Here is a 55,076-nt window from a genome sequence, read left to right as displayed (position 1 = left end):
GGGAGCCGGCGCTGCCGACGGCGCGGGGGACGGCGCCGCGGCGGGAGCAGGCGCGGCGGCGCCGGCGGGTTCCAGCATCACCAGCACCGAGCCTTCCTTGACGTTGTCGCCCACCTTGATGCGGACTTCCTTGACCGTGCCTGCCTGCGGCGACGGCACGTCCATGGTGGCCTTGTCCGATTCCAGCGTCACCAGCGCGTCTTCCGCGTTGATCTGGTCGCCCGGCTTCACATGCACCTCGATGACGGGAACGGCGTCGTAGTCGCCGATATCCGGCACCTTGATTTCAATCGCTTGACTCATTCAGTGTCTCTCCTGGGCAGCCGGCACTTTGGGTCAGTTACGACAAATGCACTGGGCGAGGGTACTCTCGCCTCCTGCGTCTGTCACGCTGCCGCGCACCACCGTGGCCGCGGCCCGCCCGCCGGCCAGCCGGGGGCAAGCCGCGGCGCGGCGGGGTGCCGCGCTGCGGGGGTTCAGTCGTGCAAGTCCGGGAATCAGACCGACATCGGGTTCGGCTTGTTCGGATCGAGGTTGTACTTCTTGATGGCCTCGGCCACCTTCTCGCGACCGATCGCGCCTTCGTCGGCCAGCGCCTTCAGTGCGGCGACGGTGACCCAGTTGCGGTCCACTTCGAAGAAGTGGCGCAGCTTCTCGCGGGTGTCCGAGCGGCCGAAGCCATCGGTGCCCAGCACCACGTAGCGGCGCGGCACGAACGGACGAATCTGTTCGGCGAAGGCGCGCACGTAATCGGTCGAGGCGATCACCGGACCGCGCACGCCCTTGAGCTTCTGGGCCACAAACGATTCACGCGGCGTTTCGGTCGGATGCAGCAGGTTGTAGCGCTCGGCGTCGTGGCCTTCGCGCGCCAGCTCGGTAAAGCTCGGGCAGCCCCAGATGTCCGATTCCACGCCCCAGTCCTTCTTCAGCATGTCTGCCGCGGCGATGACTTCACGGAAGATCGTGCCCGAACCCAGCAGTTGCACGCGCGGCGCATTGCTGTTTTCCACGCCCTTGCGGAACTGGTACATGCCCTTGACGATGTCCTTTTCCACGCCAGCCGGCATTTCCGGATGCTCGTAGTTTTCGTTCATCACCGTCAGGTAGTAGTACACGTCCTCCTGTTCGGCATACATGCGGCGCAGACCATCCTGCATGATCACGGCCAGTTCGTACTGGAACGTCGGATCGTACGAGATGCAATTCGGGATCGCGGCGTGGAACACGTGCGAATGACCGTCTTCGTGCTGCAGGCCTTCGCCATTGAGCGTGGTGCGGCCCGAGGTGCCGCCCAGCAGGAAGCCGCGCGAGCGCATATCGGCAGCGGCCCAGCAAAGGTCGCCGATACGCTGGATGCCGAACATCGAGTAGTAGATGTAGAACGGGATCATCTGCACGCCGTGCGTCGAATACGACGTGGCCGCGGCGATCCAGTCGCACATGGCGCCGGCTTCGTTGATGCCTTCCTGCAAAACCTGACCAGTCTGCGATTCCTTGTAGAACATCAGTTGATCATGGTCTTCCGGCACGTACTTCTGGCCTTCCTGGTTCCAGATGCCTACCTGGCGGAACAAGCCTTCCATGCCGAACGTGCGCGACTCGTCCGGCACGATGGGCACTACGTGCTTGCCGATCTGCTTGTCCTTGAGCAGCGTGTTCAGGATCCGCACGAAGGCCATCGTGGTGGACACTTCGCGGCCTTCGCCGGTGGCCTTGAGCAGCGCCTCGAACGCCGACAGCTCGGGCACCTTCAGCGCCTCGGCCTTCTGGCGGCGGGCCGGCAGGTAGCCGCCCAGGTTCATGCGCGCCTGGCGCATGTATTCCAGTTCCTTCGAACCTTCCTCGAACGTCAGGTACGGGACTTCTTCCAGCTTGTCATCCGGCACCGGGATGTTGAACTGGTCGCGGAATGCGCGGATGGCGTCCACCGGCATCTTCTTCTGCTGGTGGGCCACGTTCATGGCCTGGCCGGCATCGCCCATGCCATAGCCCTTGATGGTCTTGGCCAGGATCAGCGTGGGCTGGCCCTTGTGCTCGCTGGCCGCCTTGTAGGCCGCGTAGACCTTGTGCGGATCATGGCCGCCGCGGTTCAGGCGCCAGATGTCGTCGTCGGACCAGTCGGCCACCATGGCCTTGAGCTCCGGCGTATTGAAGAAGTGTTCGCGCACGTAGGCGCCGTCCTTGGCCTTGAAGGTCTGGTACTCGCCGTCCACGCATTCCATCATGCGCTTCATCAGCAGGCCCTTGGTGTCGCGCGCCAGCAGTTGGTCCCAGCGGCTGCCCCACACCACCTTGATCACGTTCCAGCCCGAACCACGGAATTCCGATTCCAGCTCCTGGATGATCTTGCCGTTGCCGCGCACCGGACCGTCCAGGCGCTGCAGGTTGCAGTTGATCACGAAGACCAGGTTGTCCAGCTTCTCGCGGCCGGCCATGCCGATCGCGCCCAGCGATTCCGGCTCGTCGGTCTCGCCATCGCCCAGGAAGGCCCACACCTTGCGGTCGCCGGCGTTGACCAGGCCGCGGCTGCTCAGGTACTTCATGAAGCGCGCCTGGTAGATCGCCATGATCGGACCCAGGCCCATCGACACGGTCGGGAACTGCCAGAAATCGGGCATCAGCCACGGGTGCGGATACGACGAGATACCCTTGCCGTCGACTTCCTGACGGAAGTTGTCGAGTTGCTCTGTCGTCAGGCGACCCAGCAGGAAGGCGCGCGAGTAGACGCCCGGCGCCGAATGACCCTGCACGAACACGAGATCGCCGCCGCTCTGCTCGGACGGGGCGCGCCAGAAGTGGTTGTAGCCGACGTCATAGAGCGTGGCGGCCGACGCGAACGACGAGATATGGCCGCCCACATTGGTGTGCTTGTTGGCGCGCAGCACCATCGCCATCGCGTTCCAGCGCGTGTACGAGCGGATGCGATGCTCGATATCCTGGTCGCCCGGAATACGGGCCTGCTGCTCGACCGGAATCGTGTTGATGTACGGGGTTTCGGCGTGGAACGGCTGCGTGACGCCATTTACGCGCGCATATTCGATCTGCTTGTCGATCAGGAAGGCGGCGCGATCGACGCCCTCGGCATTCAGGACGCCCTGGAGGGCATCCAGCCATTCATGCGTTTCCTGGGGATCTGCGTCGTTGGCGCTGCTGGCGCCGAGGATCTGCTCTGGTACAGCGGACATGACTGTCTCCTGGGTAAATTCCTGCCCCGGCGGCCGCCACGGTATGGCGGATATCGGTCGGCCGGTCTGACGGTTCTGACGTCGCGGCGGAGCGTGGTGGCCTGGTCCTGGCATCGGTACTCTGGCCGTCGCCGGGATCTTTCAAATCGGGTCGCGCTGCCCGGGATCCTCGGCTCGACAAGCGCATGGCGCCCGCCCGCATTATTCGGTCGAAGCGATTCTATGGAAGCACAGCAACGGCTGACAAGCGAAATTTTCAGATTACGAACTGCTTTCTTATAATGTGAAATATTGTGGCACCGCACCAGAAACCGGCAGCGCGCGCCCATCCAAGGGGTCGTCGATTTAAGGTTTTTCCTGTGATGAGTAGGCGCTTTCCCCAAGCGACGCACCGCAATAAAGTCGATACACTGGCCGGTCAGTCGTCAATCCCCTATGCAGTTCTTCGAACGAATCCTCTCCGGCCTGCGCACGGCCATCCTGCCACCGAACTCTGCCGGCACTGTCAGTGACGCCCCGCACGGCGTGGCGCCCGGTGTCGCGCGTGCCGGCCATGCCGACGTCCACAGCGACGACGGCGATCAGCACGACGCCATGGAGCCGCTGGCGCCGGCGCCGCGCCGCCTCTGGATCATGCGCTGGCGCAATCTGGTGGCGACAAGCTGGTTCATGTTCATCCCGCTGGTGGCGATCGTGCTGTTCACGGTGGCCATGGGCGTGATCCTCTGGTCGTTGCACGAAACCGAACGCCAGCAGCAGCGCGACGCGCTGTACCGCGACGCCGCGTGGGCGCAGCAGCGCGTACGCCTGTCGCTGCTCAGCAACCAGGACCAGATGGCGTCGCTGGCGCGCGACATCGCGGCGGCCCAACTCGACCAAGGCGCCTACCGCACCGCCGCGCAGGAAATCCTGCGCGAGAACCCCGAGATCGTCTTTATCAACTGGCTGGACGCGACCAAGCGCGGCCGCTGGTCGCTGCCCTCGACCTCCGAATTCGCCAGCCGCCTGCGGGAAACGGTGGACCAGCCGCTGGAGCCGGAAGTTCTCGACACCTTCGACGCCGCGCGCGAAACGCAGCGCGTGGTCTACTCGCGTCCGCTGATGAACGACCGCGGCGACAGCTTCATGCTGATGGAAGTGCCGATCGTGCGCGACAACGAGTTCCTGGGCACGCTGGGCGCGCTCTACTCGATCAACGGCATCCTCACGCATCTGCTACCGCCCGAGCTGACCGAGCGCTATCGCTTCTCGCTGATCGACAAGAACAACCAGACGCGCGCCAGCACTTCGGTGCGGCCGGTGCCGGGCAATGCGCTGTCGTACGAAGTCCTGCTCGATCCGCCGGGTCATTCGCTGTCGCTGCGTGCCGATGCCTATCCGCCGCCGTCGAACCTGCCGAACAACATGCTGCTGTGGCTGGTAGTGGGACTGTCCTGCTTCCTGCTGTGGAGCCTGTGGAGCATGTGGCGCCATACCAGCCGCCGGTCCGAGGCGCAGCGCGCGCTGCTGGCCGAGACGTCATTCCGGCGCGCCATGGAAAACTCGATGCTGATCGGCTTGCGGGCGCTCGATCTGAACGGCCGCATCACCTACGTGAATCCGGCGTTCTGCCGCATGACGGGCTGGACCGAAGCCGAACTGGTGGGCCGCAAGCCGCCCTTCCCCTACTGGCCACCCAATGACCAGCAGGAGATGCAGAAGCAGATCGACCTCACGCTGCAGGGCAAATCGCCGGCCACGGGGTACGAAATGCGCGTAATGCGGCGCGATGGCAGCAGCTTCTTTGCTCGCATGTACGTCTCGCCGCTGGTCGACAGCCGCGGCCGGCATACGGGCTGGATGAGCTCGATGACCGACATCACCGAGCCCAAACGCGCGCGCGAGGAGCTGGCGGCCGCCCACGATCGCTTCACGACGGTCCTGGAGAGCCTCGACGCGGCGGTTTCGGTGCTGGCCACCGACAAGGCCGAATTGCTTTTCGCCAATCGCTATTACCGCCAGTTGTTCGGCTGGGAGGCCGAGGGCCATCTGAAGCTGGCCGGCGACGATTTCGACAAGGACCAGATGTCCAGCGACAACACGGACTTCGTCGATGCCTACGCCGGACTGCCCGCCTCCGAGCTGATGCCGTATGCGTCCGACGCGCGCGAAGTGTTCGTGCCCGACATGCAGAAGTGGTTCGAAGTGCGCCGCCGCTATATCCAGTGGGTGGACGGCCATCTGGCGCAGATGCAGATCGCCACCGACATCACGGTGCGCAAGGCCGCCGAGGAAATGGCGCGCCAGCACGAGGAGCGGCTGCAGTTCACCAGCCGCCTGACCACCATGGGCGAGATGGCGTCGTCGCTGGCCCACGAGCTGAACCAGCCGCTGGCCGCGATCAACAATTACTGCATGGGCGCCGTGGCGCGCCTGCATTCGGGCCGCAGCACGCCGGAAGACCTGATTCCGGTGCTGGAAAAGACTTCGGCGCAAGCAGTGCGCGCCGGCACCATCATCAGCCGGATCCGCGGTTTCGTGAAACGCAGCCAGCCGCAACGGCGCGAAGCCGCGCTGCACGACATCGTGGCCGACGCGGTGGGTCTGGCCGATCTGGAAGCCACGCGCCGCCGCGTGACGATCCTGACCCGCCTGCCCTCGCCGCCGCTGATGCTCTACGTCGACCCGGTGCTGATCGAACAGGTGCTGGTGAATCTGCTCAAGAATGCCGTCGAGGCCATGGCCGGCCTGCCGGCGCTGCGGGCGGCGGGCGTGGTGCGGCTGCACGCCCGCGTCGAGAACGTCGAGTTCGGCCAGTGCGTCTGCATCGACGTCATCGACCAGGGCCCGGGGGTGGACGAAGCCACCAAGGAGCGCCTGTTCGAACCGTTTTTCAGCACCAAGTCGGACGGCATGGGCATGGGCCTCAATATCTGCCGGTCGATCATCGAATCGCATCAGGGCCGTCTGTGGGTCGAAAACAATGCGGACGGCATCGGTTGTACGTTTAAAATCACGCTGCCGCTGCAGCCCGCGCTTCCCGAACAGTAACGGGCGCATCTCTGGCTTGACGGGCGTCCCTCTGCCGCGGGGCATCGGGAGGCCGCCCGGATCGTCCGCCAGGGGTGTTGCGCGCCGGCGCATGCAGTTACACTTCGTTGCAAACGACTTTGCCCCAGGAGACTTCATGACCGCAACGCCCAGCCCAACGCCGCACCGTGGCGAGACCGTCTATATCGTCGACGACGACGAAGCGATGCGCGACTCGCTGACCTGGCTGCTTGAGGGCAACGGCTACCAGGTGCGTAGCTTCAACAGCGCCGAGCAGTTCCTGTCCGCTTACGACGCAGGCCACGTGTCGTGCCTGATCCTCGACGTGCGCATGCCGGGCATGAGCGGCCCGGAACTGCAGGAGCGCATGATCGCCGAGAACATCGACATCCCTATCGTGTTCATCACGGGTCACGGCGACGTGCCGATGGCAGTTTCGACGATGAAACGCGGCGCGATCGATTTCATCGAAAAACCGTTCGATGAATCGGAACTTCGCGCATTGGTCGAACGGATGCTGCAGAAGGCCCGGACCGATCATTCCGCCGCGCGCGAACAACGCGCCGCCAAGGACTTGCTGGGCAAGCTGACCACGCGCGAACAGCAGGTGCTCGAGCGCATCGTGGCTGGTCGCCTGAACAAGCAGATCGCCGACGAACTGGGCATTTCGATCAAGACCGTGGAAGCGCATCGCGCCAACATCATGGAAAAGCTCAACGTCAATACCGTGGCGGATCTGCTGCGACTGGCCCTGTCGCGCAACAGCTGACCGGCGACCGGCGACCGGCGCCACTGCGCCGGCCCCGGTCATACCCGCCTCACGCCGCCCCGCCCAGTGCCTGATACAGCGTCATCTGGGCGCGCAGGCGGCTCAGCCGATTGCTGACGACGGACGCCCGCACCTGCCGGAGCGTTTGCTGATCATCAAGCCAGAACCGGATATTGCTCTTGCCGACCCGGTAACGCGCGGCGCTGATTGCCTCGGCTTTTTTGGCCTGCTCCATCGCCAGCGCAAGCTGGTCACCTTCGCGCGCGAGGCTTTCGCGCATCGACAGCGCTTCGTCCACTTCGGCAAAGGCCTGGTAAAGCGTCTTGCGATACGCGACCACCGACGCTTCGTAGTCGGTGCGCGAAATCCCGACATTCAGCCTGACCGTATTCCACTGCAGGAATGGCAGCGCCAGGCCCGCGCCAAGCGTCCCGATCGGATTGGTCAGCACCTGGCCGAGATCACGGCTGCTGGTCCCCAACGAGCCCGTCAACGAGAGCGTCGGAAAGAAGCTCGCCTTCTTCGCGTCATGGGTCGCCAGGCTGTTCCGGATGCGCGCCTCGGCCGCGGCGACGTCGGGACGCTGCGCCAGCACGCTTGCCGGCAGTCCGGGACGCACATCGGGCAACGGGACATCGGGCAGCACAAGGTCTTCGATCTCCGCGCTCGGCAACACATCGTTAAGCAATATCGCTAATGCCTTTCGCTGGGTTTCCCGTTGTTGCAGAAGACCTTCGTAATTGGCCTGGTTGGTGGCCACGGTGCGGCGCGCCAGCGCCAGTTCCGCCATGCCGTCGGCGCCGGCCCGATATCTCGACAGTACCAATGCCTCGACACGTCTGGCGTCTCTGACGTCCGCCTGGGCATCGGCAAGCTTCGCATTGAGCTCGGCAATGCTCCAGTAAGTGGCAGCGGTTGTCCCGATCAGGGAAAGTTCGGTGCTTTCGAGATCGAACGCCGTTGCCTGCGCGGCCCACGTGGCGGCGTCGCGCGTCCGCGCCAGTTTTCCCCACAGATCCAGTTCGTAGGCGATGTTCATGCTCGTGCCGTAAGTGCGCTGGCTTGGCGATCCATGGCCGAGATTCTTGCTCACTGACCCATTTCCGCCGGCACTGAAATCGGGCGTCAGATTGGTTTGCGCCAGACCGGCCTGAAGCCGTGCGGCCTGCAGGCGAATCGCTGCTGCGGCCAGATCGGCGTTGCGCTCCAGCACCCGCTCGACCAGTCGATCGAGCTGCTGATCGCCAAACACTTCCCACCAGCGGTCGGTCTGCGACGCAACCGCCGCAGCAGGGCCGCGCTGCGCATCCCAGCTATCGGGCATTGCAATCGCCGGGCGCTCGTACGGCGTTTCCAGCAAGGCGCCGCAGCCGCCCAGCAGGCTGGCCACGGACAGACAAAGCAAAGTCTTGCGCATCGCATTCACCCTCTTGCCAATGCCGATACGGGATCGAGCTTCGATGCATTGCGCGCGGGCACAAAGCCAAAGCCGACGCCGGTCAGGGCCGCAGTCAGGCATGCCCCGCACACCACCAGCGGCGACAGTCGCATCGCAATGGTGTCCTGAAACCACCCCAGCACAGTCCCGATCGACCAGGCGAGCGCCACGCCGAGTAATCCGCCTACCAGGCAAATCAAAATCGCCTCGATCAGAAACTGCTGGCGAATATCGGCCTGCCGCGCGCCCACGGCCATGCGAATACCGATCTCGCGCGTGCGCTCGCTGACCGACACCAGCATGATATTCATGACCCCTACCCCGCCCACGATCAGCGAAACCACTGCAATCGCCGAGACCATCATGGTCAGCGTGGTTGCTGTCCGCTCGACGCTCTGAATGAGACTTTCATTTGTCGAAACGAAAAAATCCTTGCGGCCGTGATGCTTGCTCAGCACCTTCTCCACGTCCGCCATCTGCCAAGTCTTGCTGTTGGATTTCATGCGCAGCTTGATGCTGCTGAAATGGTCCTGCGGCATCAGATGGGATTTCTGCGTGGTGTAGGGAATCCACACGTTAAGCGACTGGCTATTGCCGAGCAGCGATTTGCGCGCCGCGGTCACGCCAATAATGCGGAACGGCACGCGGCCAATCAGAATGATTTCACCGAGCGCGTCACGAGCGGCTCCGAACACGCGGCGGCGCAGATTCTCGTCGATAACGGCCACCTGCGCGCGGCGCGCGATGTCGTCGGCGGAAAATGCCACGCCCGCCGCCATCGCGGTATTGGATGCGCGAAAGAAAGCCTGATTGACGCCCACTGTCGCCACGGCGAGTTTCAGGTTGCCGTAAATCGCCACGCCGGTGCCATGGATAACCGGACTGATACTGTCGATATAGGGCTGCGCGGCCAGGACCGACAGGTCCGGCTCGCGCAGCGCACGCATCGCTTCGGGGCTTTCGTCACCGCGCCCGTTTCCGGGATAGATGTCAACAGTATGGGTGCCCAGCGCATTGAGATCTGCCACCACGCGCTGCTTGGCCCCTTGTCCCAACCCCGTCACGGCGATCACAGACGCAATCCCGATAACGATGCCAAGCATTGTCAGCGCGGTTCGCATACGGTGACTGGCCATGGCGTGCCAAGCCATCACCAGCGATGTCTTCAGGCTTTCCAGCGACCATTGGCCGCGGCGGCTGTCAGCGTGGTCTTCTGGCGGCGACGCAACGACGCGGTTTTCGGCTGCGGTGCTGCGACGATCGGCAACAATCCGACCGTCCTCGATCTCGATAATCCGGTCCGAACAGGCCGTCACCTCTGGGTCATGCGTAACGATAACGACCGTATGCCCCTCACGATGCAAATTGCGCAGGTGTTTCAAAACCTCGTCGTGACTGGCGCGATCCAGCGCACCGGTCGGTTCGTCCGCAAGAATCACGGCGCCCCCGTTAATCAGCGCGCGCGCAATACCAACACGTTGCTGCTGTCCGCCGGACAATTGCGCCGGCCGATAATCGACGCGGTGAGCCAGTCCAAATCGCGCCAGGAGGTCGAGGGCGCGTCGCTGCCGCGTGGCCTTGTCGATTCCGGTGTAGAGCGCGGGCATCTCCACGTTTTCAACGGCGGTCAGATGCTGCAGCAAATCATAGCGCTGGAAAATAAAACCGAAGTATTCGCGACGCAGCCTGGCGAGCGTATCGGGATCCAAACCCCTCGTGTCTTGTCCGGCGATGCGATATTGCCCGTCGGTCGGCCGATCGAGGCATCCCAGGATATTGAGCAAAGTGGATTTCCCAGAACCGGATCGCCCCACAATGGCCACCATCTCGCCGGCACGGATGGTCAAATCGATCCCATGCAGCACGGTCGAGTTCTCCCGGCCATTCATATAGATCCGGGAAACGCCCCGCAGCTCGAGCAGTGCAGAAGTCATGATGCGGACTCCGTGTCGTCGGGCGAGTTGGCACCCAGCACTACCTGCTCGCCTTCGTTCAGGCCACGCACGATTTGCACGGAAACGTGATCGCTCAATCCGACCTGAATTTCCCGCCGATCGATTTTCCGACCGCCGTTCTGAGCCACCGCGACCGCATACTTTCCATTCTGGTCCGGTCCGTCCACGGCGGTTGCCGGCAGCAACAGCGTATTGGCGGCGCGTCCGAGCACAATCGACACCTGTGCCGTCATCGACGGTTTCAGCGTGCCATCGTCATTGGCTACTTCAAGCAGGCCGTTGTAATAAATGGCGCTCGCGGCAGACTGATTCTGAGTAGGATCCTGCGACAGCGACGAAATGGGAGGCGCCGGCTCGACACTGCGCAATTTCGCGTGAAACTTGCGTTGCGGCGCGCCAAGGATGGAAAACCACGCGTCCTGCCCGGCGCGCACGCGCACGACATCGGCTTCCGATATTCTGGCCTTGACCAGCATGTGGTCCAGATCGGCGAGCACCAAAATCGTCGGCGCCGATTGGGCCGATACCACGGTTTGTCCTTCCTGCGTGACCACGGCAATAACCTGCCCATCAATTGGCGCCACGATACGGGTATACGCAAGATTGGCGCGAGCCGTTTCCACCGACGCTCGCGCCTGTCGCAACTGGGCATCGAGCGCATCGATATTCGCCCGCGTGGTATCCACCTGGCTCTGGGCCAATTCCACGTCGGCAGGCGCATTCGCATCGTCTTCCCGCAGTGCTTTTTCGCGCTGAAGCGTCAGTTGATACTGTCGCAATTGCGCTACCTGCGCGGCCTTTTGGGCGGCCGCGTTCTTCAGGGAAGCTTCTGCCTGACTCACTTCATTCTGCTGCAAAACCGGATCGATCTCGGCCAGCAAGTCACCCTTCTTGACCCGGTCGCCAAGCTGGACTTTCAGCGTTTTCAATTGTCCATTCACTTGGGCGCCGACATTGACCTGACGAATCGGCGTCAACGTGCCGGATGCGAGCACGACTTCCTCGATATCACCACGCGATACCGCCACGGTATGCGGCGGCGCAGCTTCAGGGCGACCGTGAAACCAGAATCCGGCGGCTAGCGCGACGGTGGCCGCGAAAGCGAGGGACCAACCCACTCTTTTCGATCTGCGCGATTTCATGACAGTGCCTCGATAGACTCGGTTTCCACCGCACATCCAAAACGATGAAGACGCCCGTCTCGCAGTTCATACACCACGTCAAATAAATGCAGATGGGACCGGTCATGCGTCACGACGATGGCCGCGTGCGCGTGGCGCGTGATGGCGTCGATCACCGCGAGCGCACTGTCGGCGTCGAGGTTTGCAGTCGGCTCGTCGAAAATACTCACGGACCGGCGTGCATAAAGCGCACGCGCCACCATGATGCGCTGCCGTTCGCCGGCGGAAAGCGATGCCGTCGCGTCGGTCAATAACGTATCGATACCGCCCGGCAACGCGGCAACCCGCTGGCCCATGCCGACTGCATCGACCAGTTTCTGACAACAGGCGCGATCGGGATTCGGCGCGAACATCGAAATATTTTCCAGCAGCGTGCCGGTGAACAGAATGTCCGAAGACGTCTGCAGATGGCAGTAGCGCCGCAGTCGTTCCCAACGATCGGTCCATTCCCCGTCGATTCGTAGAGCGCCCGACGATGGCGTTTCCATGCCGGCCAGCAGCGACAGAAGCGTGGTCTTTCCCGAACCGGATTCACCAATCAAGGCGATCCTTTCGCCAGGCCGGATCGACAAGCAAATATCCTCGAGCGCGAGGGGACTGCCCGGATGCCGGAAATTCAACTGGTCGAATTGCAGCGATTGCTCTAGCCCTTGCTGCTCGTCGGGATACACATCGCGCTCCTGCTCAAACATGTCTTGCGCGCGCGCTTCGGCCACGCGATTCGACCGCGCACCCACCCAGGCGCCATAGCCCGCGGTAGCCGACGCAAATGCAATCTGCCGCAAAAACGTAAATGCATAGAAGGCGCCGAAAGACAATTCGCCATGAAGCATCGCATTTGCGGCGACACCCAGCATCACCAGCAGTTCCACATTGCCCAATAACTTGTACGCAGTCTGCTGGCGGACACCGAGATCCGCTTGGCGGCGCCAGGTCTGGATCGTCGCGCAACCATGGTCGGCGAAGGCCTGCGCCCGGCGACGCGTGCCCAGGGCCGATTTCCATGCGTGAATACCTTGAATTGTCTCCAGCATAAATTGCCGCTGGTTGCCTGCCACCACTTCCGCATCCATGCGCAGGCTTTGCGCATGCTGGCCGTAGCGCTGCGTAATCAGGCCCGAAATGGCAATACCGACCATGCTGATAATCGCGAGCCACGGTTGCAGCCACGCCATCGCCAAGATGGCGACGATGGCAACCAGCACCGCGCAAAACATGGTGTTGCCTAGCCGGACGCGGGCAATTGCCGCGTCGCCATAGGCAGAGAACCTTTCAACCAGATCGCCCGGCGTGCGCCGCGAAAAGTAGCCGAGACGATTATCGATCAGCCGCGAAAATGCGCGATCCAATGCCAGCATGCCGACGCTGGCGCAATGGCGATTCAATGTCCGGCCACAGAACCGCTCGAATGCAAATGCACCGAGCACCGCTGCCAGAAACGCGCAGCCGATCGACCAGTAGGCGTGCATGCCGCCAGGATTCAGCAGTCTGTCGACAAATGTTCCGACGAACAGCGGCGTCATGAACGACAGCGCGCCGGAAATTAGCATCAGGCTGACCAGGGGGATGCCTCCGGCTTGCGCCAGGCGCATGCGGCTTGGCCGTTGTCCGCTATTTCGCGCCCGCGGCCGCGGCCGTTCGTCTTCCCCGAGGATCAGCGCATAGCCGGTTGCCACCCCTGCGAGTACGCCGCGATGCAGCAAATGGACGCCAACCGCAGGGTCGAACACTTGAAACAGGTCTCCCGCGGCGCGCATCACCAGCACAAAGTGATTTCCGCGCACATGCAGAATGGCCGGCAGCGGTAACTCCACTAGCGCCTCTGGATCGAACCGCACCGGATCCGAAGCCACATCGTAGGATTCCAGCGCCTCGACGAGGTCCACCAGCGACATGCCGAGCAATGACGCCCCGTACCGCTTGCGCACGTCTGCGAGACTGGATTCAATACCGAGCGCCTGCAGCAGCATGGCGACACACGCCACGCCACATTCCGATATTTCGCCCTGATAAATCGGCTCGATATCGTACAGGCCGCGCAGCGTTTGCGAAGAATTCCACATTGACATGATTATTGGGTACTCCCGTCGTTGAAGTAGAACAACGAGGGAAAATGCCAGAGCAGCCATTGATCGCCGCGCTCGCGGAGCGCACGCTCGATACAGCGGGCCACCTCGTCGCCGTTGGCACAGGGTTCGAAAATGCGAATTTCGAGTTTCCCTTCAAGCCAGTAGATATAGAAAGGCACTAGCTTCGCCCTTGCCATTCGCGCCAATTCCTCCGCGCCCGAATGCAGCCTGGCGGGTCGACCGAACAAAAGGACGTCCCGGGTCCGCATAGCGCGCCCAAGATAGCCATTCGTGAACTGCGGAAGAATGTCCGGGAAAATCACTACATTGGCGCAATGCGAGCGCAGGTCCCGCAACATCGAACGAAAATGCGACGGCGGATCATCGGGGTGATGCTGCACGAATTCCGCAATACCGGTTCGTTCGCACTGCGCCTGCTCGGCCGCGCCAAAATATCCTTCCTTGTAAATCGAAAATACATGGCTGCGGTACGGCTCGGTCATGGCCGCCACGGTGGCCGCCACCATATCCGAGCAAAAATGCAGCGGTGCGAAAATTGGAGTTTCGCCCCGCCCAATCATTCGCGTCCTGCAGTGGGAGAGTTTCGCCGCACAGGTGCGCATCATTTCAATCATGCGCGGCTCGGTGTGATACAACGCCGATTCCAGAACGATGCGTTGCCTGACCAACTGGTCGTATCGGGCCGTGGTGCGCGTATTGAGTGTGCGCTCAAGATGGCGCACCCAGGTGCGCCCGCGCACCCTGTCACGCCTCGCTTCCTGGCCGACGCGAAATGGCAGCCGGCTGAGCCGGACAGCGGTGGGCGTGGACAATAGTTTCCATAGCGTCGCCTTCAAATGGAGGGAAATCCCCTGCACAGGCGTGCGCAATGCCGCCGCAGCGCCGGCACGCGCCAGTGCAAAATAGGTCGACAAATCCATATTGACGATCGCCTTAATTCCAGCTCACCAAGAAAATCAAGATCGCACTGTTCATCGCCACGGCGGGCTGCATGCATTCCATTTCCGCACGCATTGCGATCCTGCACCATGGCCTTAAAGTAGCAAATCGCTCGGCCAGCATAATCACAATTCGCTCAAATGCGACAATCCCGAAACAATGCGCCGCAAAAGATCCAAATAAAAAAGCGACCGAATAATCGGTCGCCTTGGTCACTTGCCAGATTACGATTTACTTGTGACCGTCGCCAGTCCAGTAGCCCTTCTTGTTTTGCTTGCACTCCGCGTATACGCGGCGGCAGGCTTCGTAGTTGTTGTATTCAGTATGTCCACCCGTCACCTTACGGGCTTGTTTCGGATTCAGCTTCTGGATACCACTTTTTTGGATCATCGTATTACCTTTTTGCGCGAATGGAAAATGACGTCGCCGAACGCGCTAATCGGCCTACGCCACCTAAGCCCGACTTCCTTGACACATTTGCATCGGGACAGGACGAATATTAAGACAACCGACGAAAATGCGAGAATAGCAAATCGCTTAAACGATTCAGCGGATGGCGATCCGATCTCTCAATCAGGTACTTTTCAGATAATCGTCTGCGTCAAAAGTCACAACCCAGTGTGGTCGATACACCACTGCAATTGCCACCAGCATCCCGGTCAAGAAAGCCTCGCCGAACGCAACGATGAGTCCGCCGGTCAGTTGATCGCCGATCGTCAGGCCGGCGTTTTGGAGCTCTCTCGTCCACAACGCCCAGCCGATCATCGCGCCGCGCGTCACCAGTGCGGCCAGCAGCGCGGCGAAGTACCCGTGTCCTAGGATGAACACGAACAGGTGATGCGGTAACCAGCGCCGAATCAGCGCCTGCACGCCTGCGGTGGCAACGCCAGGCACCAGCGCCATCCAGACAAAGCGCGGCGCCAGCGATACCCAGTCGATGGCCAGCCAGTGCTGCCCGGACAGGTACGCGAGCCCGAGCAGCGAGGCCACATCGACGATGGCGAGCGACACCATGGCCAGCGGCAGTCCAAACATCGTCACCGCCAGTGTGGCGCCCATCCATTGCAAGACGATGCCGTCCCCCACCGTCGCCCGCATCGACCACAGCAGGCTCAGCGCCAGTATCGTGCCGAGCCAGACATGCTGGAGCGCTGCTTCGCGCTGCAACAGGCGCCATGGGCGTTGCGCCAGCGCCCATGCAAGCATGCCGACGGCCAGTGTCGGCAATGGCCAGGTGGCCAACAATGCGCGAATTGAAGATTCTTCGATTTGCATGAGCGGATGCTAGCAGCCGCCGCGCCAGCCGGGCTTGCACGCCATCAAGCCGATTTCGACGGCGGCAACGCTTTATAATCGCTCTTTTGCGCGCACACGCCAGTGTCGCGCGCCCGCTCCCCCGGCCCCCTCAAGACATCCCATGCCCGCTCAACTGATCGACGGTAACGCCCTTGCCAAACAAATCCGCGCCGAAGCTGCGCACCGCGCCACCCGACTGACCGCCGCTGGCCATCAGCCTGGGCTGGCCGTGGTGCTCGTTGGCGAGGATCCCGCCAGCCAGGTTTATGTTCGCAACAAGGTCAAGGCATGTGAGGACAACGGGTTCCACTCGTCGCTCGACCGCTATCCGGCCGACCTGTCCGAGGCCGATCTGCTGGCCCGGATCGACGCCCTGAACAACGATCCGAAGATCCACGGCATTCTGGTGCAGTTACCCCTGCCGAAGCACATCGACAGCCACAAGGTGCTGGAAGCGATCGCACCGGAAAAGGACGTCGACGGTTTCCACGTGGCCAATGCCGGTGCGCTGATGACCGGAGCGCCGCTGTTCCGCCCCTGCACACCCTACGGTTGCATGAAGATGCTGGAGTCGATCCAGTACCCGCTGCGCGGCGCCCGCGCGGTGGTGGTCGGCGCGTCGAACATCGTCGGCAAGCCGATGGCGATGCTGCTGCTGCAGGCCGGCGCCACCGTCACGATCTGCAATAGCAAAACGCGTGACCTCAGCGCCCACACGCGCGACGCCGATGTGGTCGTCGCCGCGGTGGGCCGCCGCAACATCATCACGGCCGACATGGTCAAGCCCGGCGCCGTGGTCATCGACGTCGGCATGAACCGCGACGATGCCGGCAAGCTGTGCGGCGACGTGGACTTTGCCGGCGTGCGCGAGGTGGCCGGCTACATCACGCCGGTACCGGGTGGCGTCGGCCCCATGACGATCACGATGCTGCTGATCAACACGCTGGAAGCGGCCGAGCGCAAGGCTGGCCTGGCCTGAGGAAGGTCCCGATGGCGCCTAAGGGCGCCACACAGCAAAGTCGTACTGGATATTTGGCCGCGAAGGCCTCATCTTGCACAGGAAAACGTGCCGCGCGCGTTCCGTCGCGGCACGCCAACCGGGAATCGCCATGACTGACACCACCGATCGCGCCAATAATCCTTTGCTCGATTTTTCGGATCTGCCACGCTTCGCCGACATCCGGCCCGACCATATCGGTCCGGCGCTGGATGTGCTGCTGGCCGATGCGCAGGCCGCCGTGGCACGCGCCGAAAACCCGGCCACGCCGGCAACCTGGGCCAGCGCCGTGGAGGCGCTGGAGACCGCCACCGAACCGCTGGGACGCGCCTGGGGCGTGGTCGGCCACCTGAGCGCCGTCGCGGATACGCCGGAGTTGCGCAAGGCGCACGCCGACAATCTGCCGCGCATGACGGAATTCTGGTCCTCGCTGGGCCAGAGCCTGGCGCTGTACGAAAAATACAAGGCCGTGGCGAGCGGGCCCGAATTCGCCGCGCTTTCTCCGGCGCGCAAGCAGCTGCTTGAAAACGAACTGCGCGGTTTCCGCCTGGGCGGCGCCGAGCTGCCCGAAGACAAGAAGCCGCGTTTTGCCGAAATCCAGGAGCAGCAGGCGCAGTTGTCGAAGGCGTTTTCCGACCACGTGCTCGACGCCACCAACGCGTATGCGCTGTACGTGGACGACGAAGCGCGTCTGTCCGGCATCCCGGCCGACGCGAAGGAGGCCGCAAGGCTCGCTGCCGAGAAAGACGGCAAGCCAGGCTGGAAATTCACGCTGCATTTCCCGTCGTACTTCCCCGTGCTGCAATACGCCGACGACCGCGCGCTGCGGCAGACCATGTACGAAGCCAGCGTGACGCGCGCGTCCGAACTGGGCCCGCAGTACAACAACGGCCAGGCGGACTGGGACAACACGTCGAACATGCGCGAGCAGTTGACCCTGCGCCGCGAAGAAGCGCAGATGCTCGGCTACAACAACTACGGCGAAGTTTCGCTGGTGCCGAAGATGGCCGAATCGCCGGCCGATGTGCTGAAGTTCCTCGACGAACTGGCGGTCAAGGCGCGTCCTTACGCCGAGGCGGACTGGAAGGAACTGCGCGAGTTCGCCGCCGGTCTCGGCCTGAGCCAGATCGAGCCGTGGGACGTTGCCTATGTATCGGAAAAGCTGCGCCAGAACCGCTACGCCTTCTCCGACGACGAGGTCAAGCAGTACTTCCAGGAACCGAAGGTGCTGGAAGGCCTGTTCGGCGTGGTCGAAAAACTGTTCTCGGTAAAGATCCAGCCGGACAGCGCGCAGACCTGGCATCCCGATGTGCGGTTCTTCCGCGTCGTGTCGCCGCAAGGCGCGCTGCTGGCCCAGTTCTACATCGACCTGTACGCGCGCGAAGGCAAGCGCGGCGGCGCCTGGATGGACGATGCGCGCGGCCGCAAGGAGCGCAGCGACGGCACCGTGCAAACCCCGGTGGCGTACCTGACCTGCAACTTCACCGCGCCTGTGGGCAACCGGCCGGCGCTGTTCACGCACGATGAAGTGATCACGCTGTTCCATGAATTCGGCCACGGACTGCACCATATGCTGACGCAGGTCGGCGACCTCGGCGTGTCGGGCATCAACGGCGTGGAATGGGATGCCGTGGAACTGCCGTCGCAGTTCATGGAGAACTTCTGCTGGGAATACGAGGTGCTGTCGACCATGACGGCCCACGTGGAAACCGGCGCGCCGCTGCCGCGCGCGCTGTTCGACCGCATGCTCGCCGCCAAGAATTTCCAGAACGGCATGATGACGCTGCGCCAGATCGTGTTCTCGTCGTTCGACATGCACCTGCACACCGACTTCGATCCGCAGGGCCCGGTGTCCGTGCTGGAACTGTCACGCCAGATCAACGACACCCGGCACGTGGTGCCCCAGTCGCCGCTGTCGCGCTGGCCGAACACGTTCAGCCACATCTTCGCGGGTGGCTACGCTGCCGGTTACTACAGCTACAAGTGGGCTGAAGTCTTGTCCGCCGACGTCTACGCCGCGTTCGAGGAAGCCGGACAGCTGTCGGGCAGCGTGCTCGATGCGCAGACCGGCGAGCGCTACCGGCGCGAGATCCTGTCGGTAGGTGGCAGCCGTCCGGCGATGGAATCGTTCGTCGCATTCCGTGGCCGCGCGCCGCAGATCGACGCGCTGCTGCGGCACGGCGGGATGGCGCAGACCACCGCAACGGCCTGAGCGTCGATCCCGGCTCACCCAGGCGCGCCGGTCATGGACACCCCCTTTCCGATCCGCACGGAGTGTCCGCCTGGCGCCTGTGACTGCCGGCGCGAAACGCTGGACGGCCCGGGCGCCGACCGCCGCATCCTGCTGCTGACCCAGCAGGAGGAGAAAAAGCTGGTGGCGCGCCTGGAAGCCGTCGAGACCCTCGACCAGTTGCGCCGCATGCAGGAAAAGATGCGCGCGCAGCTGGGCATCGTCATCACCATTACGCCCAGCGACAACGAAGTGCGGACCGTGCAGGGATTTCATATCGAACTGGCGGAGCAGCCCGGCCTGTGCCGCAAGACGCGCGCCGCGATCCCGGCCGCGATCCGACGTTGCATGAAGATCCATGAGCAGATAGCCTTCGATATCCTGAACGAGCGCGATCTGCTCGGCGGCCTGTTTGGCCAGCCCCCCGAACAAGAATAATCACCCATGAGAATCGCGAGCTGGAACGTCAATTCCCTCAAAGTGCGCTTGCCGCAAGTGCTGCAATGGCTGGAGGCACAGGAGGCCGCGGGCACGCCCATCGACGCCCTGTGCCTGCAGGAACTGAAGCTGCCCGATGACAAGTACCCGCTGGCGGAACTGGAAGCCAACGGGTTCCACAGCATCTTTACCGGCCAAAAGACCTACAACGGCGTCGCGATCGTCGCCCGCGACGGCGCCATGCCCGCGCCGACCGATGTGGTGCGCAATATCCCCGGCTACGAAGATGCGCAACAGCGCGTCATCGCCGGCACTTATGGCGACGTGCGCCTGATCAGCGCCTATTTTCCGAACGGCCAGGCGCTCGATTCCGAGAAGTTCGTCTACAAGCTCGACTGGCTCAAGGCGATGACCGACTGGCTGCGCGCGGAGATGATCAAATATCCGAAGCTGGCGCTGCTGGGCGATTTCAATATCGCGCCGGAAGACCGCGATGTGCACGATCCGGCCAAGTGGGAAGGCCAGAACCTGGTATCGCCGCAAGAGCGCGACGCTTTCAAGACGCTGATCGCAATGGGTCTGGTCGATTCGTTCCGCATGTTCGAGCAGCCCGAGAAAACCTTCTCCTGGTGGGACTATCGGATGATGGGTTTTCGCCGCAACGCCGGCCTGCGCATCGACCATATTCTGCTGTCGGCCGAACTGGCGCAGCGCTGCACGACCTGCCTGATCGACAAGGAACCGCGCCGCTGGGACCAGCCGTCCGACCACACGCCGGTGGTGGCAACGCTCGCGCTCGACTGAGCCGATGACCGCCGCCGTCCATACCCGCCAGTCCGCGCTGCACCGCCTGTTTCCGTGGACGCGGCGCGTCACGCCGCTGACGTTGCGCGCCGATGTGGTTGCCGGCCTGCTCGGCGCGGTGCTGGTGCTGCCGCAAGGCGTGGCATTCGCCACGCTGGCCGGGTTGCCGCCGCAATACGGGATCTACACGGCGGTCATTCCGTGCATCATCGCCGCGCTGTTCGGCTCCAGCTGGCACGTGATGTCGGGGCCGACCAACGCCAATTCGCTCGCGCTGTTTGCCATGCTTAGCCCAGTGGCGTTTGCCGGCAGCCCCGCCTATATCGCCCTGGCGCTGGCCGTGACGATACTGGTCGGAATCCTGCAACTGGCGGTCGGTGCGTTGCGGCTGGGATCGCTGGCGAACTTCATTTCGCCGTCCGTGTTGCTGGGATTCACATGCGGCGCAGCCACGCTGATCGGACTCTACGCGCTCAAGGATCTGTTCGGCCTTGCCGTGCCCACGGGCACCAGCGCGTTTGGCGTGGTGCGATTCCTGTTCGACAATTTCGACACGGCGAACTTCAACGCGCTGATCGTGGGCGCCGTCACGCTGGTCGTCACGCTCGTCATCAAGCGCCTGGGCCGACGGCTGCCGTTCATGCTGCTCGGCCTGCTGGCAGGATATGCCGTGGCGATGGTGCTCAACCACAGCGGTTGGGGCGGCGCGCAGCACGTGAACGTCGTCGGCCCGATCCCCGCGGCCATTCCACCGTTCCATGTGCCCGATATCAACTGGCGCACCGTTCCCGATCTGCTCGGCATTGCCGCGGCGTTGACGATCGTCGCGCTGGGCCAGTCGATTTCGATCGCCAAGGCCGTGGCGCTGCGCTCCGGCCAGCACGTGGACGCCAATCGCGAATTCATCGGCCAGGGGCTGTCCAATATCGCAGGCGGACTGTTTTCTAGCTATATCTCGTGCGGCTCGCTTAACCGCTCGATGCCGAATTTCGAAGCGGGTGCGCAGACGCCGCTAGCCAGCGTGTTCTCGGCGCTGTTGCTGGTGGCCCTGGTGTCTGTCAGCGCGCCGCTGCTGGCGCAGATCCCGCTGGCCGCCATCGCGGCGATGCTGCTGCTCGTCGCGTGGGGGCTGTTCGATTTCAAGCGGCTGCGCCGGATTGCGCGGCTATCGCGCACCGAATTCGCCATCGCGCTCGGCACATTTGTCGCCACGCTCGTCATCCGCCTCGAGATGGCCGTGCTGCTTGGCACGATACTGTCGCTGGTGGCCTATTTGTACCGCACCTCGCGGCCTGCAGTGCGCAGCCTGGTGCCGGACGCCGACGACCCCGGGCGCCGATTTACGCCGCTGGACGAGCTGCATCGCCCGCAGCCCGAATGTCCGCAATTGAAACTGCTGCGCATGGAAGGTGCGATCTACTTTGGCGCCGGGCAGTATGTGACCGATCGCCTGCACTGGCTGCGCACGGTCGACGCCGACCAGAAGCATCTGCTGGCGATGACCAAAAGCATGAACTTCATCGACCTGGCAGGCGCCGAAATGTGGGAGTCCGAACTTGCCGAGCGGCGCGCCACGGGCGGCGATCTGTACTTCCACCGCCCGCGCACCCAAGTGCTGGAAACGTGGGAGCAAACCGGCTTCACCGAGAAGCTGGGCCGCGACCACATCTTCCCCACGAAGCGGCAAGCGCTCCACACCATCATCGCCCGCCTCTCACCGGAAATCTGCGCCCAATGCAAGGCGCGCATCTTCGAAGAGTGCGCCGGGCGGCCTGGCGGCGCCGATCAAGCCAACGCCGCGCGCGGCGACGCGCACAACGGTCCGCCATCTCATACCACTGCCCGCACGGAACATCCCGCCTGAGCGGCAACGGCGGAATCCGGCGGTTGAGGAACAACGGAAAAACGGCGGAAATTCAGCGGAATTTCCAGCGCAAAGTTGTCGGGAAGCCAGCAGAAAACCGGAACAAAAGCGCCAGAAGAGAATTTACGGATGTGGCGCGCCGGTAGGGATGTGGCGCGCCGGCCGACCTGCTGTGAAGCAAGGCCGAGGCCGGCAGCGGAGGGTTGCTGCCGTCGGTCGGTTAAACCGGCGCCACGTGCGCGCGCTTGACCACGACCGGCTGGGGCACGCCCTGCTCGATCAACACCACGGCGGCGCGTTCGATCGTGTCACGACCGGCGCGGAACGCCTCTTCCAGCGACAGCACCTGGTCGGCACTGAAGCCTTCCCACAATGCTTCGCGTGTCACCACGCATGTCACTTGCTCACCATCGACAATCGCATGAAACAGCAGACCTTCGTTGTTGATGTCGTAGCGGTCTTGCTCTTGGAATTTGATTTCCATCATCACAGCCCTCCATATGCAAGTGGAGAAGAATCCTAACATGGCTTTGCGGAAATCGTCTTCGATCCCACACGCCGAACACCCAGAATCGGATTCGTCTTAACGCACGCATTGACCTGCGGCGCGCCACGCTGGTTCCGCAAAACGGGCACGCTCGATATCGCTCGCGAATGAGCAGTTCACGCATCTGTGTCAGCGCGATGTGCAAGCCCAAATCCGACCGATTCGCTCACGGATCTGCGCGCGATACGCACGTCCGGCACCGTGCGCGTCCTCATGCATTTAACCTTTGACAAAATAGAAAATGCTGCTAGAATCTCGGTCTTCGTCGGGGCGTTAGCTCAGTTGGTAGAGCAGCGGACTCTTAATCCGTAGGTCGAGTGTTCGAGTCACTCACGCCCCACCAGACACAAAAAAGCCGGAAGCAGAAATGCTTCCGGCTTTTTGCTTTCCAGGGCTGGCATCTCCGACTTCGCCGGGCCCGCCGGCGGCTTGCGCGTGCCTTGCCGCCGGCGTCAGCGACCAGGGCGCGGCACGTTGATGCGCGCCCCTCATCGTCAATGCGCGCGGCTCATCAAATCCCGGCGCGCTGAGCCTGCTCGAACAAGCTGCGCGCCAGGCGACGATGATCGGCCAGCACGGTCGGCAGATCCACTGTCACAAGATGACCGTCGCGCACCACCACGCGGCCGTTGATGATGCTGGTCGACACATTGGCCGGCGTGCAGAACACAAGCGCCGCCACGGGATCATGGCCGCCGCCGGCGAAACCGACCGCCGACATGTCGAAAGACACGATATCGGCTGACATCCCCGGCGCCAGCGCACCGATGTCGTCCCGATTGAGCACCCGTGCGCCGCCGAGCGTAGCAATCTCCAGGGCCTCGCGCGCCGTCATCGCGGCCGGGCCGTATCCCACGCGCTGCAGCAGCATCGCCTGACGCGCCTCGCCGAGCATGTGCGCGCCGTCATTCGACGCGCTGCCGTCCACGCCCAGCCCCACCGGGACGCCCGCATCGCGCATCTTGCGAATTGGCGCAATGCCGGAAGCCAACCGCATATTCGAGCACGGACAGTGCGCCACGCCGGTGCCCGTCCGGGCGAACAATGCCACGCCCTCGTCGTCCAGTTTCACGCAGTGGGCGTGCCATACGTCACGGCCGACCCATCCCAGATCCTCGGCGTACTGTGCTGGCGTCATGCCGAATTTTTCGCGCGAATACGCGATGTCGTTGTCGTTTTCGGCCAGGTGCGTATGCAGCGACACGCCGTAGTGGCGCGCCATGCTGGCCGACTCGCGCATCAGATCGCGCGACACCGAAAACGGCGAGCACGGCGCCAGCACCACGCGCAGCATCGCATGGCGCGAGGCATCGTGATATTGCTCGACCAGCCGCTGGCTGTCGCGCAGGATCGCCGCCTCGGTTTCGACAACCGCATCGGGGGGCAAGCCGCCCTGGCTACGCCCGACACTCATCGATCCGCGCGCCGCGTGAAAGCGCATGCCGATTTCCTGCGCAGCAGCAATGGAATCGTCAAGCCTGGAGCCGTTCGGATACAAATAGAGGTGATCGCTGGTGGTCGTGCAGCCCGAGAGCATCAATTCCGCCATCGCGGTCTGCGTGGACACATGGATCATTTCCGGCGTCAGGTGCGACCAGATCATGTACAGGTTCGTCAGCCATCCGAACAGTTCCGCGTCCTGCGCCGCCGGTACGGCGCGGGTCAGGCTCTGGTACATATGGTGATGCGTATTGACGAGGCCGGGCATCACCACGTGCCCGCGCATATTGACCACTTCGGCGCCACCGTCGTCGATCATCCGGCGATACGCCTGCGGCAATTCCGCCGTCGCGCCCACCCATTCGATGGCGGGACCATTGGTCACAACGGCGCCGTCGGCAATTTCGCGGCGTTGCGCGTCCATGGTCACCACTACGTCGGCGTGCTTGAGGATCAAGGTCATGGCAAGGATGTGTCTTGTTTGTGAACGAGCCGAAGTCTACGCAGTTCCCGCGGGCGCGCCAAAGCGCAGAATTTCGCGCTAGGTGTGCGGAAATTGTGGACACCTCAGGAGCGAAACAAACCCGCCAAGGTCCTGGCCACCGCTTCCGCCATCAACACCGCCGCGGGCGAGAGCGTGCTGCGGCTGCGCGCCACCAGCCGCAAAGTTTGCAGACGAACATCCGCGTCACGCAACGGCACGAAAATGACGGAGCCGCGCGCGCGTTCCTCCATCACATCGAGCGGATTGAGCAACGCCACCCCTGCGCCGGTGGCCACCAGACGCTGGATCAACACGACCGAAGTTGCTTCCACGGCCGGCGTGACCTGAATCGATTGGCGCGCAAACGCATCGTCGATCATCGCGCGGATCGACAGCGACGGCGCTGGCAGGATCAGCGGATAGCCCGCACATTCGGTCAGCCGCGCCGAGGTTTGCAAAGCGAGCGGATGACCGGGCGCAACCACCGCGCCAATCGACCAGTCGCGACTGGCGGCTACGCGGAACGCCGCCACCTCGGGCAGATCGTAGCCAAGCCCGAGGTCGGCATCGCCCTGCTCGACCGCCGCCACAATGCCGTGCACCGGCAGATCGGCCACGCGCACCACGATGCCGGGATGATGCTGTCGAAAGTCATGAACGAGCGACGGCATGAGCGCGCCCGCCAGGCCCGACGTGGTGGCGATGGTCACCATACCGCGTCGCGCGCCCTTGATCTCGGCCACACGGGCTTGCAATGCGTCGTGTTCGCGCAGCGTCTGCCGTACGTGCGCCAGCACGGCTTCACCCAGCGGGGTCAGGTGCAGGCGTCGGTTGATGCGGTCGAACAGCGGCGCGCCCAGCTCCGCCTCGAGGTCGAGTATCTGCCGGTTGATCGCGGTCGGCGCCACGTGCAGATGCTCGGCCGCGCGCCGGATTGAACCGCGGCGGACAACCTCGTCGAGATAGCGAAGGACACGGGCGTGCATGGATTCGGACTGAGTATTGGCTCGCGGGCCGCGTGACGATTGTTCGGTCGCGGATCTCGATCGCTCGCATCGGATCGCGCTGTTGTAATGGCGCTGGTTTGGTGGCTCTGTTTTGGCGACACATTGTAAGCCGCAAAAAATTTGGATCCGGGGGCTTGCGTCGTCTTCGGTACCTTGCTACAATCTTTTTCTTCGTTGGGGCGTTAGCTCAGTTGGTAGAGCAGCGGACTCTTAATCCGTAGGTCGAGTGTTCGAGTCACTCACGCCCCACCAGAAAATTCCCAAAAAGCCCGAAGCACAATCGCTTCGGGCTTTTTGCATTTCTGCGGCATGCCGGCCATAGTCTTGCGCGGCCTTGCGGCCCACTCCCATTTCCCCAGCCTTCCATTTTCCCCACCTATTTTCGTCGTCCCTTGCGCATCGCTTTGCGCCGACTTCTCGCCGCGACATTGGCAAGCGGCTACCGGGTTGTCGTCTTGCCGAAAATTCCCGCATGCGCGGCATCACCGGCCACCACGGTTCGGCGCGCGACTTGCCGATAGTGGTCCGATCTCAAAGGGTTCCCCCCTATTTCGCACCCACGCCCTTTCGGGGTTGAATGCTCGTCGACGCACATCACGGAACTGAGTTCCGTATTGCGGAACATAGAAGACAGCAATACTGGGAGGCATCTCTTGAAAGCAGTTCTGAACGCGGGCGCTATTGGCGCCCTTGCCGCGCTTGGCTTGATGCAGGCGGGCGTGGCTCACGCGCAGTCCTACCCCACCAAGCCGATCAGGCTGATCGTTCCGTTTGCCGCGGGCGGCACCACCGACATCGTCGGTCGCGCAGTATCCGACGCCCTCGGCCGCGAACTGGGCCAGCCGGTGGTGGTGGAAAACCGCGGCGGCGGCGGCGGCGCGATCGGCGCGGATGCGCTCGCGAAATCGGCGCCCGATGGCTACACGCTCGGCATCGCCACGGTCAGCACGATGGCAACCAATCCGGCCACCAACCCGAAGAATCCGTACGATCCTCTCAAGGACTTCGCACCGATCACCAATCTGGTCAATGTGCCGAACGTGCTGACCGTGAACCCGAAGGTGCCGGCGAAAAACCTCAAGGAATTCGTCGCACTGCTCAAGGCAAACCCGGGCAAGTACAGCTATGCTTCCGCCGGCAAGGGCAGCATCTCGCATCTCGACGGCGAACTGTTCAAGTTCATCACCAAGACCGACATGGTCCACATCCCGTACCGGGGATCGGGTCCGGCGCTGAACGACACGCTGGCCGGTCAGGTCAACGCCCAGTTCGACAACCTGCCGTCGTCGATGCCGTTCATCCAGACCGAAAAACTGCGCGCGCTGGCCGTTGCCGCGCCGAAGCGGGTGGAAGGTCTGCCCAACGTGCCGACCTTCGCCGAAGAAGGCATGAAGGACATGAACAACATGGCCTGGTACGGTCTGGTTGCGCCGGCCGGCACGCCGGCCGCGATCGTGACCAAGGTGCACGCTGCCGCGATCAAAGCGCTGCAGGATCCCAACGTCAAGAAGCGTTTGCATGACGCTGGCGCCTATCCGGACGGCAACACGCCGCAGCAATACGCCGCGCAGATCAAGCGTGAACTGGAACTGCGCAAGAAGATCGCGACTGACCAGAACATCACCCTCGAATGATTGACGTGTGATGTGCTGGTAACGTGACGGAACGATCGCCCGAACATTGTTACTACAATTTTGGCGAGCGAAGCGCCGTGAACACCGGTAAAGTGTCAATGTCGACAACGCAATGTTTGTCTCGTCGAATCCGGCGATTCGACCGTCACTTGAGAGGATGAAGATGCTGAAAAAGATCGTACCGACGCTGATCGTTGCTGCCCTGACCTCGCTGGGCGCCATGCAGTTGGCGCATGCGCAGAAGAACTACACGGACGGCGGCGATCTGTACAGCGGCAGCCACTCCAAGAACAAGGCCAACCCGAACCAGAACCCGGCCAAGTCCGGCAAATTCGACCCGTACACCGACGGTGCGAAGAAGTCGACCAAGTCCGATCTGGCGCCGAGCAAGAAGGCCGATCCGTACACCGATGGCGCCAAGTCCGGCAAGTTCGACCCGTACACCGACGGCGCCAAGTCCGGCAAGCCCGATCCGTACACCGACGGCGCAAAGACTGGCAAGGCTGATCCGTACACGGACGGCGCCAAGAAGCAATAAGTAGTACGCAGTGCCCCGGGCGCAAGCCCGGCTTGCATGGCCTCTGTTCTCAGGCAGAGGCCATGTTTTCGTTTACGGCCGTGCGCGGTTCGCGGCTTTCACAATGGCTGGTTTTACCCCTCGGTTTCTCCTGGCCGATGTCCGGATCGGCGCACCGGATTGCCCGCTTGGGCTCGCCACGCCATCGCGCCCGAGGCTCATCGTCCGCCGCCAGCGAATCGCCGGGCGGCGTCCACTGCGCCTCATCCAAAAGATTGACTAGGACATACCCGACCTGTCACGCCCATGTCTGGACATTACTGCTAGTGTTCGCGCTATCGATTTATACAGCGCGACCCGCCCGATTCAGAGGCAGGCGCCGAACGCCGCCCGGGCCGGCCAATGCACCGGCCCAAGAAGTGTCAGGCGGCTGAACATCCCCTTATTTGGGAGACCTGAGCCAATGCAGCCCAAAGCACTCGATATCCACGAGCCCGTTGTGCTTGCCCTTGTCGATGCGGTCACCGCGTGGCAAGGCGCCCTGGACCAGACCTTGCGCGTCGCGGGGCTGACCTATCCGGAATGGCTGTTGTTGCAGGCCATTCGGCGGCAACAGTTCACGCGCGGACAACCCTGCGAGGGTGCAATTTTCCTCGACGTGCCGCAAACGGAGCGCCTGCTGTACGCGCTGGGCGCCGGCGGCTGGCTCGAGTTTGCGGCCGACGGCACGCCGCGCATTGCCGCAGCCGCAGCGGCGCGGCTCGAACGCGCGGCGAAGGCGGTACGCGCGCTCCATTCCGTCTCGGTGTGCGACTTGAGCACGGCCGAACGCGCCGCGCTCAGCAGCTTGCTGCACCGCATGACCACCACGCTCGACGATCATTCCGCGCGCCACACCCGCCATGCCGCGTGGGAGCGGAACGAACAATCGCTGGCCGTGCCCGATGACATCCGCATTGTGGCCCGTGAAGCCATGACCGCCTGACCGCGTAAACTTCCGCGGCAACGCGGTCTGGCCCAGCGCTGTGTCATCGGCAGCCCCCGACCGCTCTTGCGCATCGACCATCCGAATGACGCCCTGCCGCCGCGGGGCGTCGTCGTTTTATATCCCGGCGCAGTTAAATCTTTCCTACAGTGTGAGCATGCACCGGCACACCACCAAGGAGACGCCGCCATGCCCCCGGAGAACGAAGACAAGGTTGCGCAATTGTTGGAGGAACTGGTGGCAATCGCGCGCGAACGCTTGCCCGCCGCCACGTTTGCCATCGTCGAACCGCTGCTGCGCCACTATTACGATCTGACCGACGCCGAGGACCTGCTGGCGCGCGACGTGGCCGATCTCTATGGCGCCGTGATGGCGCATTGGCAAACCGCGCAGAAGTTCGTACCGGGCACTGCGCGCGTGCGTGTCTACAACCCGAACCTCGAAGAGCACGGCTGGCATTCCGACCACACCATCGTCGAAATCGTGAACGACGACATGCCGTTCCTGGTCGATTCCGTGACGATGGAGGTCAACCGCCACGGCCTGGCGCTGCATTCGGCCATCCATCCGGTGTTTCGCGTATGCCGCGATGCGCGCGGTGGCATCGAGAGCATCGACCTGGGCGGCAGTGAACCGGGCACGGCAAGCTGCCGGCTCGAGTCGTTCATCCACTTCGAGGTCGATCGTACCGGCGAGACCTCGCGGCTTGACGCGCTTCGCCTGGGCATCGCCAGTGCGCTGGGCGATGTGCGCGCTGCCGTGGAAGACTGGCCGCGCATGCGGCAGATCGCCGAGGAAACCGTGGCCAGCATGGCGCGCACGCCCGACGCAGGCACGCCGGACGCCGTGGAGGCGCGCGCCTTTCTCGAATGGATGCTCGATGACCATTTCACCTTCCTGGGCCATCGCGACTACGAGCTGATCTCGCGCGACGGCCAGTTCTATCTGCGCGGCGTGGCCGGGTCCGGCGCGGGCCTGTTGCGCGAAGCGCTGCGCGATCCTGGCGCCGACGACCTCACCCCGCTGCCAGCCGCGGCGCGAGCGATTATCGAGGGCGCTTCGCCGATTTTCCTGACCAAGGCCAACTCGCGCGCCACCGTGCATCGCCCCGGCTATCTCGACTATGTCGGCATCAAGCTGCTCGATGCCAACGGCAAGCTGTTCGGCGAACGGCGCTTTGTCGGACTCTATACGTCCACGGCGTATATGGTCAGTACCAGCGAGATCCCGCTGGTACGCCGCAAGTGCGCGAACATCCTGGCGCGTGCAGGTTTCCTGACCAAGGGCCACCTGTACAAATCGCTCGTAACGATCCTCGAACAGTATCCACGCGACGATCTGTTCCAGGCCGATGAAGACGAGCTGTTCGACATCGCGCTCGGCATCCTGCGGCTGCAGGAACATCAGCGCACGCGGGTGTTCGTGCGGCGCGACCGCTTCGACCGGTTTATCTCGATCCTGGTGTTCGTACCCCGCGACAAGTACAACACCGACCTGCGCCAGCGCATCCAGAAGTTGCTGGTGCAAACGTTCAACGGCACCAGTTGCGAGTTCACGCCGCTGCTATCCGAATCGCCGCTGGCACGCATCCAGCTTACGGTGCGCGGCCAGCCGGGCACGATGCCCGAAGTGGACACGGCCGAGCTCGAGGACAAGATCGTGCAGGCCACGCGCCGCTGGCAGGATGATCTCGCGCAGGCGCTGCACGACAGCCGCGGCGAGGAACAGGGCAATCGTCTGCTGCGCCTTTACGGAGATTCGTTTCCGGCCGGCTATCGCGAGGACTACCCCGCCCGCACCGCGGTACGCGACATCGAACTGATGGAGCAGGCGCGCCGGCACAGCAGCGGCCTGGCGATGAATCTGTACCGGCCGATCGAAGCCGTGCCGGGCGCGTTCCGTTTCAAGGTGTATCGCGCCGGCGAGCCGATCGCGTTGTCGCTGAGCCTGCCAATGCTCGAGCATCTCGGGGTGCGCGTCGACGAGGAGCGTCCGTACCTGATCGAACCCGATGGTGGCGAGCCGGTATGGATCCACGATTTCGGCCTGGAGATCGCTGCCGACGCCGACGGCCAGCAGATCGACGTCGACATCGAGAAGATCAAGCCGTTGTTCGAGGATGCGTTTGGCCGCGCCTGGAATGGCGAGATCGAAAACGACGATTTCAACCGCCTGGTGCTGCGCGCAGGGCTGGCGGCGCGCGACGTGACGATCCTGCGCGCGTATGCCAAGTATCTGCGCCAGGTTGGCTCGACGTTCAGCAACGCCTATATCGAGCGCGCGCTCACGGCAAACCCGACGATTGCGGCGATGCTGGTATCGCTGTTCGTGGCCCGCTTCGATCCGGCAACTGCCGCACCGGCCGGCGCCGAAGACGCGCGCGCCAGGAAATGGCTGGCCGATATCGAAACCGCCCTCGACCAGGTGCCGAATCTTGACGAAGACCGCATCCTGCGGCTGTTTCTCAACGTGATCAACGCCACGGTACGCACCAACTATTTCCACCGCGGCGCCGACGGACAGCCGCGCCCCTACGTCTCGTTCAAGTTCAATCCGGCGCTGGTGCAGGGCCTGCCCGAACCGCGCCCGATGTTCGAAATCTGGGTGTATTCGCCGCGCGTCGAAGGCGTCCACCTGCGCGGCGGGCGGGTGGCGCGCGGCGGCTTGCGCTGGTCCGATCGCCGCGAGGATTTCCGCACCGAAGTGCTGGGGCTGATGAAGGCGCAGATGGTCAAGAACACAGTCATCGTACCGGTCGGATCGAAGGGCGGCTTCGTCGTCAAGCGACCGCCACCGGCGACCGATCGCGACGCCTTTCTGGCCGAAGGCGTGGCTTGCTACCAGACCTTCCTGCGCGGCCTGCTCGATCTGACCGACAACCTCGTCGCCGGCGAACTGGTGCCGCCGCCCGACGTGGTGCGGCTCGACGAGAACGATCCATATCTGGTGGTGGCCGCCGACAAGGGCACGGCCACGTTTTCCGACTATGCCAACGCGATTTCCGCCGAATACCGCTTCTGGCTCGACGACGCGTTTGCGTCGGGCGGCTCGGTCGGCTACGACCACAAGAAGATGGGCATCACGGCGCGCGGCGCGTGGGAAAGCGTCAAGCGCCACTTTCGCGAGATGGGCACCGACATCCAGACCACGCCATTCACGGTGGTCGGCGTAGGCGATATGTCCGGCGACGTATTCGGCAATGGCATGCTGCTGTCGCCCCACATCAAGCTGCTGGCCGCATTCGACCATCGTCATATCTTTCTCGATCCCGAACCCGACTGCGCCACGAGTCTGGCCGAGCGGAAGCGGCTGTTCGATCTGCCACGCTCGAGCTGGGCGGACTATGACACCACGCGGATTTCCGCCGGAGGCGGCGTCTACCCGCGCAGCGCCAAGACCATTGCGCTATCGCCGCAAATCCGCGCCGCGCTGGGCATCGAGGCCGCCTCGCTGGCGCCGGCCGAGCTGATGCACGCGATTCTTACCGCGCCCGCCGATCTGCTCTACAACGGCGGCATCGGTACTTACGTCAAGGCCAGCACCGAAACCCACCTACAGGCAGGCGACCGCGCCAACGACGCGATACGGGTCAATGGCAGCGACCTGCGCTGCAAGGTGGTCGGCGAAGGCGGCAATCTTGGCTTCACGCAACTGGGCCGCATCGAATTTGCGCGCAAGGGCGGCCGAATCAACACCGACGCCATCGACAATTCCGCCGGCGTCGACTGCTCCGACCACGAGGTCAACATCAAGATCCTGCTCGGCCTGGTTGTCGCCGATGGCGAGATGACCGAAAAGCAGCGCAACAAGCTGCTGGCCGAAATGACCGATGAAGTCGGCCTGCTGGTGCTGCAGGACAATTACTACCAGACCCAGGCGCTGTCGATTGCCGGACGCGAGGCGCCCGCGCTGATCGACGCGGAAGCCCGACTGATCCAATGGCTGGAGCGCGCCGGACGCCTGAACCGGCCGCTCGAATTCCTGCCCGCCGAGACCGATATCGCCGAACGCAAGGCGCTGGGCGCCGGGCTGACGTCGCCCGAACGCGCGGTGCTGCTGGCCTACAGCAAGATGTGGCTGTACGACGAACTGCTTGCATCCGATGTGCCCGAGGATGCGCTGGTGGCTGGCCTGCTCATCGACTACTTCCCCAAGCCGCTGCGGGAGCGGCATGCCGCGGTAATGCAGCGCCACCCGCTGCGCCGGGAGATCCTGGCCACCCATCTGACCAACTTGCTTGTGAACCGCGTCGGCGCAACGTTCGTCCACCATCTCATGGAAGAGACCGACGCGCGCCCGGCGGATATCGTCCGCGCCTGCCTGCTGGCGCGCGACGTGTTCGGCCTGACCACGCTGTGGGAACGCATCGACGCGCTCGACAATCGGGTCGACGACGCCGTGCAGGCGCGCATGTTCGGCGCGCTGGGCCGACTGCTGGAACGGGCCACGCTCTGGTTCATTCGTTATCTGCGCGGCGGCGGCACCGTGGAGCCCGGCGCCGAACGCTTCGTGCAAGCCGCGCAATGGCTGACGCCGCAACTGGCGGGACTGTTGCCGCCGGACGCTTCGCAGGCGATGGCCGATCGCGCCCTGACGCTGTCGGAAGCCGGCGTCGACCAGGATCTGGCGCTGCGCGTGGCCGCCAGCGACACGGCGGCGGCCGCGCTCGATATCGCCGAGGTGGCCGCAGCATGCGGCCGCAGCCTGAGCGCGGTGGCGGCGGTCTACTTCGCGCTCGATACGGAACTGAATTTCGGCTGGCTGCGCGAGCGCGCCTTGTCGCTGCCGGCGGCGACGCACTGGGACCTCTTGGCGCGCACCACCACGCTGGAAGACCTGGGCCGCCTGAAACGTGCCTTGACCACCAGCGTGCTGGCGCAATCGGGCGACAGCGACGACGCCCCAGCGCTGATCGAAAGCTGGCGCGCCAGCCGGCACGCCGCGCTCGACCGCTATGCGCAGATGCTGACGGACCAGCGGGCGTCAGGTGTTTCCGGCGCGGCGGCGCTGTCGATGCTTTCGGTGGCGGTGCGGGAAATCGGCCTGCTGGAACGCGCCTGAGCCCCCCGGGGCGGCCAAGGCGCGCCGATGCAGCCCAGCGTGGACCAGTTGGCGCTAGTCCTCGTAGATGACGTCGTCGTCGTCGATGTCGCGCAGCGGCGCGGCGTCGTCGTTGCAGATCAGGTCGTCGTCGGCGCCATCGCCGCGCGCGCGGAATTCGATCCCCAGGCGCAGGAACAGATCGAACGCATCGGCCAGCAGATGTTTCTGACGTGGCAGCAGGCTGGCGTACGGCATGTCGTAGATCGACTGGTGCGTGCCGCGCGCGCCCTTGAGCCCGCGATCGCGGGCGATGTCAGACAGCAGCGCGGCGAAGCCCGAGAGATCCTGTGCGCTCAGCGCGGCGTTCAACACGCGCGCAATAACTTGCGGCGATGCACCCGCCCATCCAATGATTTCGGCATTGGAGGCGGAATCGTGGGAAATATCGCTAATGTCCATGTTTGCCTTAACGGTCCGCGACGGGCCGGCTTGAGGCAACATTGCTATCGCTTTTGACGTCGCCCCTCTTGCGGGGGGGCATCGGGACCTTTTGCATGCCGTGGCGCGGGAGTCTGCACCGGCGCCGTGGCCGCAGCCGCCGCGCGCCGGGCCTGGCGATACTCGACGGTGCCGTCACGTCGTGTCCTGGCCTCGAGCCGGTTTCGCGCGCCGCACTGTGGACAGCGGAACAGCGGCCCCTGCCCTTCGTTCCTGATTTCCACTTCGTCGGGCGACCACTGCGCGCCGCAAGGCTGGTTCTGACAGACAAACATCGTGTACTCCAAATGAAGCGGGCCATCGTATCACGCAGCCATCGTCTGTCGCGTCGCGCGATCCGGCCGATCGGGCCCCACCTTGGCGGGATGGCGCAACCGCTTGCGTCAGGCGTTGTTCTGGATCCAGTGTCGGGCCCACGCCGCGGCGGCGGTACGCGCTTCGGCGGCGGTCATATAGGTGGCGGGTGGCCCGCCGGCTTCCTCGACGACGGCGCCGGCTTCCCAGATATCGCACCAGGCGCGGTAACGATCAGGCCCCAGCGCCTGCCAGAACAGGTGAACGACGAAGCCGCGATACTCGAACATGTCCGCGCCGCCGTCCGTCTGGTGCGCAATGGCGCCTGTCGAGGTGCCCGGCGCCGGCTCTTCCTGCCCTGCGATCGCCGCACGCGCTGCGCGGCGGCTGCCCAGCGCCGCGCACAACCCCGCGGTCACCGCCCCGGCCAGCAATCCCGCTCCAAACCAGCATGCCCTGCTGTCACGTTGCACGATGATCCTCCCCGAAAAGACGCCTCTCCGATGTCGAGACGCGCCGGAAGATCGGAGGTTCCTCGCAATCAGGTTATACCAGGCCGACATTTCCGCCAGCCGCGCAACGCCTCATGGGTCTGGACGAGACTTTTCTGATTCTGCGCTGACAGCGCCGAAGTTTGCGATTCGCGCGTGCAATGCTGGATCGGGATCGCTATACTACTGTACGTTTATACAGTATCGATTTTGCTCGGCCCAAACGCTACTCGGCCACAACCGCAACGCCACGGAATTTTTTTCCTGCGCTTCCGCCGCGCCGCCAAGCATCAGGGCGGAAGCCGCACCGCCACCGACAATCCATCGACATGCCCGCATACCAAGCTGCCTCTATCCTGTTGGAAGCCCATTACTTCGGCGACGACGCCGAACTGCTGCGCCTGCCTTGCGACTGCGTCACGGTCCACGGCGGCGCCATCGTCGTAACCGGTCTGGAAACCCGGTATCTGCACGGTCTGCGCTGGACGCCGGACTACCTGTCGTTCGAAGCCGGTGGCGACCACCATCGGTATCCGGTAAGCCGCCCGGCCGTGGTCGGTCCCTTGGCGGCCCGCTTTGCGATGTTGTAGCGGAAGCGGCAGTCGCGCGGAATCACGGGTACAGGCTCGTCAGCCGAGCCTGATCAGGCCAGTCATTCGGCGCCGCTGCCCGGGCAGCGGCTGCCGTGGATCAAACCGGCGGCTTCGCTCTGAAAGCCGACCCGCAGAGGCGGGCGCAGGACGAGTGCCGGGCCACCGGCCAAGTCAGCGCATGCCCTGCGGACAACGCGAACGCTGCCTCAACGACCGAGCGCCGAAGCCCCCGCATAGACCGCGCGATCTGCAAGCTGGCGTTCGATGCGGAGCAGTTGGTTGTATTTGGCCGTGCGATCCGCACGCGACAGCGATCCGGTCTTGATCTGGCCGCAGCGGGTTGCCACAGCAAGATCGGCGATCGTGACGTCCTCGGTTTCGCCCGATCGGTGCGACATCACGGCGGCATAGCCATGGCCATGCGCCACTCGCACCGTTTCCAGCGTCTCGCTGAGTGTGCCGATTTGATTGGGTTTCACGAGGATGGCGTTTGCCATGCCCTGATCGACGCCCGCGCGCAGCAGCGTGGGATGCGTGCAGAACACGTCGTCGCCCACCAGTTGGCAGCGTTGCCCGAGACGCCACGTCAGCAGTTGCCAGCCCGGCCCGTCGTCCTCGGCCATGCCGTCTTCGATCGATACGATGGGATAGCTGTCGACAAGGTTCGCAAGATAGTCAACCTGCTCTTCGCGCGTGCGGGTCGTGCCTTCGCCCACGTAGCAATAGCGGTCTTGCGTATAGATTTCGCTCGATGCCGGGTCGATCGCCAGCGCAATATCGACGCCGGGACGATAACCGGCGCGGCCGATCGCCTCCACCAGAAAATCCAGCGCCTGTTCCGCCGTGCGCAAATTCGGCGCAAAGCCGCCCTCATCGCCGACGTTGACGTTGTGCCCCGCCGCCTTGAGCAACGCGCGCAGCGTATGAAACACCTCGGCGCTGCTACGTAGCGCCTCGGCAAATGTCGGCGCTGCCACTGGCGCAATCATGAATTCCTGAAAATCGAGCGCATTGTCCGCATGGGCGCCGCCGTTGATCACATTGATCAATGGCAGCGGAAGCAGCCGCGCGTTGTCGCCACCGAGATGAACGAAAAGTGGCAGCCCGTTCGACGTGGCGGCGGCGCGCGCCACGGCCAGCGACACGCCCAGCATCGCATTGGCGCCGAGTCGGCTTTTGCCTGGTGTGCCATCGAGATCGATCATCACCGTGTCGATCTCGGCCTGCTCGTTGGCATCCATGCCGAGCAGCGCATCGCGCAACTCGACGTTGACGCTTTGCACTGCCTGCCGGACGCCCCGCCCGAGAAAGCGGCGGGGATCGCCGTCGCGCAGTTCGGTCGCTTCGCGCGCGCCAGTCGATGCACCCGATGGCACGATCGCCCGGCCCGTTGCGCCGTCGGCCAGCGTGACCTCCACCTCGACTGTCGGATTGCCCCGGCTGTCGAGCACCTCGTGCCCCGCAATCTGCGCGATGCGCGCCACCTGTCCGCCACGTCCCATGTCCGCCCCTTTCGTGAAAAAAAACGTCGATGTCGAAATCGTAACCGCCTGAACTGGCGGCGAATATCGAGTAATCTTTTGGTCTTCGTCAGTTTTTCTCACATAGCACCATGCGATCCCTGCCACCGATGTCGACGCTGCGGGCGTTCGAGGCCACCGCTCGGACGGGGTCCGTCACGCGGGCCGCGGAAGAGCTGTGCCGCACCCATGGCGCGGTCAGTCGTCAGCTACGCCAACTGCAGGAACACGCCGGCGTGGAACTGTTCGAGCGCGATGGCACAGGCGTGCGGCTCAATGAACACGGACGCGCATTTCATGACGTGGTGCGTGCGGTTTTCGATCAGCTGGAACAGGGGTACGCGCGTGTCCTGGATCAGGCGCGTGGGCCGACGCTGCATGTTGCTTGTAGCGCCACCTTTGCGATGCGGTGGCTCGTGCCGGAAATGTCCGATTTCTATCGCGTCCGGCCAGATATCCGCATCCGCCTGTCGATGACTTCGGCGCGCGAGATGCGCACGGAAGGTGCCGACGTCGTGATCGCGTGGGATCTGTCGTCGTATCCGACAGCCGACCGGCAGCGCGCAATCTGGCTGGCGCCGGTCGCATTTGGCCCAGTCTGTGCGCCGGCGGTGGCGCGGCGTATCGCCAGGGGCGCCCGTATCGCGCACGATTTCACGTCGAGTGCCTGGGACCAATGGGAAGCGAAGACCGGCAAACGCATCGCGTCCGGCAGCGCCGTGACATTTCCGCATACGCACCTGTGCATCCAGGCCGCCCTATCGGGGCTCGGCGTGGCGCTGATCGAACAAAGGCTGATCCAGGCAGAGCTGGCCGCGGGAACGCTGGTCGCCCCTTTCGGATTTACCGCATTCGAGGGCGGGCTGATGGCGGTGCCCGCAGACCGCCAGGTGCGCGCCGACATGGCGGGATTTGTGGAATGGATGCGCGCACGGCTCGGGCAGGCGCCGGTTTTACAAAGCACACCCGCGCTGCGGCGCAAGCCGACGCACGCGACTGTCGCCTGAACCGCAGCCCTACCCCATCGTGGCCATCCGGCGCGATGCGCCTAGCGCACCGACGCGCGCAGAGCAAACGTCAGCGTGGTGCCGGCGGGGCGATCCACGAGCCTTACCTGACTGCCGTTCAACTGCAGCATGCGCTGCACGATCAGCAAGCCCAGCCCGCCGCCGCGATGGGCGCCGCCCGAAGGAAACGGCCGCTGGAAGATCGACTCGCGCAACGCAGCGGGAATACCGGGCCCGGTATCGCTAACCGTCACCGCCACCTTGCCGTCCTGGCTGGCCAGATCGATTTCGACCGTGCCGCCGGCCGGCGTATGGCGGATCGCGTTGTCGAGCAGGTTGGTCAGCACGCGCTCGATCATGCCGAGATCGGCGGTCACCGACGGCAACGCAGGCGGCACGCCGGCGCGCAAATGCAGATGCTTCGCCTCGGCTGACAGCGCGAATTTTTCGAGCACGTCCTGCGTCAGATCGACCATCGAGAAATCCTCGGGACTGGCCTGCACCATGCCATGCTCGAGCCGCGCCAGTTCGAACAGCGCCTGCGCGAGACCGCCCACCTTTGCGCTCTGCGCCAGCGCGATCGCCAGATAGCGTTGACGGTCCTCCGGCGAAAGCTTGTCGGCCTTCACGGACAACGTCTCCAGATAGCCGTGCAGCGATGTCAGCGGCGTGCGCAGATCGTGCGAGATATTGGCGACCATTTCGCGGCGCTCCTGATCCTGTTGCTTGAGCGTGCGCCACTGTGCGTCGATCCGGTCGGCCATCTGCCGGAACGCGGTTTGCAGCGCGGCGATCTCGTCGCGCGGCAGTGCGTCCGCGCCGGCGCCCGACGGCGTCGTGCCGCTGTTGCCGCCAATGCCACGAGTGCCGCCGTTGGCGCCGTTACCGCCGTTTGCGCCAGCGCCGGAATCGAACTGCCGCATCTCGTCGGCCAGACGGCGCAGTGGGCGCGTGATCAGCGCGAATGCCACCAGGCCGGCGATCAAGCCGAGCGTCGCGACCAGCGCCATCGACCACAACGTGGTGCGCATGACCGAATCCTGCGACGCCTGCGCGGCGAGCTTGTCATGGGCTTCGCCCATCAGCACCACATAGATAAAGCCGCCCTGCCGCAGCGGCGCCGCACTGAAAACCTTGCGTCCCGTTGCGCTGCGCGGATCGTCGCCGAGAATCGGCAGCGCGCCGCCGTTGATCAGCGCCTTCACCGGCGCCAGATCGACATGATCTCGCATAAGGTGTCCGACCGGCGCGTCGTGACCGCGGATGCGGCCCTGGTCATCGAGCAGATAAACCTCGACGCTTGGATTCACCACCATCAACTGCCCGAAGAGTTGTCGCAGCGCCTGCGGCGCGATGGCGCTCTGATCGTCGAGCAGCGCGTTGCGCGCGATGTAGGCGGCCAATCCGCGGGATATGTCCTGGATGACTTCCTTTTCGTGCATCGCGTTGGCGCGCACCTGCAGCCACGCCGATGCGCCGCAGCAGGCCAGCAGCAACGCGGCGAACACAGCGGACAGCCGCTGGGTCAACGAGAGATTCATGATGCCGCCTCCGGCGAGCCGTCGCCGTCCGGGCGCGGTCCGGCCTGCGGCGCCGCTTGCGGATCCGCCACGAAGCGGTAGCCGCGCCGCCACACGGTAAGAATGCGCCGCGGCTGGGCGGGATCGACTTCGATCTTGGTGCGCAGCCGGTTGATATGCGTGTTGACGGTGTGCTCGTAGCCCTCGTGCTGATACCCCCACACGGCGTTGAGCAGATCCATGCGCGAGAACACCTTGTCAGGGTGCCGCGCGAAGAAATACAGCAGGTCGAATTCGCGCGGGGTCAGGTCGAGCGCCTTGCCATGGATGGCCGCCGTGCGCGCCAGCGGATCGATCGTCAAACCGGCCAGGCTCAGGCTGCCGGTATCGGCGCGCACGTCGCGCGCCATGGCGTCCACGCGCCGCAGCAGCGCCTTGACGCGCGCCACCAGTTCCAGCACCGAAAAGGGCTTTGCCAGGTAATCGTCGGCGCCAAGTTCCAGCCCAAGGATGCGATGCACCTCGCTCGACCTTGCGCTGGTGATGATGATCGGCGTGTAGCGCGTCATGGCGCGGGCGCGCCGGCAAATCTCCAGCCCATCGACGCCGGGCAGCATCAGGTCCAGCACCAGGGCGTCCCAGCCGCCCTGTTCCAGCAGGCGCAACCCCTCGGCGCCATCGGCGCTGTGCACCACCTCGTAGCGCTCGTCGCGCAGGTGCATGGCCAGGACATTGGCGATGCCGACATCGTCTTCGACCAGCAGGATCCGTTTCGGATGTTCCATGTTTCAGCATTTACGGGAAGTGGCCCTATTGTGCAGAAATCCGGCTGGCCAGTTATCACGAATTGTTTAAGGTTTGGCGAGGACTCCGATACGGCGCGCTGCCTACTATCCGATCACCCCATTCCGATTACGGAGTCCATGATGCGCATCACCCGACGCTTTCTGTTGTCCGGCGGCACGCTGGGCGCGGCGGTTGCGGCCGTTGGCGGTTGGCGATTGCTGGCCGGACAGCCCGCCCAGGCCGGCACCGCAGCCCCGCAATCGTTCGAAGTCACCATGAGCGATGCCGAATGGCGCAAGAAACTGACCGCCGCCCAGTACGACGTGCTGCGCCGCGAAGGCACCGAACGGCCGTTCAGCAGCCCGTTGAATGACGAGCATCGCAAGGGCGTGTTTGCCTGTGCGGGCTGCCAGCTCGACCTGTTTTCATCGAACACGAAATTCGACAGCGGCACTGGCTGGCCAAGCTTCTGGGCGCCGCTGGCCAACGCGGTAGGCACCACCGCGGACGGGTCGTTCGGCATGGTCCGCACCGCCGTGCACTGCCGCCGCTGCGGTGGACATCTGGGCCACGTTTTCGACGACGGCCCCAAGCCAACCGGCCTGCGATATTGCATGAACGGCGTCGCCATGACGTTCCGGCCCACCGCCACCTGACGCACCGGCCACCCGCCGCGCCCGCCACACCGATTTCGAGTCCATCGCCATGCTGCTACTGATCCTTGCCTATCTTGGCGGGGCGCTTACGATCCTGAGCCCCTGCATCCTGCCCGTGCTGCCGTTCGTATTCGCGCGCGCCGACCAACCATTCGTGCGCAGCGGGCTTCCGCTGCTGGCGGGCATGGGGATCACGTTCGCCGGCGTCGCCACGCTGGCCGCGGTGGGCGGTGGCTGGGTCGTGCAGGCCAACCAGTACGGACGCTGGCTCGCCATCGCACTGCTGGGGCTGTTCGGACTGGCATTGCTGCTGCCGCGTCTGGCCGAAAGGCTGACTCAACCGCTGGTCAACGCGGGCAGCCGACTGTCGAACCTTGCGCAGGCCGATGGTCGCGCCAGTCCGGCGTCGTCGTTACTGCTGGGTGTCGCCACCGGCTTGCTGTGGGCGCCCTGCGCCGGCCCGATCCTCGGCCTGGTGCTGACCGGCGCCGCGCTGCAGGGCGCCAGCATTGGCACCACCGTGCTGCTGCTGGCCTACGCAGCGGGCGCCGCGACGTCGCTGGCCGTCGCGCTGTTGATCGGCGGCCGCGTATTCGCCGCCATGAAACGATCGCTGGGCGCTGGCGAGTGGATCCGGCGCGGCATTGGCGCGGCGATGCTGGCGGGTGTTGCGGCGATTGCGCTGGGACTCGACACCGGCCTGCTTACGAGAATTTCCACGGTGGCCACGGGCGGGCTCGAGCAGCATCTGGTCGACCGCCTCGCCCAAAAGAATGCCGCCAAGGACGACCGTGGGGACGCCATGATGAAACAGGTGAATGCGCCATCGATGGCAGGCGCTGCAATGGCTGCGACATCGCCCGCCGAGGCAGACGGGTCGATGATGCGCACCGCCACTTCCGCATCGGCCTTGCCCGTGGAAGGTCGCTTCCCGGGGCTGGACGGCGCAGTGGAATGGCTCAACTCGCCGCCACTGACGACTGAGGGCCTGCGCGGCAAGGTCGTGCTGGTCGACTTCTGGACATACTCCTGCATCAACTGCCTGCGCGCGCTGCCGTACGTGAAAGCGTGGGCCGACAAGTATCGCGACCAGGGACTGGTGGTCATCGGGGTTCATGCGCCCGAGTTTGCGTTCGAGCGCAACGTCGACAACGTGCGCAAGGCGGCCAAGGATCTGGGCGTCACCTACCCGATCGCCATCGACAACAATTTCGCGATCTGGCGCGCCTTCAACAACAATTACTGGCCGGCGCACTACTTCATCGATGCGCAGGGCCGCGTGCGGTTTCACCATTTCGGCGAAGGCGAGTACGAGAAATCCGAAGCTGTCATTCGCGAACTGCTGGCCGAGGCCGGGCACCGCGACGTCGGCAAGGTAGCGACGACCACCGGCGATGCAGGCCGCGGCGTGCAATTGGCTGCCGACAGCGACGCGGTGCGCTCGCCTGAAACCTATGTCGGCTACGCACGCGCAGAGAATTTCGCCTCGCCCGGCGGCGCCCGCGCGGACTCGGTGAAAACCTATAGCGCGCCGCTGCAGCCCGCCTTGAACCAGTGGGGGCTGGCAGGCGACTGGAAGATCGGCGACGAACACGCCACGTTGGCAAAGCCGAATGGACGCATCGTCTATCGATTCCACGCACGCGATCTCCATCTGGTGCTGGGTCCGGGAAGCGACGGCAAACCTGTCAGGTTTCGCGTAATGATCGACGGCAACGCCCCGGGGGCTTCGCACGGCACCGATGTCGCTGCCGACGGCACGGGCGCCGTCACGGCACAGCGGCTGTATCAACTGGTGCGGCAGGACGACAACATCCGCGACCGTACGTTCTCGATCGAATTTCTCGACCCCGGCGTACAGGCGTATGCCTTCACGTTCGGCTGATCCAAAATAATCAGAAGTAACAAGGAGCCATCATGACAATCCTGACCACGCTGCAAAGCTGGACCCGTCCCACCACGCTCAAGATGATGGGCCTGGCCATGCTGACCGCCGTTGCCACCACATGGCGCGTGCCCGCGCTGTCGGCCGAGGAGGCGGTGCGCATCCCCATGCCGGCCGCCGATGAGCAGCCGACCACACAGCACAGCGCGACCGCCGTCTTCGCGGGCGGCTGCTTCTGGGGCGTGCAGGGGGTGTTCCAGCATGTCCGCGGCGTCACGCGGGTGACGTCCGGTTATGCCGGCGGCTCAGCCAAGACCGCTCAATATGAAATGGTGGGCACGGGATCGACCGGACATGCCGAATCGGTGGAGATTCGCTACGATCCCACACAAATCAGCTACGGAAAATTGCTGCAGATTTTCTTTTCCGTGGCGCACAACCCGACGCAACTGAACTACCAGGGGCCCGATCATGGCACGCAATACCGCTCGGCGATTTTCGCCATGACACCGGTGCAGCGTTCGATTGCGGAAGCCTACATTGCGCAACTGACCAAGGCAAAGGCGTGGTCATCACCCATCGTAACGCGCGTGGAAAATTATCAGGGGTTCTACGCCGCAGAAAACTACCATCAGGATTTCCTCGCCAAGAACCCGAATTATCCGTATATCGTATTTAACGATCTGCCGAAAATTGGAAACCTGAAGAAGATGTTCCCAGAGGTCTACCGCAATGACGCGGTGCTGGTGAACAGCGCGAGCCGATGACATCGCATGCACCGGCCGGCGCCTCAGCCAAGCACCTTGATGGCTGCGGAAACCATCCACCCCGCCGCCAGGCACGCTCCGATCCATCCGAATCCGATCAACAAGATATCTCGCCAGCTCATCTGCTACCCAGTCGTTTGATGAATGGGGTTAAGGCTAGGCGATATGCCACGCGGATTGAATGCTGGAGATGTAAAGAAATTTTGCGGTTGTATCGATCTCGATATGCACCGTGCGCGATGCGCTATGCACCAGCGCAATGTGCGAGCGCGTCGTAGCGGCTTGGTGAGCGACGAAACAGGAGGGAAGCATGTGCGTGAACTATGCTCCGGTTCAGCGTCAGGTACTTCGCGATATCTTCGGCGTGGAGCCGCCACGCGGCCCTTGGAAGGAAGAAGCGTGGCCCGACTACCCTGCCCCGATTATCCGAATCTCACCGGATGGAGTCCGCGAGGCCGTTATTGGCACATTCAGCATGGTGCCGCGGTCAAAGATCGCGCCCGGCACCCGATATTTCCCGACAGCAAACGCGCGCATCGAAACCATCGGCAAACTCAATTCGTTTGCGCGCCATTGGCAGGCCGGCCAACTGTGCCTGATACCAGCGACAGCGCTCTATGAACCGAACTGGGAAACAGGCAAGGCAGTGCGGTGGAAAATCGCGCTGTCCAACGGCGAGCCATTTGCCGTCGCTGGACTATGGCGAGCGTGGCCAGACGGCACGATCTCATTCACGATGCCGACGACAAATGCCGACCATCACCCATTGATGAGCCGCTTCCACAAGCCCGGCGAAGAAAAACGCGGCGTTGTGATATTGCCCCCCGACGAATGGCACGCCTGGCTCAATTGCCGCGATCCGGAGGCGGCTCGGCGCTTTTTGCGGCAATATCCCTCAGACCTGCTGACGGCGGACGCTTCGCCCCTGCCGCCGCGAGAAAGCAACCGGAAGGAACCGCCTGAAGCGTAACGTTAGGGTCGCGCCGCCATCCACGGCAATGCGCCTTTCTCGATGCACGGCCGTTTCCCGGTCCCCACAGACCCTCGTTTTTTTGTTACTTTTCTTTTCTTCAAGGCGCGAATTCTGACGCGTCCGTCATCATGACCGGTTAGCGGCCGAGTCCTCCGGCCTGGCTTCTCGATTGAAGGCACCTCAGCGTGGGAGTTGGAGAATGGGCGTTGTAGCGATGGTAATCGCCGTATTTTGCTTCTGGAGATTCGTGAGCCGCAAAGCGGCATACATCTTTATCGGATTCCTGACTTTCGGACTCCTGGCTTACGCGGCCAATCCGGAAGAGCAGACGTGCAGCAACCGCGCTTGGTTTTGCCCCATCGTAGTAGACAAGCCCGTGACGCCAAAGGTGGCCAAACCGTGTCCCGCCGAAGAACCCATCGGCCCCAACACACCGATTTTTGACAGCGAAGCGGCAAACGCCGAGGTCCAACGTCAGATCCTCGCTGGCGTGTGCCAGCAAACCGCAATAGGGCGCGTCGCCCACGGCTGGAAGGCGAAATTCGACCCCGCTTACGCGGCACGCACACACCAGGTCGAGTAGAGACGTTTCGGAGTACCGCGATCAGACAAGGGGCAAGAACGCACCGCAATGGCGCGGCGTTTCCCAGGTCATCCACTTGTTTGCGGGGCCACGCTGACCGGCGTCCGCTTGCGCTCAATCAGACGCTTACCGAGTCGCAGAAGCGGCATTTCCACAGCCAAGTGTAGCAGCCACGCGACCATGCAACAGATCGCCAGTGCGGTAAGCATGCCGGACAGACCGTCCCGATAGTCCAGCAACGGATATTCTTTCGCATACTTGGCCATCGTCGTAAGCACAAGAACGTGGCTCAAATACAGCACGTACGAAATATCACCCAAGATCATCAAGGGTCGCCATGTGCATCGCATACCGGCGGAATGCATTACGAGAGCAGTGAAAACGACCAGCGGCGGGAGTGAGCAGTAGAGCGTCATCATTGCAGCATTCTGGCCTACGTTGGGATACCAGGCCGCAGCACAGTTCAGCGCTAGAAGCAGCGTGCCGACAACAACGGTCGTCGCGACCAATAATGGTTTCGGAACGCTCGAGGCAAGGTCTCTGCACTTCCCCCACAACGCATATACGATGAATCCCGAAACGATGTAGAGCGACACGCTCTGGCCATAGAATCGGACGAAAGGATCACCGAGGTTCGTTTTAGCGTGAAGGATCGCGAGGCCCCCAAAGACACTGCCAACGCCAACCATTGCGGTGCGACGTCCAACCAGTCCGAACACAGCGAACAACGCATAAAAGAAGAACTCGATGTTGAGCGTCCAGCCCGTAAAAATAAACGAACCGTAGTCCCCACTGACGGAATCGCGATATGGCAAAAACATCATGCTCATCAGCACATCGTGTACCGCACGTTCGCTATGCAAAGCGTTCAACGCCTGGCGCGCGGCCTGCAACGGGTCGTGCCAAAGCCACCAAATCCAATCGAATTGCCCGAGCGACAACCAAAAGAATCCGAACCCGGTAACAACCCAGTAAATGGGTACGATTCTAACAATCCGCCTCGTCAGAAACTGGCTCATTCCAGACTGTGTAATGTAGGCGACAATAAATCCGCTGATCACAAAGAATATGCTGACGCCCTGAAACTGTGTCGCAACCACCCCGAAAATCTTGTACTCGGTATGAAGCAATACGACCGCTAGTGCAGCCAGGCCGCGCAGAACTTGGATATTGGTAATCATGAGCAAATTGTACCGTATCCGATACTGTCGCTCGCGCCTGTCAACACCCCGCAACGCGCTAGGCCGATTTCAAACACGGCGGGGTGAGCGCTATCACAGCCGAAACCCGTTGCGAAATACGATCAATACGATCGGTATCCCAATAATGACTAGTGGCACGCTTGCCAGAAACATTGTTCCGTCAACCGCTGCAGTCAGAGGTGTCAAGGGAAGTCGGGCCACAGTTTCCCCGGCTGTAAGCTGCTCCGTGATGGAAATGCTATAGGCTTTGTTGAATTGCTGCGACTGAGCGCTGGCGGAAAATTCGCGCGCATCGTATCGGCACCCGGACAGACCTCCCTCCAGAAGCATTGCGCCATCCCGGGTGCGTTCGAATCCAGCGGCGGCCGCCGCTCGTTCGTCCTCTACTGCTACAGGATTCGGCAGCCGCAAGCTGTAGCTGCCAGAAATCTCGTCCCCCGTCGCTTTAAAGTTGGAGAAGCTCGCTTCTACTTTCGGACGGAACGACGACGTCAATACGGTTTCAAGCTGACGCGGCATATCAAGGACATAGTGGTGCTGTTTTCCGAGCACAATGAGTTTCCGGCGGTCGGCAGTCATCATGAAGCTGGAAACTTCTTCCTGATACTGCTTGTCTGCGAAAAGCTCCTGTGTCAGCGGCTTCCTTCTGAACAGGCTGCATCCAGCCAGCGGTAGCGCACTACACGCAATGGACGCAGCGTATTTCGTCTTTTCATAGGCATCTCCAAAGTTTCGCTTTTACGTTAAGGCCACGGCACGAGCCGGGTCCATCGTGGTCAGTTCACCGATAAAAGTGTCGATGCGCTGGGCGAGCGTTACCTTGTCGGCGTTCTTGTGTGTCGTAAGGACCTTGAGCAGGCGTAGCAACTGTTGCTTGACCTCGTAGGCAAGCGACCGCTCCCAGGCAGCCCTCCGGAATTGCTAGGTGCGCTAGCCCAGTGTGACCGGCAGGTACAGGGTCGTATAGGCTCGGTCAGCACGCTCCCTCATCCGAGCCATCACAAATTGCCGCACAAGTTGGTTCTGCTCGCCGTCCGGGCTGGGCGAGCTCAGCATCTAGGCAAATGCGGCGTCGAACGTTGCTGGACAGCAAGATCGGCGGCCTGCGCTTCGGTTTCTGCACCATCGATGGCGAGCAGATCGCGCACGCGCGTAGGTGTATTTGCCGCCGGATTTCGGTGCACGTGCTGAACAGCGCGTTCCGAAGATCATTGAACCCCGGTGATTACTTGCGCATTGCCGCCGTAGTTCCAGCTAGAGCCAGCGACTCCCTGCCCACAAAGATCCGCTCCGGCATCCGCAGATTGCGCAGCTCCAGCGCTTCCAGCGGGCCGCGCCCAACGGCCGCGCGCATCTGGTAGCGGATCGGATATCGCATGTCAGCCGGTGCGGCAAGCTGGGCTGCGCGCGGCAGCAGGCTTTCTGAATGCTCCGGTCGATCGGCCGCGTCTGCCGACTCATTGCCGTTCTTGCCTTGGCTCGAAACTGTCGTGTCGGGAACAGCCTGAAACGTAAGCTGGACCGTCGCGCTATCCACAGGCGTCACGCGCGCATGCTCCAGCATGCGGATCCAGGCCCAGACACCTTCGGTCTCAAAGCTTTTGTTCGTGCTGGCGGTCTCTGTCTGCCATTGCAGCAACGTGCGCGGCGCTTGCAGGTTGTTTGCCGGCCATGTCATGGACTGCCAAGTTTCGCGCTGGTTGTAGTAGTGCAGCGTCTGGTTATCGATCGTCAGCACGGTGTCAGTCAGGCCCGGCGTCGGAATCGGCTTGAGTTCGAAGCGGTACTGGGGGTCGCCTTGCACCAGCAGATGGGCGCCCACGCGCTGCAATGTGTTGATGAACTGAAGGAAAGCCGGGTCGAAAGCCAGCCCGTGCGCGCCGCTGCCGACGGGCACCCATTGGTCGCCCTGCAGCACCAGCACGCCGGCCAATTCGGCCAGGAGGAAGGCATTGATCAGACCGCTCTGCGGGCGGATATGGCGCGCCAGTTCGGGCAACGATGCGTCATTGGCCGTGTCGGCGAAGGGATAGCGGCTGGCAAATGCACGGTTCCACGGCAGGGCGATGGACTGCCGCCACGCCTCGTTGAGGCTGGCCTGCGCCGGTTGCAGAACGGATTGCAATGCCAGGGCGATCGGGTGCACGAACAGCGTGTCACCCATGCCGGCCCATTCGGCACCGAGGCTTGCCGCCATGAGCTGGCCATAGGCTTGCGTGTCGGCCAGATCCGATCCTTTGCCCTGGAACAGCGACTGGGCCATCTGCCGCGCCTGCATATCGGCGTCCGCACTGTTGGTCAACTGCTGCAGGCGCAGACGCACTGCGGTGATCCGGTCGAGATAGCGCTGCAAGCTCAGGTCGCTGCTGCCAGTGCTACCACTACTCCCACCACCCTGCCCGGGTTGCCCCACCAGCCGCAGCACCGGACCAAACGCTGCCGCGAGCGGGCCGGCCGGATCGGGCCTGGCGGCTGCGGGGGCCTCGTCCTTCCTACCCAGAATCCCCTGCGCCTTGGCCACCAGCGTGTCCGACAGGGAATCCTTGTGCGCACCGGCGCCACCCTGATACGCGAGCGACTTCATGAGTGCGATGACCGGCGACTGGCGCGCGTCGGCCATCAGCTTGAGTTGATCGACGACACCGGGCAGCGTCGCGGCCGGCTCCCACTGCATCCCGTTCATGAACTGCTGCCAGTGCTCGGCGTAGTCGGCAAAATACCGCTCGGTCAGCGCCTTGCGGAAATCTGCTGCCGATGCGCTTGATGTCTGCCGGGCCGACTGCGGCTTGCCATCGGTGATCACCCAGTCATTCGCCACGTCCTGGCGCTTGGCGGCCTTCTCGATGGCGGCCTCTACGTACCCCTCATAGGCCTGTCGCGTAAAAACACCCGGCACGGTCGCCGAGGCGCGCATCAGCCCGCGCGGGTCCGTGCCCGCCGTCAGCGATGCCAGCGTCTGATCGGGATACTTGGCGCCGGCGCCATCGAGGAGGTTCTGGTAGACCGTATCGACGGCATTGCGCTCGCCGATGACGGCCAGCAGCGTCTGCCGCGCGCCGGCGACCAGATCAGAGCGCGGCTCGATATGCCAGTCCGGATTGGCCTTGAGGTGTTCGGCATAGAACTTGGCGAAACGCTCGGCGAGGTCCTGTCTCTGTCCTGGAGTGATCTTGGCATCGGTGGACCAGTGCGCGGCCAATTCCCGCGAGAGGAACGCCGGCTCCACCCGCTCCGGGTGAGCCAGCATCAGATAGGCCTTGAGCGTATCGCGGCCATCCAGCGCCCACTTGGCGGTTTCCTCGCTCAATCCATCCGTCCGCAATTGCGAGAGATCGACCAACGTAGATTCGAGGTTTTGCGCCACGGGCGTCACCAGGATGTCCTGGCTGGCCTTTGCGTACGGCTTCCACAGCGCGGCCAGCACCTCCGTGTCCCGATTCAGCCCAAACCGCGTGAAGAGCGGCGCGTGATGCTGGACGCGGTACTCGTAGCGCAGGATCTGCTGCTGCAGGGTGTCGAGGGCTTTGAGGCGCGCGGCGGGGGTGGGAGCGGACTCGATGTCGTGCACTGCTTGATGGGCGGTCTGGAGGTCGTGCTCATTGCGCAGGCCTGAGATGAGCATGCCGACCACCCACATGCCGATCACGGTCAGGGCAAGCCAGGCACAGATCGTCAGCGGATGCCAGGCGGTGTGGCGGCCGGGCTGACTGCGCGCAGCGTCGGCCAGGTATTGCCAGATCGGCAGCTTAGCGCCGGCGTCCGGCTGTCCGGTTGCCGGGACGGGCGAAAACGCGATGCCGCGAATGGACTGCCGTCGTGCGGCGGTAGAGAGGCGGGCCAGGTATTCGGCAAGCGAACGGGCGCCGCCGTCCAGCCGTTGAGAAAGCCTGCCAAGATAGCGTGCCTCCTCCTTCTGGGGCAGTTGTGCCAGGCTACGGCCCGATAGTCGATCGCGCAAGCTATGCAGCGCCGCCTCGATTGCGGGAGCGTCGCCGTGACGAGGCACCTCACAGGCAATGACCGGAATGTCGTCGGAAGGCTGACTGTCCTGCTCGATATCGAGCACGTAAGTGGGGGCGGCCCACCGCAACGCGTCCGTGATCCGTGTCAGCCAAACACCGTCATGGAAGCCGCTGTCTGTCTTTGCATCCACGCTCGCATCGGTCGCCAAGACCACCGCATCGACCGGCCGGCGACGCAGCTTATAAAGCTGCCGGAGCCAGGCGATATCGGGCTGACCATCGTCGCCGGGCTTGCTCCACAGCAGGACCGCCGCGGGCGTGAGCCGCCAGCCGGATTGGGCCGATTCTGGCAGCAGCTGGTCAATCGCGGCATCGCTGCCGATCAGAAGCAGCCACGGCTGGCGATAGCGCCAGCGCCAGCCATGCATGGCGCGAAGGGCATCGCGCAAGGCTCGTGCATGACCATGGGCGAGCCGCAAGGCTTCGGCAGGTGACGAGGCACCACCTGGCGTTGGCTTGTTCTTGTCGTAAGTCAACGCCCACTGGGCGGCTTTCATCGACGCGATCTTGAGCAGGATGGCCTCGAAGAAACGGACGAAAAGCAACAGCAGAAGACACGTGGCGAGCAAGCCCAACTCGATCGCCTGCAGCTGATAGCCCGCCCATCCAATCTCCGGCCCTTTGACGAATGCAGTAGCCATCAAGCTCAAAAAAATAACGACAATCGCAATGCCAAACCAGAATGCGACGGGAGACTTGTTTTCATTCATGTTGGTGTCTTGCATGCAAGGGCAATCAGGTCGTCACCTTGATGGGAGAGAACTAGCTGCGGTGTGCGAGTCAGCTTCGCCTGCTCGAGGGCGAGCGCCGTGGCGAGCCAGGCCCCTGCACCGTCGCAGTCCCCGACGGTGGTGCCGACATCCACCCGCTGCGCGCCTTTGCTGAACCGGGGGCAGGATTTGACGGGGAGCGACACGTCCTCGGACAAGGTATGACTCCAGACCGTACGCACCTGCGCCGTATCGGCGCCGCACCATCGCACGGCCAGATCGCATGCCTCATGTTTGCCGTCCGCCTTACCCTTAGCCGGACGATGGAGATGCAGTGGCGGTGCATTGCGCACGATGCCAGGGTGCGCAACTAATAGGACTACGCCGGCTTCGGCAACGCCGTTTTGTGGACTAACGCTGACAACCTTGCGCAACTGAAGGCAGACCAGCAGGCGTGCCTCACGTGGCTTGATCTGATCGTGCCAGTCATCCACGAGGAACAGCGAGAAATGCCGGTCACTCGCGTTGACCTTGACCTGAAGCGTGGGAGCCTTCGCACGAATCCGCTCGTGCAAACGTGCCTGTACCTCGGCAGATTTCACAAGCGACCTGCTGCACACATCCACATGCAGGACGGTATGGACGGGCAAGGTCGCCAGCGTATTACCAACGCAATCAATCAGCCGTCGCAGGAGCCAATCACATACGGCTCGGTGCCGCTTATGTTCGACGAGTATGTTCCCGGCATAGAAAGGCTCGCCCGGGATCTCCAGCCAGCGTGCACTGACATCGGTGCCGGGTTGCGCTGCGCTTGGTCGGGTGCCCAGTTCTATGTCTCCGTTGAGCACGGCCTCTACGTTGTTCTCCTTATCCTCAGCCGAAAAACACCAACCATGCCCGAGCACGACCAGAGGCTGCCCTGCAAGAGAGTGCCGTTCCTGCTCGAAGCGGTCACTGACATGATTGATCGCCATGACTTCACAGCGTCGCGCGTGCGCTATCCCCTGCGATACGCTGAACAAGAACACCCAAGCAAGAAGCGGAAATAATGCTGCACAACACCAGAACCAAAGCGTATTCGACGGCGAGCCTTTCGGCCACAGGACGATAGTCAGGCCGGTGCCCAACGCAACCGTCACGACAAGCAGGATCACCCAGAAGATGACCGTCGGGCGTGGCGGCGGGGGCACCGGCACCCGAGGTGGTACCCGCTCAAAATCAATCGGCATCTACCGCACCGTCGCGCCAGTCGAGGAGGCAATTAGGACGCTCCCGCACTCCGTCGAATCGCCATCTTGGGCTAGCGGTACGCCGCCGTCTGTAATGCGCGTAGTGCCGCCAAGAATGCGGTTTTCGCCATGGACCGGACATGACACGAGGTCACCCCGGCGTGCCGCACGCCGCCCCTTGACCTTTATGCGGTCGGAGCCGTTCAGGATCACGCCACCGTGAGTGGTTTTGTCGCCTTCGTATGTTAGGTTATTCATCTCGAATCAGAAATATTCAGCGTTTACCGCCCATTTTTCCACTCCCTAGCTTTTTATTTATATACCTTACTTCGGCGCGATATTTTTCAATTTTTAATTGATATATACTTTTTTACGTAAGAACTTTATTATCCTCGATTGGAGGATCGCAGAAGATAAAATTTTCAATTCCTTGACGATCAGCAATAAAGATCGATAATTTTAATTTGTAATTAAAATTTTTTAGCACGCGTGCCACCGTGACTTATTTGCCGCCATCGCACGCTAAATTAAACACTCAATTATCTGCGTATGAGTCTCCATGCCAACGTTACTTACTACGCACGAGAACTGCATCTCTGGGTGCGTAGTAAGCGCCACCAGACGGTGCACTTTCAACGTGCCAAACCAATTGGCCTTTGACTACTTTCAGTTGCGACTTTCCCTTTGTAGCACCAAAAAAAGACGAAAACTCGACAATTGCAGCCGTTCCAGAAGAATTCGTTACATCATATATATTTGGATTCTCCTCGTCGTCGCAGTCAATTCGATTTCCATTCTGCACTATCGCGCAATACTGCCCTCGCACGTCTCTTCCGGTTTGCCGCAATTTAATTGAAAATGTCCGCGACTTTGGCGCCACCAACCAGATCCAATCCCCGGAAAATTCTTGTCGCGAGGGCGCAGAAAATATCAGAACGGAATAAATTAGTAAATTTACGCCTATAATTCCCGTCATTTTTCTCATTTTATCGATGTTTCAGGATAGACATATAAATGCCATTATTTTTTAAGTATATCCTTATATCCCTCTTCCTTAATTATTAGATAGGCAGACTGACGTATCGATGCATCATTTGTGCAAACATAAGTAGCGATATTTATATTTCCTTTATACACAATAATCCCCGCTGAAAAATCCGATCCCTCTTCAGTCTTGACGGTTTTGTCATAGAGAAAATAGGTGTACCCGCCTCCCGCAAATCGGATGTGCGCCTCACCACCTCCTGCATAATGGGTGCTGCTAAAATGAAAAACCTTCCCCCTACGATCAGCCCCGTCAGAAATTTCGAGATCTATTGAATTTCTTGTTTTATGTCGATAAGTTAAGATACCCTCACTATTTGATTCGCACAGTGACGCAGCCCCTCCCCGAAGATCGCAGTTGAATATCGCTGCTTCACCAGCGGTACAAATCCCCTCTGCAGACACTGCAAGATGTTTACTACCAAGAATAATTAATGCTATTTGAACGAAAATTTTTCTTACAATCATTCCGTTGGCAATCCTAAAATTAAAGCCACTCTGTTGTAACGACTCAATCTGTCACAGTACCCATTCTGCCCACCATTCACGACTTGAGTAACGTCTTGAACACTTCCCGATTCAGAAATTGAATTAATACGATTTATCGACCAAAATGCGAAGCCCGACTCAATTCCATACCCCACATTCTCGGATAATAATTCCGGATTTCTAATAAAATCCCGCTGATCGTCCGGAGTTCGTAGATTGTGCTCATTTTGAAAAGATTTATACCCACTTTTGCCTGTTATTTGAATGATTCCACGGCCCCGATATTTGAATCCCTCTCCACTCAACTCATCGGAGTTCCCCATTCTATTGGCGTAAACATAGCTACCGAGATGATCAGCGTTATGAGCATAATAAGACTCCTGACTCCACAGCTTGTCCCTTAACCTACCGTTGCTACAATCGTCGCAGGTCGAATCGTATTTTCGCGGGCCACCCTTACAGCCAAATATCTTTCGCATCTGTTTTGCACTATAATTTAGCGCCTCCTCGCTAACACGAAAGCCACTTTCGTGGGCAACCTGCGAAAGAAAATGTGCAATTCTTTTCGGCGTATTTATTTCGTAAATTTCCGCGTATTTATTTAGAAGAGGCAGGATCCTCTCATTGTAAGATAACGAATTTCCCGGCTCCGCGGCAATGAGCATTTCAAGAGTTATTAGCGGGCACTCACCAAAAAAATTCCCCCCCAACCCAATCGGATGAATATGAAAAACATCCGACCCCGGCAGATCACTGACTCCTGCCTTCACGTCATCCCACCAAACAAGCTTCTCGATCCGCTTCTGCTCCTCGACGTGCTGCGGCTGCGGACCTGTGTGCTCTTCAATCTCGCGAATTAATTGCTGCCACTTATTTGGATTGGCCCATTCACTTTCGTGCTTGATGATGAGACGCGACACCCGCAATGCGCGCC

The 55,076-nt window shown here is 62.6% G+C and carries 41 protein-coding genes, 2 tRNA genes and 1 pseudogene; 20 read left to right on the top strand and 24 right to left on the bottom strand.

Annotated elements, in window-relative coordinates; translation table 11 throughout:
* Positions 1-303: biotin/lipoyl-containing protein (locus F7R19_RS25195; protein ID WP_150982401.1), on the bottom strand; the 303-nt coding region annotated here is incomplete at its 3' end.
* A gap of 194 nt (positions 304-497) precedes the next feature.
* On the bottom strand, positions 498-3,185 hold the full coding sequence (gene aceE, locus F7R19_RS25190) for a pyruvate dehydrogenase (acetyl-transferring), homodimeric type (protein WP_061960178.1): 2,688 nt from the start codon (positions 3,183-3,185) through the stop codon (positions 498-500).
* A gap of 435 nt (positions 3,186-3,620) precedes the next feature.
* Between aceE and F7R19_RS25185 the strand changes: the two genes are divergently transcribed.
* Together F7R19_RS25185 and F7R19_RS25180 are read left to right on the top strand one after the other, a co-directional pair.
* Positions 3,621-6,215, top strand: a complete 2,595-nt coding sequence (locus F7R19_RS25185) for a PAS domain S-box protein (RefSeq protein ID WP_150982400.1) — start codon at positions 3,621-3,623, stop codon at positions 6,213-6,215.
* Positions 6,216-6,351: 136 nt separating this feature from the next.
* Positions 6,352-6,984: a response regulator transcription factor gene (locus F7R19_RS25180; protein ID WP_150982399.1), complete on the top strand. Its 633-nt coding sequence runs from the start codon at positions 6,352-6,354 to the stop codon at positions 6,982-6,984.
* Positions 6,985-7,033: 49 nt separating this feature from the next.
* Here F7R19_RS25180 and F7R19_RS25175 read toward each other — a convergent pair whose 3' ends face one another.
* From F7R19_RS25175 to F7R19_RS25145, 7 genes are all read right to left on the bottom strand, one after another.
* The gene (locus F7R19_RS25175) at positions 7,034-8,401 is read right to left on the bottom strand and encodes an efflux transporter outer membrane subunit (protein WP_170292653.1); all 1,368 of its coding nucleotides are present in this window, start codon (positions 8,399-8,401) and stop codon (positions 7,034-7,036) included.
* Positions 8,402-8,406: 5 nt separating this feature from the next.
* Positions 8,407-10,356: a MacB family efflux pump subunit gene (locus tag F7R19_RS25170; protein WP_150982397.1), complete on the bottom strand. Its 1,950-nt coding sequence runs from the start codon at positions 10,354-10,356 to the stop codon at positions 8,407-8,409.
* Entirely contained in the window at positions 10,353-11,519 is a 1,167-nt protein-coding gene (locus F7R19_RS25165; RefSeq protein WP_223505948.1) for an efflux RND transporter periplasmic adaptor subunit, read from the bottom strand. The genes F7R19_RS25170 and F7R19_RS25165 overlap by 4 nt, the downstream gene beginning before the upstream one ends.
* Positions 11,516-13,687, bottom strand: a complete 2,172-nt coding sequence (locus F7R19_RS25160) for a peptidase domain-containing ABC transporter (protein WP_150982395.1) — start codon at positions 13,685-13,687, stop codon at positions 11,516-11,518. The genes F7R19_RS25165 and F7R19_RS25160 overlap by 4 nt, the downstream gene beginning before the upstream one ends.
* Positions 13,630-14,568: a lysophospholipid acyltransferase family protein gene (locus F7R19_RS25155; protein WP_150982394.1), complete on the bottom strand. Its 939-nt coding sequence runs from the start codon at positions 14,566-14,568 to the stop codon at positions 13,630-13,632. Before F7R19_RS25155 ends, F7R19_RS25160 begins: the two co-directional genes overlap by 58 nt.
* 13 nt (positions 14,569-14,581) lie before the next feature.
* Positions 14,582-14,803: a hypothetical protein gene (locus F7R19_RS25150; RefSeq protein ID WP_150982393.1), complete on the bottom strand. Its 222-nt coding sequence runs from the start codon at positions 14,801-14,803 to the stop codon at positions 14,582-14,584.
* 357 nt (positions 14,804-15,160) lie between these two features.
* Positions 15,161-15,862 (bottom strand): hypothetical protein, encoded by a 702-nt coding sequence (locus F7R19_RS25145; RefSeq protein WP_150982392.1) that lies wholly within the window; start codon positions 15,860-15,862, stop codon positions 15,161-15,163.
* Positions 15,863-16,004: 142 nt separating this feature from the next.
* On the opposite strand from F7R19_RS25145, the gene folD reads away from it, so the two are divergent.
* The 5 genes from folD to F7R19_RS25120 all read left to right on the top strand — a co-directional run bounded on the left by folD (position 16,005) and on the right by F7R19_RS25120 (position 22,216).
* Entirely contained in the window at positions 16,005-16,862 is an 858-nt protein-coding gene (gene folD / locus F7R19_RS25140) for a bifunctional methylenetetrahydrofolate dehydrogenase/methenyltetrahydrofolate cyclohydrolase FolD (protein ID WP_061959386.1), read from the top strand.
* Between the two features lie 130 nt (positions 16,863-16,992).
* Positions 16,993-19,092, top strand: a complete 2,100-nt coding sequence (locus F7R19_RS25135; RefSeq protein ID WP_150982391.1) for a M3 family metallopeptidase — start codon at positions 16,993-16,995, stop codon at positions 19,090-19,092.
* A gap of 33 nt (positions 19,093-19,125) precedes the next feature.
* Entirely contained in the window at positions 19,126-19,548 is a 423-nt protein-coding gene (locus F7R19_RS25130) for a hypothetical protein (protein WP_150982390.1), read from the top strand.
* A gap of 6 nt (positions 19,549-19,554) precedes the next feature.
* Positions 19,555-20,352, top strand: a complete 798-nt coding sequence (gene xth, locus F7R19_RS25125) for an exodeoxyribonuclease III (RefSeq protein ID WP_150982389.1) — start codon at positions 19,555-19,557, stop codon at positions 20,350-20,352.
* 4 nt (positions 20,353-20,356) lie between these two features.
* The gene (locus tag F7R19_RS25120) at positions 20,357-22,216 is read left to right on the top strand and encodes a SulP family inorganic anion transporter (RefSeq protein ID WP_150982388.1); all 1,860 of its coding nucleotides are present in this window, start codon (positions 20,357-20,359) and stop codon (positions 22,214-22,216) included.
* A gap of 220 nt (positions 22,217-22,436) precedes the next feature.
* On the opposite strand, the gene F7R19_RS25115 is transcribed toward F7R19_RS25120, so the two are convergent.
* Positions 22,437-22,700, bottom strand: coding sequence for a DUF1488 family protein (locus tag F7R19_RS25115; protein WP_061959393.1), 264 nt, complete (start codon positions 22,698-22,700; stop codon positions 22,437-22,439).
* Between the two features lie 330 nt (positions 22,701-23,030).
* On the opposite strand from F7R19_RS25115, the gene F7R19_RS25110 reads away from it, so the two are divergent.
* Positions 23,031-23,106 (top strand) — tRNA-Lys (locus F7R19_RS25110).
* Positions 23,107-23,274: 168 nt separating this feature from the next.
* Here F7R19_RS25110 and F7R19_RS25105 read toward each other — a convergent pair.
* Positions 23,275-24,666 (bottom strand): 8-oxoguanine deaminase, encoded by a 1,392-nt coding sequence (locus tag F7R19_RS25105; protein ID WP_150982387.1) that lies wholly within the window; start codon positions 24,664-24,666, stop codon positions 23,275-23,277.
* Between the two features lie 104 nt (positions 24,667-24,770).
* Positions 24,771-25,673, bottom strand: coding sequence for a LysR family transcriptional regulator (locus tag F7R19_RS25100; protein ID WP_061959392.1), 903 nt, complete (start codon positions 25,671-25,673; stop codon positions 24,771-24,773).
* A 197-nt stretch (positions 25,674-25,870) separates the two neighbouring features.
* On the opposite strand from F7R19_RS25100, the gene F7R19_RS25095 reads away from it, so the two are divergent.
* The 5 genes from F7R19_RS25095 to F7R19_RS25075 all read left to right on the top strand — a co-directional run bounded on the left by F7R19_RS25095 (position 25,871) and on the right by F7R19_RS25075 (position 33,891).
* Positions 25,871-25,946, top strand: a tRNA-Lys gene (locus F7R19_RS25095).
* A gap of 401 nt (positions 25,947-26,347) precedes the next feature.
* The gene (locus F7R19_RS25090; RefSeq protein WP_150982386.1) at positions 26,348-27,328 is read left to right on the top strand and encodes a tripartite tricarboxylate transporter substrate binding protein BugE; all 981 of its coding nucleotides are present in this window, start codon (positions 26,348-26,350) and stop codon (positions 27,326-27,328) included.
* 163 nt (positions 27,329-27,491) lie between these two features.
* Positions 27,492-27,866 carry a hypothetical protein gene (locus F7R19_RS25085; RefSeq protein ID WP_150982385.1) on the top strand — a complete coding sequence of 125 codons (375 nt, stop codon included), beginning with the start codon at positions 27,492-27,494 and terminating at the stop codon, positions 27,864-27,866.
* Positions 27,867-28,308: 442 nt separating this feature from the next.
* Complete coding sequence (locus F7R19_RS25080; RefSeq protein WP_150982384.1) at positions 28,309-28,830, top strand: MarR family transcriptional regulator; 522 nt, start codon at positions 28,309-28,311, stop codon at positions 28,828-28,830.
* A 189-nt stretch (positions 28,831-29,019) separates the two neighbouring features.
* Positions 29,020-33,891: an NAD-glutamate dehydrogenase gene (locus F7R19_RS25075; protein WP_150982383.1), complete on the top strand. Its 4,872-nt coding sequence runs from the start codon at positions 29,020-29,022 to the stop codon at positions 33,889-33,891.
* 54 nt (positions 33,892-33,945) lie between these two features.
* Here the strand turns inward: F7R19_RS25075 and F7R19_RS25070 are convergent, their stop codons facing one another.
* Positions 33,946-34,332: a hypothetical protein gene (locus tag F7R19_RS25070; protein WP_061954965.1), complete on the bottom strand. Its 387-nt coding sequence runs from the start codon at positions 34,330-34,332 to the stop codon at positions 33,946-33,948.
* A 422-nt stretch (positions 34,333-34,754) separates the two neighbouring features.
* Complete coding sequence (locus F7R19_RS25060) at positions 34,755-35,138, bottom strand: hypothetical protein (RefSeq protein ID WP_223505692.1); 384 nt, start codon at positions 35,136-35,138, stop codon at positions 34,755-34,757.
* Between the two features lie 347 nt (positions 35,139-35,485).
* Between F7R19_RS25060 and F7R19_RS25055 the strand changes: the two genes are divergently transcribed.
* A complete protein-coding gene (locus F7R19_RS25055; protein WP_061954967.1) occupies positions 35,486-35,746 on the top strand; it encodes a hypothetical protein in 261 nt (86 codons plus the stop codon).
* Positions 35,747-35,955: 209 nt separating this feature from the next.
* Here F7R19_RS25055 and eno read toward each other — a convergent pair whose 3' ends face one another.
* Positions 35,956-37,251 carry a phosphopyruvate hydratase gene (gene eno / locus F7R19_RS25050; protein ID WP_170292651.1) on the bottom strand — a complete coding sequence of 432 codons (1,296 nt, stop codon included), beginning with the start codon at positions 37,249-37,251 and terminating at the stop codon, positions 35,956-35,958.
* 110 nt (positions 37,252-37,361) lie between these two features.
* Between eno and F7R19_RS25045 the strand changes: the two genes are divergently transcribed.
* Positions 37,362-38,276 (top strand): LysR family transcriptional regulator, encoded by a 915-nt coding sequence (locus tag F7R19_RS25045; RefSeq protein ID WP_150982382.1) that lies wholly within the window; start codon positions 37,362-37,364, stop codon positions 38,274-38,276.
* 41 nt (positions 38,277-38,317) lie between these two features.
* On the opposite strand, the gene F7R19_RS25040 is transcribed toward F7R19_RS25045, so the two are convergent.
* Positions 38,318-39,817, bottom strand: a complete 1,500-nt coding sequence (locus tag F7R19_RS25040) for a sensor histidine kinase (RefSeq protein ID WP_150982381.1) — start codon at positions 39,815-39,817, stop codon at positions 38,318-38,320.
* Complete coding sequence (locus F7R19_RS25035; RefSeq protein WP_150982380.1) at positions 39,814-40,581, bottom strand: response regulator transcription factor; 768 nt, start codon at positions 40,579-40,581, stop codon at positions 39,814-39,816. The genes F7R19_RS25040 and F7R19_RS25035 overlap by 4 nt, the downstream gene beginning before the upstream one ends.
* A 141-nt stretch (positions 40,582-40,722) precedes the next feature.
* Between F7R19_RS25035 and msrB the strand changes: the two genes are divergently transcribed.
* From msrB to F7R19_RS25010, 5 genes are all read left to right on the top strand, one after another.
* Positions 40,723-41,238 carry a peptide-methionine (R)-S-oxide reductase MsrB gene (gene msrB / locus F7R19_RS25030; RefSeq protein WP_061959722.1) on the top strand — a complete coding sequence of 172 codons (516 nt, stop codon included), beginning with the start codon at positions 40,723-40,725 and terminating at the stop codon, positions 41,236-41,238.
* Between the two features lie 49 nt (positions 41,239-41,287).
* Positions 41,288-43,123, top strand: coding sequence for a cytochrome c biogenesis protein DipZ (locus tag F7R19_RS25025; protein ID WP_150982379.1), 1,836 nt, complete (start codon positions 41,288-41,290; stop codon positions 43,121-43,123).
* Between the two features lie 32 nt (positions 43,124-43,155).
* A complete protein-coding gene (gene msrA, locus F7R19_RS25020) occupies positions 43,156-43,890 on the top strand; it encodes a peptide-methionine (S)-S-oxide reductase MsrA (protein WP_150982378.1) in 735 nt (244 codons plus the stop codon).
* Between the two features lie 310 nt (positions 43,891-44,200).
* Positions 44,201-44,860 (top strand): SOS response-associated peptidase, encoded by a 660-nt coding sequence (locus F7R19_RS25015; protein ID WP_150982377.1) that lies wholly within the window; start codon positions 44,201-44,203, stop codon positions 44,858-44,860.
* A 250-nt stretch (positions 44,861-45,110) separates the two neighbouring features.
* Positions 45,111-45,446 (top strand): hypothetical protein, encoded by a 336-nt coding sequence (locus F7R19_RS25010; protein ID WP_150982376.1) that lies wholly within the window; start codon positions 45,111-45,113, stop codon positions 45,444-45,446.
* A gap of 68 nt (positions 45,447-45,514) precedes the next feature.
* On the opposite strand, the gene F7R19_RS25005 is transcribed toward F7R19_RS25010, so the two are convergent.
* From F7R19_RS25005 to F7R19_RS30020, 7 genes and pseudogenes are all read right to left on the bottom strand, one after another.
* Positions 45,515-46,627 (bottom strand): acyltransferase family protein, encoded by a 1,113-nt coding sequence (locus F7R19_RS25005; RefSeq protein WP_150982375.1) that lies wholly within the window; start codon positions 46,625-46,627, stop codon positions 45,515-45,517.
* A 93-nt stretch (positions 46,628-46,720) separates the two neighbouring features.
* The gene (locus F7R19_RS25000; protein WP_150982374.1) at positions 46,721-47,230 is read right to left on the bottom strand and encodes a hypothetical protein; all 510 of its coding nucleotides are present in this window, start codon (positions 47,228-47,230) and stop codon (positions 46,721-46,723) included.
* 643 nt (positions 47,231-47,873) lie between these two features.
* The gene (locus tag F7R19_RS24995) at positions 47,874-51,311 is read right to left on the bottom strand and encodes an ImcF-related family protein (RefSeq protein WP_223505690.1); all 3,438 of its coding nucleotides are present in this window, start codon (positions 51,309-51,311) and stop codon (positions 47,874-47,876) included.
* Positions 51,312-51,376: 65 nt separating this feature from the next.
* A complete protein-coding gene (locus tag F7R19_RS24990) occupies positions 51,377-52,609 on the bottom strand; it encodes a hypothetical protein (RefSeq protein WP_150982372.1) in 1,233 nt (410 codons plus the stop codon).
* On the bottom strand, positions 52,610-52,867 hold the full coding sequence (locus tag F7R19_RS24985) for a PAAR domain-containing protein (protein ID WP_150982371.1): 258 nt from the start codon (positions 52,865-52,867) through the stop codon (positions 52,610-52,612).
* 762 nt (positions 52,868-53,629) lie between these two features.
* Positions 53,630-54,121, bottom strand: coding sequence for a hypothetical protein (locus F7R19_RS24980; RefSeq protein WP_150982370.1), 492 nt, complete (start codon positions 54,119-54,121; stop codon positions 53,630-53,632).
* Positions 54,118-55,076: pseudogene (locus F7R19_RS30020) on the bottom strand (glycoside hydrolase family 19 protein); the annotation flags it as partial. The pseudogene F7R19_RS30020 and the gene F7R19_RS24980, both read right to left, overlap by 4 nt.

This window comes from Cupriavidus pauculus (assembly GCF_008801835.1).
Classification (GTDB): domain Bacteria; phylum Pseudomonadota; class Gammaproteobacteria; order Burkholderiales; family Burkholderiaceae; genus Cupriavidus; species Cupriavidus pauculus.
Note: the sequence above shows the minus strand (reverse complement) of the source record. Positions and strands in the feature narration are given on the sequence as shown.

Bases quoted from the DNA above. Each gene is read 5' to 3' on its own strand.
- aceE (WP_061960178.1), bottom strand. From the start codon at position 3,185: ATGTCCGCTGTACCAGAGCAGATCCTCGGCGCCAGCAGCGCCAACGAC.
- F7R19_RS25185 (WP_150982400.1), top strand. From the start codon at position 3,621: ATGCAGTTCTTCGAACGAATCCTCTCCGGCCTGCGCACGGCCATCCTG.
- F7R19_RS25180 (WP_150982399.1), top strand. From the start codon at position 6,352: ATGACCGCAACGCCCAGCCCAACGCCGCACCGTGGCGAGACCGTCTAT.
- F7R19_RS25175 (WP_170292653.1), bottom strand. From the start codon at position 8,401: ATGCGCAAGACTTTGCTTTGTCTGTCCGTGGCCAGCCTGCTGGGCGGC.
- F7R19_RS25170 (WP_150982397.1), bottom strand. From the start codon at position 10,356: ATGACTTCTGCACTGCTCGAGCTGCGGGGCGTTTCCCGGATCTATATG.
- F7R19_RS25165 (WP_223505948.1), bottom strand. From the start codon at position 11,519: ATGAAATCGCGCAGATCGAAAAGAGTGGGTTGGTCCCTCGCTTTCGCG.
- F7R19_RS25160 (WP_150982395.1), bottom strand. From the start codon at position 13,687: ATGGCTGCTCTGGCATTTTCCCTCGTTGTTCTACTTCAACGACGGGAG.
- F7R19_RS25155 (WP_150982394.1), bottom strand. From the start codon at position 14,568: ATGGATTTGTCGACCTATTTTGCACTGGCGCGTGCCGGCGCTGCGGCG.
- F7R19_RS25145 (WP_150982392.1), bottom strand. From the start codon at position 15,862: ATGCAAATCGAAGAATCTTCAATTCGCGCATTGTTGGCCACCTGGCCA.
- folD (WP_061959386.1), top strand. From the start codon at position 16,005: ATGCCCGCTCAACTGATCGACGGTAACGCCCTTGCCAAACAAATCCGC.
- F7R19_RS25135 (WP_150982391.1), top strand. From the start codon at position 16,993: ATGACTGACACCACCGATCGCGCCAATAATCCTTTGCTCGATTTTTCG.
- F7R19_RS25130 (WP_150982390.1), top strand. From the start codon at position 19,126: ATGGACACCCCCTTTCCGATCCGCACGGAGTGTCCGCCTGGCGCCTGT.
- xth (WP_150982389.1), top strand. From the start codon at position 19,555: ATGAGAATCGCGAGCTGGAACGTCAATTCCCTCAAAGTGCGCTTGCCG.
- F7R19_RS25120 (WP_150982388.1), top strand. From the start codon at position 20,357: ATGACCGCCGCCGTCCATACCCGCCAGTCCGCGCTGCACCGCCTGTTT.
- F7R19_RS25115 (WP_061959393.1), bottom strand. From the start codon at position 22,700: ATGGAAATCAAATTCCAAGAGCAAGACCGCTACGACATCAACAACGAA.
- F7R19_RS25105 (WP_150982387.1), bottom strand. From the start codon at position 24,666: ATGACCTTGATCCTCAAGCACGCCGACGTAGTGGTGACCATGGACGCG.
- F7R19_RS25100 (WP_061959392.1), bottom strand. From the start codon at position 25,673: ATGCACGCCCGTGTCCTTCGCTATCTCGACGAGGTTGTCCGCCGCGGT.
- F7R19_RS25085 (WP_150982385.1), top strand. From the start codon at position 27,492: ATGCTGAAAAAGATCGTACCGACGCTGATCGTTGCTGCCCTGACCTCG.
- F7R19_RS25080 (WP_150982384.1), top strand. From the start codon at position 28,309: ATGCAGCCCAAAGCACTCGATATCCACGAGCCCGTTGTGCTTGCCCTT.
- F7R19_RS25075 (WP_150982383.1), top strand. From the start codon at position 29,020: ATGCCCCCGGAGAACGAAGACAAGGTTGCGCAATTGTTGGAGGAACTG.
- F7R19_RS25070 (WP_061954965.1), bottom strand. From the start codon at position 34,332: ATGGACATTAGCGATATTTCCCACGATTCCGCCTCCAATGCCGAAATC.
- F7R19_RS25055 (WP_061954967.1), top strand. From the start codon at position 35,486: ATGCCCGCATACCAAGCTGCCTCTATCCTGTTGGAAGCCCATTACTTC.
- eno (WP_170292651.1), bottom strand. From the start codon at position 37,251: ATGGGACGTGGCGGACAGGTGGCGCGCATCGCGCAGATTGCGGGGCAC.
- F7R19_RS25045 (WP_150982382.1), top strand. From the start codon at position 37,362: ATGCGATCCCTGCCACCGATGTCGACGCTGCGGGCGTTCGAGGCCACC.
- F7R19_RS25040 (WP_150982381.1), bottom strand. From the start codon at position 39,817: ATGAATCTCTCGTTGACCCAGCGGCTGTCCGCTGTGTTCGCCGCGTTG.
- F7R19_RS25035 (WP_150982380.1), bottom strand. From the start codon at position 40,581: ATGGAACATCCGAAACGGATCCTGCTGGTCGAAGACGATGTCGGCATC.
- msrB (WP_061959722.1), top strand. From the start codon at position 40,723: ATGCGCATCACCCGACGCTTTCTGTTGTCCGGCGGCACGCTGGGCGCG.
- F7R19_RS25025 (WP_150982379.1), top strand. From the start codon at position 41,288: ATGCTGCTACTGATCCTTGCCTATCTTGGCGGGGCGCTTACGATCCTG.
- msrA (WP_150982378.1), top strand. From the start codon at position 43,156: ATGACAATCCTGACCACGCTGCAAAGCTGGACCCGTCCCACCACGCTC.
- F7R19_RS25015 (WP_150982377.1), top strand. From the start codon at position 44,201: ATGTGCGTGAACTATGCTCCGGTTCAGCGTCAGGTACTTCGCGATATC.
- F7R19_RS25005 (WP_150982375.1), bottom strand. From the start codon at position 46,627: ATGATTACCAATATCCAAGTTCTGCGCGGCCTGGCTGCACTAGCGGTC.
- F7R19_RS25000 (WP_150982374.1), bottom strand. From the start codon at position 47,230: ATGATGACTGCCGACCGCCGGAAACTCATTGTGCTCGGAAAACAGCAC.
- F7R19_RS24995 (WP_223505690.1), bottom strand. From the start codon at position 51,311: ATGGCTACTGCATTCGTCAAAGGGCCGGAGATTGGATGGGCGGGCTAT.
- F7R19_RS24990 (WP_150982372.1), bottom strand. From the start codon at position 52,609: ATGCCGATTGATTTTGAGCGGGTACCACCTCGGGTGCCGGTGCCCCCG.
- F7R19_RS24985 (WP_150982371.1), bottom strand. From the start codon at position 52,867: ATGAATAACCTAACATACGAAGGCGACAAAACCACTCACGGTGGCGTG.
- F7R19_RS24980 (WP_150982370.1), bottom strand. From the start codon at position 54,121: ATGATTGTAAGAAAAATTTTCGTTCAAATAGCATTAATTATTCTTGGT.